58 protein-coding genes and 1 tRNA gene (2 of these 59 cut by a window edge) are annotated in these 56,251 nt (G+C 53.0%); 26 read left to right on the top strand and 33 right to left on the bottom strand.

Annotated elements, in window-relative coordinates; translation table 11 throughout:
* From pnp to C8N40_RS19235, 4 genes are all read right to left on the bottom strand, one after another.
* A protein-coding gene (gene pnp, locus C8N40_RS19250; protein ID WP_108213442.1) for a polyribonucleotide nucleotidyltransferase crosses the window boundary here: on the bottom strand, positions 1-584 show its beginning. The gene continues 1,555 nt to the left of window position 1, outside the view; the window shows 584 of its 2,139 coding nt (coding positions 1-584); its start codon is at positions 582-584; the stop codon falls past the left edge of the window.
* A 138-nt stretch (positions 585-722) separates the two neighbouring features.
* Positions 723-998, bottom strand: coding sequence for a 30S ribosomal protein S15 (gene rpsO / locus C8N40_RS19245; RefSeq protein WP_108213441.1), 276 nt, complete (start codon positions 996-998; stop codon positions 723-725).
* A 111-nt stretch (positions 999-1,109) separates the two neighbouring features.
* Positions 1,110-2,522 carry an LptF/LptG family permease gene (locus C8N40_RS19240; RefSeq protein ID WP_108213474.1) on the bottom strand — a complete coding sequence of 471 codons (1,413 nt, stop codon included), beginning with the start codon at positions 2,520-2,522 and terminating at the stop codon, positions 1,110-1,112.
* A 99-nt stretch (positions 2,523-2,621) separates the two neighbouring features.
* Positions 2,622-3,026 (bottom strand): START-like domain-containing protein, encoded by a 405-nt coding sequence (locus tag C8N40_RS19235; RefSeq protein ID WP_108213440.1) that lies wholly within the window; start codon positions 3,024-3,026, stop codon positions 2,622-2,624.
* A 134-nt stretch (positions 3,027-3,160) separates the two neighbouring features.
* Here C8N40_RS19235 and C8N40_RS19230 point away from each other — a divergent pair.
* A tRNA-Met gene (locus C8N40_RS19230) sits at positions 3,161-3,237 on the top strand.
* 257 nt (positions 3,238-3,494) lie between these two features.
* Here the strand turns inward: C8N40_RS19230 and C8N40_RS22995 are convergent.
* Complete coding sequence (locus C8N40_RS22995) at positions 3,495-3,644, bottom strand: hypothetical protein (RefSeq protein WP_211318149.1); 150 nt, start codon at positions 3,642-3,644, stop codon at positions 3,495-3,497.
* 365 nt (positions 3,645-4,009) lie between these two features.
* On the opposite strand from C8N40_RS22995, the gene C8N40_RS19225 reads away from it, so the two are divergent.
* The gene (locus tag C8N40_RS19225; protein ID WP_108213439.1) at positions 4,010-5,611 is read left to right on the top strand and encodes an alpha-amylase family glycosyl hydrolase; all 1,602 of its coding nucleotides are present in this window, start codon (positions 4,010-4,012) and stop codon (positions 5,609-5,611) included.
* 13 nt (positions 5,612-5,624) lie between these two features.
* The gene (gene treZ / locus C8N40_RS19220) at positions 5,625-7,472 is read left to right on the top strand and encodes a malto-oligosyltrehalose trehalohydrolase (protein WP_108213438.1); all 1,848 of its coding nucleotides are present in this window, start codon (positions 5,625-5,627) and stop codon (positions 7,470-7,472) included.
* Positions 7,473-7,697: 225 nt separating this feature from the next.
* Here the strand turns inward: treZ and C8N40_RS19215 are convergent, their stop codons facing one another.
* Together C8N40_RS19215 and C8N40_RS19210 are read right to left on the bottom strand one after the other, a co-directional pair.
* On the bottom strand, positions 7,698-8,531 hold the full coding sequence (locus C8N40_RS19215; protein ID WP_108213437.1) for a hypothetical protein: 834 nt from the start codon (positions 8,529-8,531) through the stop codon (positions 7,698-7,700).
* Positions 8,532-8,702: 171 nt separating this feature from the next.
* A complete protein-coding gene (locus C8N40_RS19210; protein ID WP_108213436.1) occupies positions 8,703-10,628 on the bottom strand; it encodes an ABC-F family ATP-binding cassette domain-containing protein in 1,926 nt (641 codons plus the stop codon).
* Positions 10,629-10,970: 342 nt separating this feature from the next.
* Here C8N40_RS19210 and C8N40_RS19205 point away from each other — a divergent pair, with 342 nt between their 5' ends.
* Positions 10,971-11,528 carry a 2'-5' RNA ligase family protein gene (locus tag C8N40_RS19205; protein WP_108213435.1) on the top strand — a complete coding sequence of 186 codons (558 nt, stop codon included), beginning with the start codon at positions 10,971-10,973 and terminating at the stop codon, positions 11,526-11,528.
* 236 nt (positions 11,529-11,764) lie between these two features.
* Here the strand turns inward: C8N40_RS19205 and C8N40_RS22990 are convergent, their stop codons facing one another.
* A complete protein-coding gene (locus tag C8N40_RS22990) occupies positions 11,765-11,917 on the bottom strand; it encodes a hypothetical protein (protein WP_211318148.1) in 153 nt (50 codons plus the stop codon).
* Positions 11,918-11,928: 11 nt separating this feature from the next.
* Here C8N40_RS22990 and C8N40_RS19200 point away from each other — a divergent pair, with 11 nt between their 5' ends.
* On the top strand, positions 11,929-14,142 hold the full coding sequence (locus C8N40_RS19200; protein ID WP_108213434.1) for a catalase: 2,214 nt from the start codon (positions 11,929-11,931) through the stop codon (positions 14,140-14,142).
* An 81-nt stretch (positions 14,143-14,223) separates the two neighbouring features.
* On the opposite strand, the gene C8N40_RS19195 is transcribed toward C8N40_RS19200, so the two are convergent.
* From C8N40_RS19195 to C8N40_RS19175, 5 genes are all read right to left on the bottom strand, one after another.
* On the bottom strand, positions 14,224-15,195 hold the full coding sequence (locus tag C8N40_RS19195) for a deoxyhypusine synthase family protein (RefSeq protein ID WP_108213433.1): 972 nt from the start codon (positions 15,193-15,195) through the stop codon (positions 14,224-14,226).
* 112 nt (positions 15,196-15,307) lie between these two features.
* The gene (locus C8N40_RS19190) at positions 15,308-15,625 is read right to left on the bottom strand and encodes a DMT family transporter (RefSeq protein ID WP_108213432.1); all 318 of its coding nucleotides are present in this window, start codon (positions 15,623-15,625) and stop codon (positions 15,308-15,310) included.
* Positions 15,626-15,688: 63 nt separating this feature from the next.
* Positions 15,689-16,255 (bottom strand): Crp/Fnr family transcriptional regulator, encoded by a 567-nt coding sequence (locus C8N40_RS19185; RefSeq protein WP_108213431.1) that lies wholly within the window; start codon positions 16,253-16,255, stop codon positions 15,689-15,691.
* 21 nt (positions 16,256-16,276) lie between these two features.
* Positions 16,277-16,819 (bottom strand): ATP-dependent protease subunit HslV, encoded by a 543-nt coding sequence (hslV, locus tag C8N40_RS19180; protein ID WP_108213430.1) that lies wholly within the window; start codon positions 16,817-16,819, stop codon positions 16,277-16,279.
* A gap of 302 nt (positions 16,820-17,121) precedes the next feature.
* Positions 17,122-18,954: a glycoside hydrolase family 15 protein gene (locus tag C8N40_RS19175; RefSeq protein WP_108213429.1), complete on the bottom strand. Its 1,833-nt coding sequence runs from the start codon at positions 18,952-18,954 to the stop codon at positions 17,122-17,124.
* 309 nt (positions 18,955-19,263) lie between these two features.
* Here C8N40_RS19175 and C8N40_RS19170 point away from each other — a divergent pair, with 309 nt between their 5' ends.
* From C8N40_RS19170 to C8N40_RS19100, 15 genes are all read left to right on the top strand, one after another.
* Entirely contained in the window at positions 19,264-20,877 is a 1,614-nt protein-coding gene (locus C8N40_RS19170) for a CTP synthase (RefSeq protein WP_108213428.1), read from the top strand.
* Positions 20,878-20,905: 28 nt separating this feature from the next.
* Positions 20,906-22,735: a membrane protein insertase YidC gene (gene yidC, locus C8N40_RS19165; protein ID WP_108213427.1), complete on the top strand. Its 1,830-nt coding sequence runs from the start codon at positions 20,906-20,908 to the stop codon at positions 22,733-22,735.
* 153 nt (positions 22,736-22,888) lie between these two features.
* On the top strand, positions 22,889-23,491 hold the full coding sequence (locus C8N40_RS19160) for a hypothetical protein (protein ID WP_108213426.1): 603 nt from the start codon (positions 22,889-22,891) through the stop codon (positions 23,489-23,491).
* Positions 23,488-23,982, top strand: coding sequence for a DUF6438 domain-containing protein (locus tag C8N40_RS19155; RefSeq protein ID WP_108213425.1), 495 nt, complete (start codon positions 23,488-23,490; stop codon positions 23,980-23,982). Before C8N40_RS19160 ends, C8N40_RS19155 begins: the two co-directional genes overlap by 4 nt.
* A 60-nt stretch (positions 23,983-24,042) precedes the next feature.
* Positions 24,043-25,689 carry a beta-N-acetylhexosaminidase gene (locus C8N40_RS19150; protein ID WP_108213424.1) on the top strand — a complete coding sequence of 549 codons (1,647 nt, stop codon included), beginning with the start codon at positions 24,043-24,045 and terminating at the stop codon, positions 25,687-25,689.
* 267 nt (positions 25,690-25,956) lie between these two features.
* Entirely contained in the window at positions 25,957-26,460 is a 504-nt protein-coding gene (locus C8N40_RS19145; RefSeq protein WP_108213423.1) for a DUF2382 domain-containing protein, read from the top strand.
* 50 nt (positions 26,461-26,510) lie between these two features.
* A complete protein-coding gene (locus tag C8N40_RS19140; protein WP_108213422.1) occupies positions 26,511-27,323 on the top strand; it encodes a YsnF/AvaK domain-containing protein in 813 nt (270 codons plus the stop codon).
* Positions 27,324-27,666: 343 nt separating this feature from the next.
* A complete protein-coding gene (locus C8N40_RS19135; protein ID WP_108213421.1) occupies positions 27,667-28,347 on the top strand; it encodes a metal-dependent hydrolase in 681 nt (226 codons plus the stop codon).
* A gap of 8 nt (positions 28,348-28,355) precedes the next feature.
* Positions 28,356-29,138: a ParA family protein gene (locus C8N40_RS19130; RefSeq protein ID WP_108213420.1), complete on the top strand. Its 783-nt coding sequence runs from the start codon at positions 28,356-28,358 to the stop codon at positions 29,136-29,138.
* Positions 29,139-29,153: 15 nt separating this feature from the next.
* Positions 29,154-30,068: a ParB/RepB/Spo0J family partition protein gene (locus C8N40_RS19125; protein ID WP_108213419.1), complete on the top strand. Its 915-nt coding sequence runs from the start codon at positions 29,154-29,156 to the stop codon at positions 30,066-30,068.
* A gap of 5 nt (positions 30,069-30,073) precedes the next feature.
* Positions 30,074-30,745 (top strand): DUF5683 domain-containing protein, encoded by a 672-nt coding sequence (locus C8N40_RS19120; protein WP_108213418.1) that lies wholly within the window; start codon positions 30,074-30,076, stop codon positions 30,743-30,745.
* The gene (dapB, locus tag C8N40_RS19115; protein WP_108213417.1) at positions 30,742-31,458 is read left to right on the top strand and encodes a 4-hydroxy-tetrahydrodipicolinate reductase; all 717 of its coding nucleotides are present in this window, start codon (positions 30,742-30,744) and stop codon (positions 31,456-31,458) included. The genes C8N40_RS19120 and dapB overlap by 4 nt, the downstream gene beginning before the upstream one ends.
* Positions 31,459-31,472: 14 nt before the next feature.
* The gene (lepB, locus tag C8N40_RS19110) at positions 31,473-32,579 is read left to right on the top strand and encodes a signal peptidase I (protein ID WP_108213416.1); all 1,107 of its coding nucleotides are present in this window, start codon (positions 31,473-31,475) and stop codon (positions 32,577-32,579) included.
* A 245-nt stretch (positions 32,580-32,824) separates the two neighbouring features.
* Complete coding sequence (locus tag C8N40_RS19105; RefSeq protein ID WP_108213415.1) at positions 32,825-33,259, top strand: hypothetical protein; 435 nt, start codon at positions 32,825-32,827, stop codon at positions 33,257-33,259.
* Positions 33,260-33,388: 129 nt separating this feature from the next.
* Entirely contained in the window at positions 33,389-33,802 is a 414-nt protein-coding gene (locus tag C8N40_RS19100) for a hypothetical protein (protein ID WP_108213414.1), read from the top strand.
* 73 nt (positions 33,803-33,875) lie between these two features.
* Here C8N40_RS19100 and C8N40_RS19095 read toward each other — a convergent pair whose 3' ends face one another.
* Entirely contained in the window at positions 33,876-34,691 is an 816-nt protein-coding gene (locus C8N40_RS19095; RefSeq protein WP_108213413.1) for an alpha/beta fold hydrolase, read from the bottom strand.
* Positions 34,692-34,785: 94 nt separating this feature from the next.
* Positions 34,786-36,942, bottom strand: coding sequence for a sensor histidine kinase (locus C8N40_RS19090; protein WP_245905189.1), 2,157 nt, complete (start codon positions 36,940-36,942; stop codon positions 34,786-34,788).
* Between the two features lie 134 nt (positions 36,943-37,076).
* Between C8N40_RS19090 and C8N40_RS19085 the strand changes: the two genes are divergently transcribed.
* From C8N40_RS19085 to C8N40_RS19060, 5 genes are all read left to right on the top strand, one after another.
* Complete coding sequence (locus tag C8N40_RS19085; protein WP_108213411.1) at positions 37,077-37,838, top strand: LytR/AlgR family response regulator transcription factor; 762 nt, start codon at positions 37,077-37,079, stop codon at positions 37,836-37,838.
* 655 nt (positions 37,839-38,493) lie between these two features.
* Positions 38,494-40,032, top strand: coding sequence for a sodium:solute symporter family transporter (locus C8N40_RS19075; protein WP_108213409.1), 1,539 nt, complete (start codon positions 38,494-38,496; stop codon positions 40,030-40,032).
* Complete coding sequence (locus C8N40_RS19070; RefSeq protein ID WP_108213408.1) at positions 40,022-41,008, top strand: alpha/beta fold hydrolase; 987 nt, start codon at positions 40,022-40,024, stop codon at positions 41,006-41,008. Before C8N40_RS19075 ends, C8N40_RS19070 begins: the two co-directional genes overlap by 11 nt.
* Positions 41,009-41,073: 65 nt before the next feature.
* Entirely contained in the window at positions 41,074-43,590 is a 2,517-nt protein-coding gene (locus C8N40_RS19065) for a TonB-dependent receptor (protein WP_108213407.1), read from the top strand.
* Between the two features lie 101 nt (positions 43,591-43,691).
* The gene (locus C8N40_RS19060; RefSeq protein WP_108213406.1) at positions 43,692-44,459 is read left to right on the top strand and encodes a 3-hydroxybutyrate dehydrogenase; all 768 of its coding nucleotides are present in this window, start codon (positions 43,692-43,694) and stop codon (positions 44,457-44,459) included.
* A gap of 100 nt (positions 44,460-44,559) precedes the next feature.
* Here the strand turns inward: C8N40_RS19060 and C8N40_RS19055 are convergent, their stop codons facing one another.
* The 17 genes from C8N40_RS19055 to C8N40_RS18985 form a co-directional block, all read right to left on the bottom strand.
* Entirely contained in the window at positions 44,560-46,956 is a 2,397-nt protein-coding gene (locus C8N40_RS19055) for an endonuclease MutS2 (protein ID WP_108213405.1), read from the bottom strand.
* A 304-nt stretch (positions 46,957-47,260) separates the two neighbouring features.
* Entirely contained in the window at positions 47,261-48,523 is a 1,263-nt protein-coding gene (locus C8N40_RS19050; protein ID WP_245905188.1) for a glycosyl hydrolase, read from the bottom strand.
* 54 nt (positions 48,524-48,577) lie between these two features.
* Complete coding sequence (locus tag C8N40_RS22820; RefSeq protein ID WP_108213404.1) at positions 48,578-48,916, bottom strand: hypothetical protein; 339 nt, start codon at positions 48,914-48,916, stop codon at positions 48,578-48,580.
* Between the two features lie 9 nt (positions 48,917-48,925).
* Positions 48,926-49,096: a hypothetical protein gene (locus tag C8N40_RS22815; protein ID WP_170114157.1), complete on the bottom strand. Its 171-nt coding sequence runs from the start codon at positions 49,094-49,096 to the stop codon at positions 48,926-48,928.
* Complete coding sequence (locus tag C8N40_RS23490) at positions 49,072-49,824, bottom strand: DNA cytosine methyltransferase (protein ID WP_211318147.1); 753 nt, start codon at positions 49,822-49,824, stop codon at positions 49,072-49,074. The genes C8N40_RS22815 and C8N40_RS23490 overlap by 25 nt, the downstream gene beginning before the upstream one ends.
* A complete protein-coding gene (locus C8N40_RS19035; RefSeq protein ID WP_108213403.1) occupies positions 49,824-50,033 on the bottom strand; it encodes a hypothetical protein in 210 nt (69 codons plus the stop codon). Before C8N40_RS19035 ends, C8N40_RS23490 begins: the two co-directional genes overlap by 1 nt.
* 154 nt (positions 50,034-50,187) lie before the next feature.
* A complete protein-coding gene (locus C8N40_RS19030) occupies positions 50,188-50,448 on the bottom strand; it encodes a hypothetical protein (protein WP_108213402.1) in 261 nt (86 codons plus the stop codon).
* A gap of 7 nt (positions 50,449-50,455) precedes the next feature.
* Positions 50,456-51,001 (bottom strand): hypothetical protein, encoded by a 546-nt coding sequence (locus C8N40_RS19025; RefSeq protein ID WP_108213401.1) that lies wholly within the window; start codon positions 50,999-51,001, stop codon positions 50,456-50,458.
* Positions 51,001-51,354 carry a ubiquitination-like system serine protease family protein gene (locus C8N40_RS23180; protein ID WP_108213400.1) on the bottom strand — a complete coding sequence of 118 codons (354 nt, stop codon included), beginning with the start codon at positions 51,352-51,354 and terminating at the stop codon, positions 51,001-51,003. The genes C8N40_RS19025 and C8N40_RS23180 overlap by 1 nt, the downstream gene beginning before the upstream one ends.
* Before the next feature lie 5 nt (positions 51,355-51,359).
* Positions 51,360-51,575 (bottom strand): hypothetical protein, encoded by a 216-nt coding sequence (locus C8N40_RS19015; RefSeq protein ID WP_108213399.1) that lies wholly within the window; start codon positions 51,573-51,575, stop codon positions 51,360-51,362.
* Positions 51,576-52,014: 439 nt separating this feature from the next.
* Positions 52,015-52,278: a hypothetical protein gene (locus C8N40_RS19010; RefSeq protein WP_108213398.1), complete on the bottom strand. Its 264-nt coding sequence runs from the start codon at positions 52,276-52,278 to the stop codon at positions 52,015-52,017.
* Between the two features lie 4 nt (positions 52,279-52,282).
* Positions 52,283-52,714, bottom strand: coding sequence for an N-acetylmuramoyl-L-alanine amidase (locus C8N40_RS19005; protein ID WP_108213397.1), 432 nt, complete (start codon positions 52,712-52,714; stop codon positions 52,283-52,285).
* 18 nt (positions 52,715-52,732) lie between these two features.
* Entirely contained in the window at positions 52,733-53,083 is a 351-nt protein-coding gene (locus tag C8N40_RS19000) for a hypothetical protein (protein WP_108213396.1), read from the bottom strand.
* Complete coding sequence (locus tag C8N40_RS18995) at positions 53,080-53,568, bottom strand: hypothetical protein (RefSeq protein WP_108213395.1); 489 nt, start codon at positions 53,566-53,568, stop codon at positions 53,080-53,082. Before C8N40_RS18995 ends, C8N40_RS19000 begins: the two co-directional genes overlap by 4 nt.
* Entirely contained in the window at positions 53,568-53,741 is a 174-nt protein-coding gene (locus C8N40_RS22810; RefSeq protein ID WP_170114156.1) for a hypothetical protein, read from the bottom strand. The genes C8N40_RS18995 and C8N40_RS22810 overlap by 1 nt, the downstream gene beginning before the upstream one ends.
* Before the next feature lie 64 nt (positions 53,742-53,805).
* A complete protein-coding gene (locus C8N40_RS18990; protein WP_108213394.1) occupies positions 53,806-54,261 on the bottom strand; it encodes a hypothetical protein in 456 nt (151 codons plus the stop codon).
* A complete protein-coding gene (locus C8N40_RS18985; protein ID WP_146173604.1) occupies positions 54,258-54,458 on the bottom strand; it encodes a hypothetical protein in 201 nt (66 codons plus the stop codon). Before C8N40_RS18985 ends, C8N40_RS18990 begins: the two co-directional genes overlap by 4 nt.
* Before the next feature lie 74 nt (positions 54,459-54,532).
* On the opposite strand from C8N40_RS18985, the gene C8N40_RS22805 reads away from it, so the two are divergent.
* Positions 54,533-54,679: a hypothetical protein gene (locus C8N40_RS22805; protein ID WP_170114155.1), complete on the top strand. Its 147-nt coding sequence runs from the start codon at positions 54,533-54,535 to the stop codon at positions 54,677-54,679.
* Between the two features lie 4 nt (positions 54,680-54,683).
* Here C8N40_RS22805 and C8N40_RS18980 read toward each other — a convergent pair whose 3' ends face one another.
* A protein-coding gene (locus C8N40_RS18980) for a polysaccharide lyase family 20 protein (protein ID WP_108213392.1) crosses the window boundary here: on the bottom strand, positions 54,684-56,251 show its 3' portion. 610 nt of this gene lie beyond the right edge of the window; the window shows 1,568 of its 2,178 coding nt (coding positions 611-2,178); the start codon falls outside the window, past its right edge; its stop codon occupies positions 54,684-54,686.

Genomic DNA, 56,251 nt, shown 5'->3' with positions numbered 1-56,251 from the left:
ATCTCGCCTTCCACCATCACCACGCTGTCGATAGAGGCACCAACCATCAGGTCGATGTCGGCGCGCTGCAGGTCACTTACGCGGGGGTTAATCACCAATTGGCCATCAATGCGGGCTACACGCACCTCAGAGATAGGGCCGTTGAAAGGAATGTCTGATACTGCCAGGGCGGCAGAGGCAGCCAGTGCGGCCAGCGCATCAGGCATCACCTCTGTGTCAGCAGAGATCAGGTTTATCGTCATTTGCGTTTCGGCATGGTAATCATCCGGGAACAGCGGGCGCAGCACGCGGTCTACCAGGCGCGAAACCAGTACTTCATAATCCGAAAGCCTCGCCTCTCTTCTCAGGAAGCCTCCGGGAATTTTGCCCGAAGAGGCAAATTTCTCCTGATAGTCTACAGAGAGCGGCAGGAAGTCCACCCCTTCGCGGGCTTCCTTGTTGGAGACAACAGCTGCCAGCAGCATGGTGTTACCCATCTTTACGACCACAGATCCGTCGGCCTGCTTGGCTAACTTACCAGTTTCAATTGTTATCTCCCGTCCATCCGGAAGAAAAATGGTTTTACTAATTGCGTTGTAGGACATCTTCTATATCGTTATCATCAAAAAGACAGCATCACCCATTGCGACGCTGTCAGGCACTGGTACTATAAGAGGAAGGGAAAGGGAGTGCCTTAAAAAAGATTAGGGAATCCCTGTTTTGAATTCCCTAACACAATAAGCTTATTTACGGATACCCAGCTCGCTGATTACAGCTCTGTATCTTTCAATGTCATTTTTCTGGAGATAGTTAAGAAGTCTTCTTCTCTTACCTACCAGTTTCAGAAGACCCAGACGAGTGCTAAAGTCTTTTTTGTGAGTCTTCAGGTGCTCGGTCAGGTCGTTGATACGAGTTGAGAACAGGGCGATTTGTGCCTCAGGAGAACCCGTGTCAGTCTTAGACTTGTTGAAACCGTGCTTTTCGAAAATCTCTTGTTTCGCTTCAGTGGTTAATCTCATTGCGTAAAAATATCAATTCTGTTTTATCTTGATAAGCTTGCTATACAAGCCACAAAGGTAAAGAATTTTCTTTTACAAGAAAAACTTTTACCAATTCTTTATATAGTGTTTTTACAGTTTATTCCGGCGCAGGCGCGCCATCATCTTCCGCCAGAAGTCCAGCTCCAGCAAACTCGAGTCGTTGCGGGCCTGGTAGAGGAAGAATAGCCCCACCGGCAAAAGTATGAGGTTGGCCGCCCACATGCCCGTCCCTACCGGCACCAGGCCCTCACGCGCCCACTTCTCGCCAAGTATAGACAGTACGTACATGGTGATGAAGAAGACGATGGAAATGACCACCGGCACGCCAAGGCCACCCTTCTTAATAATCGCCCCAAGCGGCGCCCCAATCAGGAACATGATAATGATGGAAGCCGATTGGGTATACTTTCGCCAGATCTCCACCTCGTAGTTATTGGCTTCGCGAATCGAGATGCGCACACGCTCCACGTAGCTAGCCGTAAAGCTCTTGATGTTGCGGGCCTTGTTGGTAGCCAGCGCCAGCACATCCGGGGTTATGGCAGGCAACTCCTTTTCTACGGTTTGCCCCACCAGCCGTACCCCGTTCTTCACCTGACCGGTATCGGCCTTGAAGTACATGTAAAAAGGGTCCACGTTGGGAGCGTAAAGCTCCTGCTCGCGACGGCTGTACCGTTGCAGGGAATCGGTTACCACGTTCAACTCGCCGATATTTTTCATCATCTTGTTGTCCGAGAAAAGCTCCTCGCGCGTGCGGTCGAAGTTGAAGGAGGCCATGCTCAGCATGAGCTTGCTCTTCTGGAACTCCTGCCGCACAAACTGCTCGCTGGAATTGCGGTAAGAGGAGTTGTTCTGGTCTACGTACGTGTTGCCGTTGAAAAGCTCCAGCACCAGGTAGGCATCGTTGTAGTCCATGTACATCTCGCCTGAGTCGGCAAGTATAACGGTGGTGTTGTTACCTCCCTTGGTGTGATCGTAAATCATCACATCCCGCAGGGTCTGCCCGTCATTGAACTTCTCATTCACCTTTATACTATAGCCGGGGATGCCGTTGTAGAAAGCCCCCTCCTTGAAGTTCATGGCAGGCTTTTTCTGGCGGATGTCCCACAGCAGGCTGTAAGCCTTCAGGTTAGCCTTAGGCACGATGTAGTTATTAAAGAAAAAGGCGCCTACAGTTATTAAACCTACCACCAGCAGCACGGGGCTAAGGATGCGGGTGAGGGCAATCCCGGACGTTTTGATGGCAGTCAACTCGTGGTGCTCGCCCAGCGAACCAAACGTCATGAGGGAGGAAAGCAGCACCGCCAACGGCAGGGCCACAGGCGCCATGTTGATGCTGAAGTAAAAAAGGAGCTCGCCAAACACCTCCGTCCCCAGGTCCTTGCCAACCAGTTCGTCCAGGTACTTTAGCATGTACTGGGTCAGGAGGATGAACTCTACCACAGCGAAGGTTAGCAAAAACGGGCCAAAAAACTCCCGGAGTATTAGCTTATCAAGTTTCTTCATGCGCAAACGTAAGGCGCAGGCGACAGGCACCAGCGCTTTAAAACATGCTTGTAGCAAGCAATTACCGTGCAAAGATACGCTTTACTCCAGCAATCCCTGCTACCCTCCTACTATTTCGCGCAGATTTTGCAGTAAATTATCCCACAATTCCTCCATTTCCTCCTCACTTTCCTCGTTAGAGTAGTCCACCACCTTCAGGAACTGCTCCTGCGTCAGCTCGCTGGACTCTATATGGAAGTCAATGTAGGGAGCATCAGGCGTGTGCCGCTTGTCTTCGGTCAGGAAAAGGAAGCGCACGGACTTGTTTGTGCGGTGGCCCGTCATCTCGGCATAGTGGTTGCGACCATCCCAAACAAAGTTAAACACATTGTCCCCTTCCACTTTGGCGTCATCACAAAACCACTGCGACAGGCCGGAGGCAGTACTAAGGTATGGGTAAAGCAACTTGGCAGATGCGTTTATTGGGTACTCCCGCACAAATTTCAACTTCGTGTCTTTCGTCATATGGGTATCCTAAGTGTCTGAGTAAGTATAGTATTAATTCTTCAGAAAATATATATCTGCAAACTAAAATATTTTTTTTCTAAAGAGATGCTTGGTTATTTAAAAGCTAACCCTTTATATTTGCACCACAATTCGGCGGGGTAGCTCAGATGGTTAGAGCGTAGGATTCATAACCCTAAGGTCGGCAGTTCGATTCTGCTCCCCGCTACCAAGTCCGAAAAGGCCCGTGAATTTATACTTCACGGGCCTTTTTTTTGTCTTTCTGCCAAGGTCAGCAATGGTGCCTGCCAAAGCGAGCTTTACTGCTGCCGGCATACTCCCCTACAACTCACCGCTCCCACAAAGAATAAGCAAAAGCTCCGGCTACTACTTGCTATACTTCTGAAAAAGCGAAAGCCATGCTTCCCCAAGCATGGCTTTCGCTAACTTTTGATGGCAACACTTAACCGCCAGGATAGTCTGCTTAAATTATCTGCGTCCCTGGTCCTTCAGGAAAGTCGGCTTATGGATGGGCGCATCTCTGTGGCTAGCGTAAGCCGGGCAGTAGGTTTTCTGGCAGGAAGCGAAAAAAGCGGCTACAAGTACAAGCAGCATAAAACTGAGTAAATTTCTTTTCATAAAGGGTATCGCGTTTGTTGTATGTTTATTGTGAACTTATGTATAGTAACAAAGGCCTATGGGACTGCATACCCATATTATACAGTGCAAATATATAAAGAATAAAATCAATGAAAATAGATATGTTTAAATATTAAGACACTATAATACAAAGTGCAAATTAACCCTTCCCTTTAAACCCGTCCCTTTCATGTAAGCTTAGTATAGTTATACAAAAAATCTGCTCTATCCTGAACCTTTACCCATCGTTTTCGATGTCATGAGTCTGGAGCAATGTAAATGAACGCAGTCCGGTAGCGCCCATATCCTGTAAAGCTGAGTTGCGTAGATACCTAACTGTACAAAACGCGCAAAGCGACAGCAACATGAAACATGACCAGAAAAGCCTGTGGTGGCAGTCAGGGGTGATATACCAGATTTACCCCCGCTCCTTTCAGGACTCAAATAACGACGGCGTAGGAGACCTGCGCGGTATCATCAGCCGGCTGGATTATTTAGAATGGCTGGGAATAACCGCTATCTGGGTATCCCCCATCTACCCTTCCCCCATGGCCGACTTCGGATATGACATCTCCGATTACTGCGGCATCCACCCGCTATTCGGCACGATGCAGGATTTTGACGAGCTACTGGAGGAAGTGCACCGCCGCGACATGAAACTTATACTTGACCTGGTGCCCAACCACACCTCCAACAAGCACCCGTGGTTCGAGGAGTCCCGCTCCTCGCGCGACAACCCCAAGCGGGATTGGTATATCTGGCAGGACGCAAAAGAAGACGGCTCGGAGCCCAACAACTGGCTCAGTGTGTTCGGGGGCAGTGCCTGGGAGTGGGATGAAAATACAGGCCAGTACTATTACCATGCCTTCCTGAAGGAACAGCCGGATTTGAACTGGCGCAACCCGGAGGTGCAGGAGGCCATGTTCGATGTGATGCGTTTCTGGCTGGATAAAGGAGTGGACGGATTCCGGGTGGATGTGATGTGGCACATGATCAAGGACAAAAACCTGCGCGACAACCCCATCAACCCTAACTATAAAACACATCAAGCTACCTATGAGCAACTAACCCCATCCTACTCCACCGATCAGCCCGAGGTGCACGACATTGTGGCCAAAATGCGGCGCGTCACAGATGGGTATGCGGAGCGTGTGTTGATCGGGGAGATTTACCTGCCTGTGCACCGCCTGGTGGCCTACTACGGGCACGAAAACAGCGGCACCCACCTGCCTTTCAATTTCACGCTCATCAACATGGATTGGAATGCCCGCAGCATCAGCACACTGGTAGATGAGTATGAGGGCGCCCTGCCGGAGAGCGGATGGCCAAACTGGGTGATAGGCAACCACGACCAACCGCGCATCACGAGCCGCATCGGGTGGGCCCAATCAAAAGTTGCCGCTATGATGCTTTTGACACTACGCGGAACGCCTACTTTATACTATGGCGACGAGATAGGCATGCGGGATGTGCCGATACCGCCAGACAAAGTGCAGGACCCGCAGGGGCTTAACATGCCCGACAAAGACCTGAGCCGTGACCCTGCCCGCACCCCCATGCAGTGGGACGACAGCCCGAACGCCGGGTTTTCGGATGCTGAGCCGTGGCTCCCGATCGCCGACAGCTACAGGCGGGTGAACGTGGCGGCCCAGCGGGAGGATGCATTCTCCATGCTGACGTACTACCGCCGCCTGCTGCAGCTGCGCCAACAGGAACCCGCCCTGCATGTAGGCGACTACGCACCTGTGGTAACCAAAGGGCCGCTGATAGCCTTCGTGCGAAAGGCGGAGGGCAAGCAGTTTCTGATAGTGCTTAACCTGAGCCATAAGCCCTGCATCCTGCGGCAGGAGCATACCCACTACAAAGGCAAAATTGTGCTCGCTACCCTACCGGAGCGCGAAGGACAGGAAGTAGCAGGCAACATCAGCATGTATGGTGATGAGGGCATAGTTGTGGAGTTATTCTAACCTATCCTGTGCAATGGATGCCATAACTAAACCCGTCGGGGCTTTTTGCCAGACCGACGGCTCCTGCCACTTTTGTGTATGGGCACCGGAGAGAGAAAACATGACGCTTCGCCTCTTGCAGCCAGCGGAGCGTGAAGTTAAGATGAAGAAGGATGCCTGGGGCTATTTTACCGCTGCGGTCGCAGGGGTGGCACCAGGCACCTTATACTTCCTCAACCCGGACGGCGAGGGAGATTTCCCGGACCCGGCCTCGTTTTACCAGCCACAGGGGGTGCACGGCCCCTCGCAAGTGGTCGACCATACGTTTGAGTGGACGGACGATTCCTGGGGAGGATTACCCAGGCAGGATCTTATCATTTATGAACTGCATGTGGGCACTTTCACCCCTGAAGGAACATTCGAGGCGATAATCCCGCGCCTGCCAGAGCTCCGGGAAACGGGCATCAACGCGCTGGAAATCATGCCGGTGGCACAGTTTCCGGGAGGCCGCAACTGGGGCTATGACGGTGTTTTTCCCTATGCCGTACAAAACACCTATGGCGGACCCGAAGGGTTGAAGAAACTGGTAAATGCCTGCCATGCCCACGGCCTGGCGGTGTTGCTGGACGTGGTGTACAACCACCTGGGCCCTGAGGGAAATTACCTGGAGAAGCTTGGCCCATACTTCACCGACAAGTATAAAACGCCCTGGGGCAAGGCCATCAACTACGACGGTGCCTACTCCGACGGGGTGCGGGCCTACATTTCCGAAAACGTAATCTATTGGTTCAGGCATTTCCATATAGACGGACTGCGGCTCGACGCTATCCATACCATCTTCGACCAAAGCGCCATAACCCTCTGGGAGCTAATTAACTCCAGGATAGCGCAGGCAAGAGAAGAACTGCAGCGGCCCTTTTTCCTAATCGCCGAAAGCGACCTGAACAACCCGCGTGTGGTACAGGAGGCCGCAACTGGCGGACTCGGGTTTGACATGCAGTGGCTCGACGATTTCCATCATGCCTTGTATGTGCTGCTGGACGAAAAAGGCAGGCCGCTTTACGAGGATTTCGGGCAGATGGAGCAGCTGGCAAAAGCTTACACAGACGGTTTTGTGCACAGCGGCGAGTATGTCAGGTTCCGGAAGAAAACCTTCGGGGCTTCCTCCTCCCACCTTCCGGGCGACAAATTCGTTGCTTTTGTGCAGAACCACGATCAGGTGGGCAACCGCGTGAACGGCGAGCGACTAAGTGTACTGGTCGACTTTGAGCGTCTGAAGCTTGCCGCTGCCGCCCTGCTGCTTTCCCCTTACATCCCGATGCTGTTTATGGGAGAAGAATACGGCGAAGAGGCACCCTTTCTATACTTTGTAAGTCACTCCGACAAGGATTTGATAAGAGCAGTGCGGGAAGGCCGGAAAAAAGAGTTCGAGAATTTTAAATGGGACGCAGAGCCACCTGACCCACAGCGCGAACAGACCTTTGCGTATTCGAGACCGGATTGGAGCAAGCGCCAGAAGGGCAAACACCGGCAATTGCTGCAGTGGCACCAAACCCTTATCGGCCTGCGCAAAAGTATGGCTGCACTACGCAACTACAACAAAGAAAGTATACAGGCACAGCCGCTGGGGCAGCAGGGGTTTGTACTTTCCCGCCAAAGCATGGACAAGGAACAGCAGTTGCTTTGCCTGTTTAATTTATCTAACGATAAGGTAAAGTATAGCCTTTCAGCTGCTCCTGAGAAGTACAGGTTGGTGCTCAATTCCAAAGATGAAAAATGGGTGCAGCAAAAGGAGCAAGTGTACCAGGTCCCTTCTGAAATTGCAGCCGGCGATACGCTATACCTTCCTCCCGTAAGCGTGCTGATGTATGCGTGTGGTTAACCCATAAGTATAAAAATAGCTACTGGCAAAGTATAGCCTGCCCCTGAATGAAGTGCGCCTGCCTGTATGGTTATAACCAAACAAGCAGGCGCAGGGGACTTTAATTAGATTCGGGCTGATGTATACTTTGCGTACGGCTACCGGAAGCGCTACGATTTAATTTATACTTTAGCAAACCGTGAGTTATACTTGCCCTGAATTCAAAGAAAGGTTCAGGTTCAGTAGCTAGTTGAGTTCCTCCACCGGCCTTACCACTTTAAGCCTCGAGTTGGAAAAAGACAAATCCACTGCAGAAACAGCAGGCCTTAGGATGAGCCGCAAGCTAGCGAGTTGCTGCTCCAAATGCTTATACAGAATCGTTAGCAGCATGAGCACACCGGCAAGCTCCAGGCTTTCCTCCGCTGTGGTGATTAGTCCGTATGCAAAGTTTTCCTCTCCAAAAGCATCTGAATAATAGCCACCGAACAACTCAACACCTAAAGCTCCGCTTACATATACCACGCCGGCCAGCATCAAGCCATTCCGCATTCTGGCGCTTAAGGAGAACAGAAAAGGCAGGTAGTACAGTCCTAGTCCCAGCACCAGCAAGCCCCCCACTATCACCCAGGAAAAGTATAAAACGCCGGTGAGCTGAAAGTTCTCTCGCAGCGGGTAGATAAGCATCTCATGCACCCCTGCCGACTCATCCATACTCATGTACAGGAAAACACCGGAAAGCAGGCGCCAGTGCCACACGTGTTTGTCCTGCTGCTTGCGCTTAAGCTCGGCCACAGCAAACAGCAGCACCGACGAAAGTAAAAGTATGAAGGAGGAAAAATAGGTGGGAATGTTGCGTTCCATGTCCAGCTCAAACTGCGGGATAATCCCCCAGGCGTTGGGATGGTCAGTAAAGTATTTGCAGTAGATAGCGACAACGTTAAGAATAACCAGTGCCACTGCCGCCCTATAGAGCCATCTCAAGTATTTTCTTCCATTAAAGTTGATGTTCAGCCCTTCGGCTTCCTCTTGCTGTAAATCGGCGGAGTTGAGGGTAAAGTCATGTAAAGTTTGTTTCATCATACCATTAGTTTAGCGAAATATATGGTATGTTTATATACAAATTTAATAGAAAGGTTACAATTTCTTAATCTTTTCTTAATATTCAAATATCCTTATATTAATGCAAAATAAAACTGCCTCCAGCCAATTATACAGGCTAGAGGCAGTTTGGAGTGCTTTTTAAGCAAAATACTACCCGGCAATTTTTGTTTCGATTTCCTCCGCTTCCAGCATCAGACGCTCCCACTCATCCTGTTTTTTATCCAATTTCAGTTTTATACTTTCAAAATCCTGAGTGACCTGCTGCAACCTGGCAATATCCCCGAAAACCTGTGGGTCAGCCAGTTTTTTTTCCTGCATCGCCAGCTCCTGCTCCAGTTGCTGTACCTCTTTTTCCACCTCGCTCACCCGCTTGTTTAGCTGCTTCAGTTGGTTGCTCAGCTGGCTTAACTCGCTTTTCTCCCGCGGCTGTTTCTCGGGTTTGGCGACAGGCTCGGTACTTGTATCCTTCTTCACCTCCCGCTCGCGCTTCTCCTGCCAGGCCTCATACTCATGGTAAGTGCCCGGGTACTCTTTAAGCTGGTAATCCTCTATATACCAGATTTTTGTTGCCACATTTTCTACAAAGTAGCGGTCGTGGGAGATGACCACGAACGTACCCTCATACTGCTGCAGCGCCTGGATCAGGATGTTCACCGACTGCATGTCCAGGTGGTTGGTGGGTTCGTCGAGCATCAGGAAGTTAGCTTCGGAGATCAGGGTTTTGGCCAGCGCCACACGGCTTTTCTCGCCTCCCGACAACACCTTGATTTTCTTGTACACTTCATCTCCCGTAAAGAGAAAAGAACCAAGTATGGTGCGCAGCTCCACTTCCGTCTTGCCAGAGCCTGCCTGCTGCAGCTCTGTGAGCATGTCGTTCTCGATGTTGAGGGCCTCCAGCTGGTGCTGGGCATAGAACGAAAGTATAACATTGTGCCCCAGCTCGCGCTTGCCTTTGATAGGCTCGGTGCCGGCGATGATGCGCAGCAGCGTAGATTTACCCTTGCCGTTGGCTCCTATCAGCGCCACCTTATCGCCACGCTCAATGTGCACGTTGGTATCCCGGAAAATGACCTTATCGCCGAAGGCTTTGCTCATGTGCTCCAGGCGCAGGATGTGGCGACCGGGCTGCACGTTGAACCTGAAGCTAAAGTTTACCTTGGCTGCCTCAGGCGCCACTTCCTCAATGCGTTCCATGCGGTCCAGCATTTTCTGGCGGCTTTGTGCCTGCTTGGCTTTAGTCGCTTTGGCCTTGAAGCGTTCGATGAAGCGCTCGGCCTGCCTTATCTGGGCCTGCTGGTTCTCATAGGCACCCTTCTGTATCTCATTCCGGAGGGCTTTCTCCTCTATATAGAAGCTGTAGTTGCCCGGGTACAGGTTCAGTTTGCCACCCGATACTTCTACAGTGGTGTTGGTGGTGCGGTCCAGAAACTCGCGGTCGTGCGAGACAATCACTACGGCCCCTTCGTATCGCTCCAGGTAGGTCTCCAGCCATTTAATAGAGGGCAGGTCGAGGTGGTTGGTGGGCTCGTCGAGCAGGAGCAGCGATGGCTTTTGCAACAGGATCTTGGCCAGCATCACGCGCATGCGCCAACCGCCGGAGAAGGAAGCCAGCGGTTGTTGCAAATCTGATGTGGTAAAACCCAGCCCCTCCAGGATCGCCTCTGCCTCGGCCTGCATGGTGTAGCCGCCAAGTGCCTCAAAGCGCTCCTGCAGCTGCGCAAGCTTGTCTACCAGATCGTCATGGAAGTTATTCTCAAACTCCACCAGCACCTTGTCAATCTCCGCCTGCAGGTGCAGCGCCTCGCCAAAAGCCTGCATGGCCACCGAAAGTATACTTTCATGGGTCTCGTAGCTCAGCAAGTCCTGGTTGAGGAAACCGATGGTGGTATCGCGGCTCATCTGAATGCTGCCACTGTCCGGGGTGTACTCTCCTACTATCAGGCGCAGCAGCGTAGACTTGCCCGTTCCGTTCAGCCCTATCAGGCCGATTTTATCCTTGGGCTTGATGTGCAGGCTGGCGTCCTCGTACATGGCGCGGCTGCCGAAATGGAAACTCAGGTTGTTAATGGAAATCATGCGATGCGGTATACTTTAAGCAGCAAAGGTACTTATTTTTAGCTGCCGGATGAAAACATCAGGGGCGCTTAAATGGTGCAAAGTGGGGGCAGCAGCCTCTAAAACGGGGTTGTTAACAGAAAAATTACAGCCGTGCAGTTGAGATAAAGCATAACATCCTATATATTTGCTGATTAAAATACATGAATGCGCGCTCGAGTTGCCTGTGTTTATTTTGACTGAAGCAGCCGAAGTATAAATAAGGGCACCGGTAAACTATAACGCAACCCTATCGTTTAAATAGTTTATGTGCATTTTACTGCCTGCGCAGGTAGTACTAAATGGTAAAGAAAGCTTAACTATATGATTGCGATTGCTTCGCTTCTTGACAGGCAGGCTACGGAGCGCGTATCCGAGCTTACGGAACTGCTGGAGAAGAAATTCGGCTTAAGTGGCGTAAAGGCAACTCCTTACCCACACCTGACGCTGCTCACGGCTGAGGTAGCAGATATGGAAGAGCTGAAACAATACCTGGAGGCAACCTGCTTCGAGGCGCAAAACTTTACCGTGCGCACCACCGGCCTGGGTATTTTCCCTGGTGAGCACCCTGTTATTTACATCCCGGTGCTGCGCACTACCCCGCTCAACCAACTGCACGGCCGCCTGCACCGCGACATCTCCGAGATGAGCACCGAAATGGGCGTTTACTACAACGCCAACATGTGGCTGCCCCACATCACCCTCGCTCTGGGCGATACGACCCCTGAGTTGCTGGGGCCGGTGCTCTCCTACCTCTGCCGCTACAATTTCAACTGGGAAATCACGCTGGACAACCTCGTTATCCTGCAGAAGTGCGGCGATTATTTCCTGAAGGATGAGGAGTTCAGGTTCGGAAGGCCTGAGCTTTCCTTTAAAGCTTAAGCTAGCCTGCTAAAGTATACATAGGTAGTCTGTCGGATTATTTTTCTGCAACTTATACTTTAAAAGTTCAATAAGCGTCTCCGCAGAAATTCTCTTTGAAGATCATACCTGTAAAGTATAGATTCTGGATTCTTTATGCCATTTCTCTGCATAAATAGCCTCTTATAGCAGCTGCTGCTGCCTCCTCCTCCTCACACCACTACCACTCTGCTTCTTCATAAACGCCAATTTTAATCTTATTTTAAGGTTAAAGCAGGTTTAAAATATCCAACTCTCTCTATTTCGACGCCGTAAGCCTTGAAAGCAGCTGACAGATTGTCTGCTACGGTTGGCTGACCGGCTGCCGGTACCACACCTGGCACAGAAAAATCAAGTAAACCTGTAATCAACTTTTTAAACTATGAAAGGCAAACAGAATCCAGAGGAGAACCTGCCAAACAATGACCGGAGCGTTGACGAGAACAGCAAGAACCGGCAACTGGATGAATTCAGAAGAGACAATTCGGAGCAGTACCTGACGACAGAGCAAGGCGTGCGCATCGGCAACACCGACGATTCCCTGAAAGCCGGATCCAGGGGGCCAACTCTCATGGAGGACTTCCACTTCAGGGAGAAAATGACCCATTTCGACCACGAGTCGATGCCGGAGCGGGTGGTACATGCCAGGGGCTCCGGAGCGCACGGCTACTTCCAGCCCTACGACGACTCGCTGAAAAAATTCACGAAGGCAAAGTTCCTGACCAACCCCGACAGCAAAACGCCGGTTTTCGTGCGATTTTCAACTGTAGTGGGTTCCCGAGGCTCTTCCGACACAGTACGCGATGTGCGGGGGTTTGCCACGAAGTTCTATACGGAGGAAGGGACCTATGACCTGGTAGGCAACAATATTCCTGTATTTTTTATCCAGGACTCTAACAAATTCCCGGATTTGGTGCACGCCATCAAGCCCATGCCCGACAGCGAAATACCACAGGCCACAGCCGCCCACGACACCTTCTGGGATTTTGCCTCGCTCATGCCCGAAACTACCCATATGATCATGTGGATACTTTCAGACAGAGCCATCCCGCGTAGCTTCCGGATGATGGACGGATTCGGGGTGCATACGTTCCGGTTTGTAAATGAAGCTGGCAAGGGCACTTTTGTGAAGTTTCACTGGAAGCCAAAGCTGGGGGTGCACTCGCTGGTATGGGACGAGTCTCAGAAGCTGGGCGGCAAAGACCCCGACTGGCTCCGCCGGGACCTCTGGGAGGCCATCGAACAAGGCGACTACCCGCAGTTTGAGCTGTGCGTTCAGCTGGTGCCGGAGGAAGACGAGCTCAAGTATGACTTCGACCTGCTCGATGCCACCAAGATCATCCCGGAGGAATTGGTGCCGCTGCAGCCGGTGGGGCTGATGACCCTGAACCGCAACCCGGACAACTTCTTTGCCGAGACCGAGCAGGTGGCATTTCACCCGGGCAACCTGGTTCCCGGCATCGACGTGACGAACGATCCCCTGCTGCAAGGCCGCCTCTTCTCTTACGTAGACACGCAGCTGAACCGCTTTGGCAGCGCCAATTTCACGGAGCTGCCCATTAACCGCCCGGTGGTGCCGGTAAACAACAACCAGGGAGCCGGCTTTATGCGCTATACCATCGACAAGGGCAAGGTGAACTACTGGCCCAACTCGCTGGGCGGTGGCTCCCCTAAAATGGCCCCTGAAAGCGAGGGGGCATATGTGCACTACACCGAGAAAGTGGAAGGCTATAAGATTCGCGCCCGCAGCGCCAGCTTTAAGGACCACTACAGCCAGGCTACCCTGTTCTGGAACTCTATGTCGGAGGTGGAGAAGGAGCACATTGTAAGTGCAGCACACTTCGAGCTGGGTAAAGTAGAAACCAAGGAGATAAGGGAGCGCATGGTCGGCCAATTCTCCAAAGTATCCATGGAGCTGGCCAGGCGCGTGGCCGCAGGCATAGGCGTGCAGGTACCGGAGAACTTCGAGCAGGAATCCACCGCGCACTACGAAGAAAACGCTGCCAGCAAGGCCATCAGCAAAGGCAAAAAGGTTACGGACTCCCCTGCAGTAAGTATGGAGCGAAGTGACAAGGTAGAGTCGGCTGCCTCCAGAAGAGTGGCCATACTTATCTCGGATGGGTTTGACTGCAACGAGCTAACCCAGGTGAAGCAGGCCCTGACGGATGCCGGGGCGCACGTTAAGCTTATCTCAAAGTACCTGGGAACCTGCAAGGCCAGCAATGGCATGGAGGTGCAGGTGGACATGAACCACGTGACGAGCGGCTCGGTTATGTTCGATGCCATTTATATTCCGGACGGCAGGACAAGTATAGAAGCCATGTTAAAGGAGGGGGATGCCCTGCACTTCGTAAGCGAGGCCTTTAAACACTGCAAGCCAATCGCCACCTCCGGGGAGGGCATCAGGCTGCTGGAGCGGGCTTTTGTGCTGGGGATTAACTTTGCCGAGAATGCCTCCCGCGATGTGGTTAGCCACAAAGGCATTATCACGGCCGGCAATGATGCTGATGCCGATGACTTTGCCGAGAAATTCATAGATGCTATCAAAAAGCACCGCCACTGGGAACGCCTGGAAAAGGACATGGTGCCTGCCTAAAGTATACAGGCTTTAAAACTAAAAGCGGCTGCAGGTTTATACTTGCAGCCGCTTTCGTTTATACTTTAGCTAACGTATACATTACATGTCCAGCACCAGGGCGAAGATAAGTGGCGCCACAATGGTCGCGTCCGACTCAATCATAAACTTAGGCGTGTCTTTGCCCAGTTTGCCCCAGGTAATTTTCTCGTTTGGCACCGCGCCGGAGTACGAACCGTAGCTAGTGGTAGAGTCAGAGATCTGCGCGAAGTAGCCCCAAAGCGGAACACCCTCACGCTGCAGGTCCTGGTGCAGCATCGGCACCACACAGATGGGGAAGTCGCCGGCAATACCGCCGCCAATCTGGAAGAAACCGATGGTAGATTCTTCCTTAGCTGTCTCCGTATACCAGTCGGCCAGTTCGATCATGTACTGGATGCCGGTCTTTACGGTGTGCACGTTCTTCACGTCGCCGCTGATCACGTGGCTGGCATAAATGTTGCCCAGCGTAGAGTCTTCCCAGCCCGGGCAGATGATCGGCAGGTTTTTCTTAGCCGCCTCCAGCATCCAGCTGTTTTTCGGGTCGATTTGGTAGTACTGCTCCAGGTCGCCGCTCAGCAGGATTTGGTAGAAGAACTCATGCGGGAAATAAGACTTGCCTTCCTGGTCAGCTTTCACCCAGTACTTCAGCACAGTATGCTCCAGGCGGCGCATCGCCTCCTCTTCCGGAATACAGGTATCGGTTACGCGGTTGAGGTGGCGGCTCAGCAACTCTTCCTCGTCGGCGGCAGAAAGCTCGCGGTAGTGCGGCACGCGCTCGTAAAAATCGTGGGCCACCAGGTTGAAGATATCCTCCTCCAGGTTAGCACCGGTGCACGAGATGGCGTGAATTTTATCCTGACGGATCATCTCAGCCAGGATGATACCCAGCTCCGCCGTGGACATGGCACCGGCCAACGTCACCAGCATCTTACCGCCATTGTTCAGGTGTGCTTTGTAACCTTCTGCAGCATCCACAAGAGAGGCCGCGTTAAAATGCTTGTAATGTTTCTTTACGAATTCTGATACATTCATTTTTCTCTGTTTTATACTTTATACTGATTCGTGTGTATACTCCTACTGTACGGTCAGAGTTAGATTAACTGACCCGCGGCAAAGATAAGCTTTAAAATCAAATGCGCTCCCTTTACCGCGAAACCAGCTTCAGGCCGATGATGGAGCCGATTAGCAGGCAGATGAAAAAAAGGCGCCAAGCATCAGCAGGCTCCTTGTACAGGAACACGCCTACCAACACAGTGCCCACCGCGCCAATGCCCGTCCAGACGGCATAGGCCGTGCCCAACGGTATACTTTGGATTGCCTTGTTCAGGAGGTAGAAGCTGGCTGAGATGCAGATAAAAAAGCCCAGCGACCACTTGAGGTTAGAGAAGTTGTTGGACAGCTTGAGGCAGGTGGTGAACCCAATCTCAAACATCCCGGCAATAATGAGGTATATCCAGCCCATGTTTTTCCTTTTTTGCAAAGGTCCGCACTATGGGCCGGAAGAAAATTAACAAATGTTAAAAAATCAGCGCACCTCGGCCCGGATGCGGCTCAGGGTTACCTGCGTCACGCCCAGGTAGGAGGCTATCTGATTCAGCTGCACCCGCTGCAGCAGCTCCGGGTTGTTCTGCAGCAAGGCCTTGTAGCGCTCGGTAGCTGACTGAAACTGGAAAGCCATAAAGCGCTCCTCGGTTTTAATCAACTCATACTCTGCCAGCTTGCGCCCCCAATTGGCCAATTCGATATTGGTCTGATAAAGCTCCTGCAGGCTGCCCAGGTTAACCGCCTGCACCACAGAGCGCTCCAGCAGCTCTATCGTTTCATAGCCGGGCTTGTTGGCTACGTAGTTGTAATAGGAAAGTATAAGATCTCCCTCAGCCCCGAACCAGAAGGTAACTTCCTGCCCATTGCGGTAACAGAAGGCGCGTGCAATACCCCGCTCTAAAAAGTATACTTTCTTCCTTATCTCGCCCTCCCGGAAAAGAATATGCCCTTTGGGCAACTCCTGCCGCTGCATAAGCGACGTTAGCTGCCCAAAAGAGCTCTCCGAGAGCGGGTACAGCTGCCGGATGGATTGTTCGATGGTTTGCACGCTACCCTTCTTTACCGATTGCTACTTGGCCGGCTTCTCGATGATGATATTGTGGTTGGTGTAGATACAGATATCGGCCGCGATGTTCAATGCTTCCCGCACCATTTCCTCTGCCGACAGGTGCGGCGCGTGTTTCTTTAATGCCAAAGCGGCAGCATGGGCATACATACTTCCCGAGCCGATGGCAGCAATCTGATTGTCAGGTTCCAGCACATCGCCGGTGCCGGAGATGATGAGTAGCTCGTCTTTGTTGGCCACCACCATCATGGCCTCCAGTTTGCGCAGGTACTGGTCCTTGCGCCAGTCCTTAGCCAACTCGATGGCGGCTCGCTTCATGTTCTGCTGGTAAGCGTTGAGCTTTTCCTCGAAACGCTCCAGCAAGGTAAAGGCATCAGCTGTTGAGCCGGCAAACCCTGTAACAATCTTGCCATCCAGCAATTTACGGATCTTCTTCACGTTGCTTTTGGCAATGTGCTTGTCCATGGTAGCCTGTCCGTCGGCGCCCAGGGCCACCTCGCCGTTGTGGTAGATACCACACACGGTGGTTGATCTTATCTTCGTCATTCGATTTATACTTGGTTATCGGTTGATGTACGGGTAAGCCGCCTTGCAAAGTATAGCGGACCCGTTGTAAAACTACGGCAATAGCAAAGAAAAAGCCAGAAGGCAGCAATATGCCAGATTGGCGGAAGGAACCAGGTGAATTTAGGAGTTAGAGAGTTTGGGAGGTGTGGAGACGCAATATATTGCGTCTCTGGAGTTAGAAAGTTAGAAGATTAAAAAGTTAGAAAGTTGATGGCTCTTGTATTTATACTTTTACTCAATCAAAATTCGAATAACCAATAATGATAAATCAATAACGAAAACTACAGTTTACGCTTGTTCTCCTGCCCTTCCAGGATATCGTTTATACTTAGGGCAGCCGTGATGAGGCCCAGGTGGGTGAAAGCTTGCGGGAAGTTGCCAAGGTGATCGCCTTTTAGGCCCAGCATTTCCGCATATAAACCCAGGTGGTTGGCATAGCCGAGCATCTTCTCAAAGTATAGCCGCGCCTTGTCTATTTGCCCCGACTTTGCCAGGCACTCCACATACCAGAAGGTACACATGGAGAAGGTGCCCTCCCCACCTGCCAGACCGTCAAAACCTTCCTCCGTGCGGTAGCGGAACACAAGCGAGTCCGAAACCAGCCGCTCCTCGATGCGCTGTAGCGTAGAGAGCCAGCGCGGGTCTTTGGGGCTGATGAAACGCACCAACGGCATAAGGAGCGTGGCAGCATCCACGGTGTCCGCCCCTTTATACTGCACAAAGCACTGGAGCTCCTCGTTCCAGAACTCGTGGTGAATCGAGAAAAAGATACTATCCCGCTCCTCTGTCCACCTGTTCGGGAGCGGATAGGAGTGGTTTTTTGCTATCCTAATCGCCCTGTTGATGGCTACCCAGCACATCAGCCGGGAGTAGAGAAAATGCTTCTTGCCACCGCGCACCTCCCAAATGCCCTCATCCTCCCGGTGCCAGTTGTCGCACACCCAATCCACCTGGCGCCGCAAATCGTTCCAGAAGTCCCAGGAGATGGGGGCGCCATACTTGTCGTACAAGTATACAGAGTCCAGGAGTTCACCATAGATGTCGAGCTGTATCTGGTCGTGGGCGCCGTTGCCAATGCGCACGGGTTTGGAGCCCTTGTACCCCTCCAGGTGGTGCAGCTCTATTTCCTCCAGTTCCAGTTTTCCCTCCAGCGTGTACATCAGCCGCAGATACCCGGCATCTTTGAGATCATCGCACTGCCGGTCCACCCAATCCACAAAATCCTTGGCCTCCTGCTTGTAGCCTAGTCGGAGCAGGGCGAACACGGTAAAAGAGGCATCCCTGATCCAGGTGTAGCGGTAGTCCCAGTTACGCACCCCTCCTATCTCCTCGGGCAAGCCAAACGTAGGGGCCGCCACCATAGATCCATACTTGTGGGAAATCATCAGCTTGAGCACCAGGGCGGAGCGGTTGATGGTTTCCATCCAGCGGCCCCGGTAGCTGCAGCTGTCGACCCATTTTTTCCAGTAATCGATGGTGGCGTACAGGTTGCTGGTCACAAACTCCTCCATGTCGTAGGCCGGTGGCGTGTTACAGGTATAGTGCTCCAGTATAAAATCCGCTTTCTGCCCGGTTGTCAGGGTAAATGTGGCAACAGCATCTCCCTCATCAACTTGTAGCGGCACGGTACTTTTTAAGCGGAGAACCATCCCGTCGGGCCCCTTACTGGTGAACATAAGCTGATTTTCATTTGGCTGACTTACGGTATGGGTTGCCTGGGCATAGTTAAAACGCGGGCCGCAGTGCATCCTGAAGGTCATGTCCCCGTGCACACAGGCTACCCTTCTGATAAGCTCACTGCCATGGCCCAGGTCTTCCACCGGCATAAAGTCCGTTATTTCACCGATGCCCTCATCTGACAGGAAGCGGGTCAGCAGCACATTCGTATCGGGCAGGTAAAGCTGTTTGTGCTTCATGCCGTCGTGGGCGGGGCTGATAGAGAAGCTGCCTCCCTTCTCGGCATCTAAGAGCGAGGCGAAGATGGAGGGTGAATCAAAATGCGGGAAGCACATGAAGTCGATGGTGCCGTTTAGCCCCACCAGCGCCACCGTGTTCAGGTCCCCGATAATGCCGTGGTCCTCGATGGGTAAGTATTTGTTGTCGCCTTCGCTCATAACGTATGGTGCTGAGATGTAGAGGTACTTCCTACGGAGCTCGGGAAGCCATAGTTTGAGAGGCCCCGTAGGCCGGGGTGATAACAGCAGGCGGGCTATACTTATTACAGAAGTATAGCTTTATACTTTACAAGGTGCCTCCAAACTGTAAAAGCAGGCAAACCGGCTTATACTTTTCGACAAATCCATTAAAATCGTACTTGAATATTAGGAAAGATATACCTATGACAGCCTGTAAACTGTTTCGGAAATGTCAGGATAATCAAATAAATCCAGTACCTTTGTAGCCCATAAAGTTTAACCTAACTTATGGCTACGAAATATATTTTTGTTACCGGCGGTGTAACATCCTCCCTCGGAAAAGGCATTATTTCCGCATCTCTTGCTAAGTTGCTGCAGGCAAGAGGCTTTTCTGTAACTATCCAAAAATTCGACCCCTACATTAACATTGATCCGGGCACACTGAACCCCTACGAGCATGGTGAGTGCTATGTAACCGAGGATGGCGCTGAAACCGACCTGGACCTGGGCCATTACGAGCGTTTCCTGAACGTGCCCACCTCGCAGGCGAACAACGTGACCACCGGCCGTATCTACCACCACGTGATTACACAGGAGCGCGAGGGCGCTTACCTGGGCAAGACGGTGCAGGTGGTGCCGCACATCACCGATGAAATCAAGCGCCGCATGCTGTTGCTGGGCCAGACCGGGGAGTTCGACATCGTGATAACAGAAATCGGCGGTTGCGTGGGGGATATTGAGTCGTTGCCATTTATTGAGGCCGTGCGCCAGCTGCGCTGGGATTTGGGCGTGCACGAGTCGTGCGTGATCCACCTGACCTTAGTGCCTTACCTGAAAGCTGCCGGCGAGCTGAAAACAAAGCCAACCCAGCATTCGGTGCGCGACCTTTCGGAAGCCGGTGTACAGCCCGACATCCTGGTTTGCCGCTCAGAGTATCCTATCCCAGCTGACGTGCGCAAGAAGATCGCCCTTTTCTGCAACGTAAACCAAAACTCGGTGATCGAGTCTATCGATGCCGAGACGATTTACGATGTGCCGCTGCTGATGCGCAAGGAGAAGCTGGACGAGCGCGTGATTGCGAAACTGAAGCTGCCGCACCGTGCCGACCCGAACCTGGACACCTGGAAGGAGTTTCTGGGCCGCCTGAAGAACCCGACCAGCGAGGTAAATATTGCACTGGTTGGCAAGTATGTAGAGCTACCTGATGCGTATAAGTCTATTATAGAGTCCTTTGTGCACGCAGGCTCCGCCAACGAGTGCAAGGTAAACATCAAGTGGTTCCAGTCCGAGACTATCTCTGATGAGAACGTGGCCTCCCTGCTGCAAAGTATGGACGCGGTGCTGGTGGCACCAGGCTTTGGCGAGCGTGGCTTTAAAGGAAAGCTGGAGGCAATCCGCTTCGTGCGCGAGAAAAACATCCCGTTCCTGGGTATCTGCCTGGGCATGCAGTGCGCCGCCGTGGAGTTTGCCCGCAACGTGCTAAAACTGGAGGGAGCCGCCTCTACCGAGATGGACCCTGAGACGCCGCACCCGGTCATCGACATGATGGAGGACCAGAAGCAAATTACGCAAATGGGCGGCACCATGCGCCTGGGTGCATATACTTGTGAACTAAAAAAGGGCTCCAGGGCTTATGCTATTTACGGTAAGTCTAAAATTTCGGAGCGCCACCGCCACCGTTACGAGTTTAACAACAAGTACCTGCCGGCCTTTGAGGAAGCGGGCATGGTGGCCACCGGTATTAACCCGGACACAGGCCTTGTGGAGGTCATCGAACTGCAGAACCACCAGTGGTTTGTGGCGGCGCAATACCACCCCGAGCTGAAGAGCACCGTGCTGAACCCGCACCCGCTCTTTGTGAAGTTTGTGAAGGCGGCCATCAACCATGCTAAAACTAAATAAGCGCAATACACACAACACAACAAAGTAAATGGACAGAAATCAAGCGATTGGCTTTGGACTGATTGCCATACTGCTGCTGGCTTACTCGTTCTTCTTCGGGAGCACGGAGCCTACGCAGCAAACGGTGCAGGAGACGGCCAAAGTAGAGCAGTTGCAAACCACTACCGCCCCGGCAGAGGCCGACTCGCTGGTGCAGGCCCGCAGAACTGCGGCACTGGGAAATTTTGGCGCTGCCGCTACCGGTGAGGAAAGCACGACCACCCTGGAGAACAACAACATCCGCGTTACCTTTAACACCAAGGGCGGACAGGTGGAAGAAGTACTGCTAAAGAACTATAAGACGTATCAGGGAGAGCCGCTCATACTTTTCGACAGCGAGAGCAGCACCACAGACATCGCCTTTACCTCCAACGAGGGCAAAAGAGTACAGCTGTCCGACTTATACTTTACCGCCTCTGAGGTGAAGGAAGTAGCGGCAGACGATAAAAAAGGCAAGACAATCACCTTCCGCGCCAACATCGGCAACGGGCAGTCCATAGACCAGGTGTATACCCTCTATGACGATAACTTCCTGCTGGGCTACAAGCTCCATTTTAATGGCCTGGCGCAGCAGGTGTCCGGCGAGAACCTGACTTTTACCTGGAACGACAACCTGAAGCAACTGGAGCGCGACCTGCAGCACAACCGCAGCAAGTCTACCATCAACTTCGCGACAGTAGAAGACGGGTATGATTACCTCTCCATCTCAGACAGCAAGGAGACCAAGTCGCTGAATGAGCCGGTGAAGTGGGTGGCCAACAAGCAGAACTTCTTTACGGCAGGCATTATTGCCGGCAGCCAGTTCGCTGGCGCCCGTTTAACTTCGTCGGTAGACCCGGCCGATTCGACTACCGTGAAAACGTTGGCCTCTGAGATCCTGATTCCTGCTAAGGATGTGGTGAGCGGAAGCGGCGGGGAGTTCATGTTCTACTTCGGCCCGAACGACTACAAGATCCTCAAGCACATCGGCCACGATTTCGACAAGAACCTGGACCTGGGCTGGGGCATTTTCTCCTACGTTAACAAGTGGATCATCATCCCGGCCTTCGACTTCCTGGAGAATTACATTGGCAACTACGGCATCATCATCATCCTGCTGGTGCTTTACATCAAGACCATCCTCTTCCCGCTTACCTACAAGTCATACTTGTCGATGGCCAAGATGAAGGTGCTGAAGCCGGAAATTGACGCCATTAAGGAGCGCAACGAAGGTGACATGCAGAAGACGCAGATGGAAACGATGAAGCTCTACCAGGAGATGGGCGTAAACCCGCTGAGCGGCTGTATCCCGATGCTGCTGCAGATCCCGATCCTGTTTGCGATGTTCAACTTCTTCCCGAACTCGATCGAACTGCGCCAGGAGGCTTTCTTGTGGGCCGACGACCTTTCTACCTACGACGTTTTTGCCCGTTTGCCCTTCACCATTCCGTTTTATGGCAGCCACGTAAGTATGTTTACCCTGTTGATGACGGCCTCCACCATACTTTACACCTGGTCTAACAACCAGATAAACACCATGCAGGGGCCGATGAAGTTCTACAGCTACCTGATGCCGGTGATCTTCATGTTCGTGCTGAACTCCTTCCCTGCTGGTCTGTCGTTCTACTACTTCGTGTCTAACATTGTAACTTTTGGCCAGCAGGCCGCTATTCGCTACTTTGTAGATGAGACCAAGATCAGAACCAGATTAGAGGAGAACAAGGACAAGCGCAAAGAGAAAAAAGCAAAGGGCGGTCCTTCGTTTACCGAGCGTATGCAGGAGGCGATGCGCCAGGCGCAGGAGCGTGAGCAGCAAAAGCGCAACAAAGCCAAGAAATAAGGTTTATACTTTAAAGCCTCTCCTCAACCGGAGAGGCTTTTTTTATACTGTTCTTCCCTGATAATAGTCTTCTGATTACGAGTTATACTTTGTAGGTTACCATTGCTGAATCAGTATACTTGCAGTACCTTTTAACCGTATGTATGCTTATATATGAAGACAATTGCAAATCACATAACCACATGCCTCTGCCTGCTAAGCGTAGGCCTTTTCACCGCCTGTCAGGGTGGCCCGGAGGAAGAAAAAGGGCTCGCAGCCACACACCCTGAGCTGGCGAAAGAACTGGCTAAAGACTCCCTCAACGTGCCCTACAACGACTCTACCGATAAGGAACTGTATAACCGCTACCACATCACAACGGAGCAATACCTGAACAGCAAAAACTACGCGGTGGGTAACATGTACCGGGGCCAGCTGGCACCGCTGGATGAAGCTAGCCACAGCGATGCCACTACCTACCGCACCATGCTGCGCAAGGGGCTGGAGGAAGGCGTAAACTTTGCCGGAAAGTATACCGTGGTAAGTATTGGCTGCGGCACCAGCTGCCAGCAGCACTTAGTGGTAGACCGCGAAACAGGCAAGGTGCTGGATAAAGTGCAGAGCAGCACCGGCGCCAAGTATAGCAAAGAAAGTCGCCTGTTTGTGGTAAACCCACCCGATTCTGCCCTTAACTACCAGGAGTGCCACTATTGCACCCCTGAGTACTACGAGTTTGTAAGCGGCGAATTCCGCAAGCTGGAACAGGGCACGCCATGAAGTATAAACAAAGTATAAACCTGATCTTACTGGGCCTTGTGCTGCTGCTGGCAAGCGGCTGTGCCCGTGGCAGCGCCAACCAAAGTATAAATCAATCACAAGGTACAGATGCAGCACCGCCACAAAAGCTGCTGCTGTTCCAGAAAACACCCTGCTACGGCACCTGCCCCGCTTATAATGCCACCTTTTACAGCGATGGCACCGTTCTGTACGAAGGCTTCCGGTACGTGCCTGTCACGGATACGCTCACCATGCAGCTTTCCCAAAAGCAGTTGGATCAAGTTAAAGAGATGCTTCGCAAGCTAGATTATACTTCGCTAAACGACACCTACTTATCACCTTTTACTGACCTTCCCTCCTCCTACCTCACTTTTTATGAAAACGATCGGGAAGTAGGGCGCATCAAGCACCAGCAGGATGGTCCGGAAACGCTGCAGCAAACAATAACTTACCTCCATGAGCTCGTTATGGAGCTACTGGAGGCAAAATAGAAGTTGTGGCAACAACATACTATTGCTTATCTTGCGCCTTCAAATATCACTTTAACAAGTATGATCCACCACCTTTTCGGCGCACTGCTGCTCCTGTCCCTGCTGTTCAGCGCCTTACCCGCCGAATCGCAGCAGGCAGCGGCCATCATCCCGAAGCCACAGCAGGTTAGTCCTTTACAAGAAAAAGCCGTGCGGCTGAACAGCAAGAGCCATATTTACTACCAGGCTCCTTTTGCCAGCCAGGCCGCTTACCTGCAAGGGCTCATCAAGGCCCAAACCGGCTTAACATTGCCGCTGCAGCAGATAACTTCCAACACCGGTTCGCTTGAGGGCATCATTCTGCTACAGGATGCCGCCGCAGTCCAGCGCCCCGAGATGTACATCCTGCACTCCGGAAACAAAGCCATTACCATTAAAGCCCAGGATGTGAACGGCATCGTGTACGGCTCACAAACCTTGCTCCAGCTGCTGCCGCTTGAAAACCGCAGGGGATTGCGGGTGGAGCCGGTGGAGATCATCGATTACCCGCAGTACGCTTACCGTGGGATGCACCTGGACGTGAGCCGCCACATGTTCCCGCTGGACTTCATCAAGAAGTATATCGACTACCTGGCCTTCCACAAATTCAACACCTTCCACTGGCACCTGTCTGACGACCAGGGCTGGCGTATTGAAATAAAGAGCTATCCGAAGCTGAACTCCGTTGGCTCCTGGCGCGAGGCTACCCTCATTGGCCACTTTAAGGATGAGCCTGCCCGCTACGACTCTACCCGTTATGGCGGCTATTATACCCAGGACCAGATCCGGGAGGTAATTGCCTACGCCACGCAGCGCGGCATCACCATCATACCCGAGATAGACATCCCGGGCCACAGCCGCGCCACCATCGCCGCCTACCCTGAGTTTAGCACCCACCCCGACACGACCTGGAACGTGGCCACTACCTGGGGCATGTACAACCGCCAGAACAACGTGCTGGCGCCGCACCCCGAGACGTTCCAGTTCCTGAAGACTGTATTCCACGAGGTGGCCGACCTGTTCCCTTCGCCCTATATCCATATTGGCGGGGATGAGTGCAGCAAAATGTGGTGGAAAGCCAGCCCACAGGCACAGGAGTTTATTCAGGCAAATAACCTGAAGGATGAAAAGGGGTTGCAGACATACTTTGTGGAGCGGGTATCGGACTACCTGGCACAGAAAAACAAAAAGGTGATAGGCTGGCACGAGATCCTGGAAGGAGACCTGGACTCCTCCACCATCGTCATGAACTGGGCTGACGCCAAAACCGGAGCGGCAGCGGCCATGCGCAAGCACCCCGTTATCATGACGCCGGGCAAGCCTTTATACTTTGACCACTACCAAACTAGGAATCCGAACGACAGCCTGGCCATCCACGGCTACAATCCCTTGGACGCTGTGTACAACTTTAGCCCGATGCCGGACGAACTGCAGGGCAAACCGGAGGCAAGGTACATCATGGGAGCCCAGGCCAATCTCTGGACCGAGTATATCAGCTCTCCTGCCAAGGTAGAGTACATGGTGTTCCCGAGGATGACGGCCCTGAGCGAGGTGCTCTGGTCTGACCCCAGGCAAAAGGACTTTGAAGATTTCAAGCGCAGGCTGGAGCAGACCGTTATCCCGAGGTTCAAGCGTTGGGGCACCGCCTATTGCACCGAGTATGCCGACTGGACGATACACAACCAGTAGAAGAATTGTAGGAAAGTATAAAGCGCCGGAGGTTAATACTTCCGGCGCTTTTTTTATGCCCCGGCTATACTTTGCCCGGCCAACATATAAGCCCTGTTAACCACAGCAGAAGCCAGACTCACTAAAAAAAGCAGAGAAAGTAAAACTGCTAAAGTATAGGCTACTGATAAATTTTGGCCAACCCCTGCGTTGAGCCCGCGTAGGAAACAGGGAGCTTAGCTAAAAAATCAGGCTTAAAAAACCTATATTGTAATATGGTTTTACATCATGAAAAAGAATAAATCAGAAGAAAAAGTACTAAAATCAGAGTTTGAGCAGCGCTACCAGGAAGCTACAGCTGGCGGTAGGGCTCCTCTTCCTGAGGAGGCAGCAAGCAGGCATGAGGAGGAGGTGATACCGGTGGTGGAAGAGCAGGTGCAGATCGGGAAAAGAGAAGTGGAAGCGGCCAAGGTGCATGTGGTAAAACAGGTGCGTGAGGAGCTCAAAGACATAGATATCCCGTCGATGCACGAAGAGGTGGAAGTGGAGCGCGTGGCTATCAACCAGATTGTGGAGGAAGCCCCTCCGCCTGTTCGCTACGAAGGCGACAGAATGATCGTCTCGGTGCTGAAGGAAGAGGTGGTGGTGCAGAAGAAACTGGTATTGGTGGAGGAACTGCACATCACCAAAAAGCAGGTGGAAACACACCGCACAGAAAAAATGCCACTCCGCAAGGAAGAGGTAACCATCGAACGGGTTAAAACCCACCCACACAACACGAGGCAGGCCTGAAGTATAGGCTTGCATCGGTTTTTATGTTACATCAATTTAATATTTAAGCTATGAAACAACAGACAGTAGTTGGTATTTTCGATTATGGTGTTGATGCGCAAATGGCTGCGCAACAACTGGAGAAAGCAGGTATTCCAAATAATAAAATAGATATTTCAGTGCATGGCGCCCGGGACAGGGCGAACACAGGCACCCAACAGCCCACGCAAACAAGCGATAGCAGTGGCCGCGTGGGCAACTTCTTTAATTCCCTGCTGGGGAATCGCAACGAGTCGGCCATGTACTCGGAGGCTGCCCGCAATGGCTCTGTGGTAACCGTCCATACTTCCTCGGAAGAGGAATCCAGGAGAGTATGTGAGATACTTGACAAAGCGGGTGCCATCGACGTGAACGAGCGGGCATCATCGCAGCAGCGGGGAATGTCCTCCTCCAGCAAAGGCAACTGGACAGGCTCCACCGCATCAATTCCGGTGGTAGAGGAAAACCTGAACGTGGGCAAGCGCGAAGTGGAGACAGGTGGTGTGAGAATCCGTAGCCGCATTATCGAACGACCTGTGGAAGAGAACCTGCGCCTGCGTGAGGAACACGTGAATGTAGAGCGACGACCGGTGAACCGTCCGGCTAATGAGCGGGACCTGGAAGCGTTTAAGGAAGGTGAAAAAACCATTACGGAGCGCGCCGAGATTCCCGTGGTGAACAAAGAGGCGCGTGTGGTAGAGGAAGTAAGGCTGAACAAAGAAACCACCGAGCACACCGAACGGATACAGGATAAAATCCGGAAGCAGGATGTGGAGGTGGACAAGCTTAACCCTCGCAACCGTCCGGACGCCCCGGCACATGACAAAGACATCGATAGGCCTTAATCCACAAAAGTATAAAGTATAAGATATAGCGCTGACTGCCTGTGCAGTTGGCGCTATTCTTTTGTAGTTATACTTCAACTACAGTAGGCAACGTTTTTGTAAAGTATAAATCCTATACTTTCAGAGTTTGAACGTCCGTAACTTTATACTTTGAGAGCAGTGCCGGCAGCCTGAAAAGCAAGTATAACACAGGCACCACGCCCCTGGCGCAAGGCTTTCCGGATGTGGATAAATAAACGCTGCAGGCGCTCTTTTGCATCAGCTAAAAATGGGTAAAAAGTGTATCTTTGTGGAAGATTGAGTTACCTTGCGTAAGTATAGAACAGCTAAATCAAATAAAATTATGAAAATAACGTACTACGGCCAGTCCTGCTTCCTGTTCGAAATCGGAAAGAACCGCGTGCTGTTCGACCCGTTCATCTCTCCAAACGAGTTAGCATCCAGCATCAACGTAGACGATATCAAGGCGGACTATATCCTGCTCTCGCACGGCCACCAGGACCACGTGCACGACGCGGAGCAGATTGCTAAAAATAACAACGCCACCATTGTAGCCAACTTCGAGATCACGACCTGGTACGGCAACAAAGGCATCAAAAACGTGCACCCGATGAACACCGGCGGCAAAGTAACCTTGCCATTCGGCACGGTGAAGATGGTGAACGCCATCCACTCCAGCTCCCTGCCAGATGGCTCTTATGGTGGCACCGCGGCTGGCTTTGTGGTGGAAACAGAAAACCAAACCTTTTACTACGCCGGCGATACGGCCCTCACCTACGACATGAAGCTCATTCCAGAGCAATTTGACGTGGATTTTGCGCTTATGCCCATCGGCGATAACTTTACCATGGACATCCACGATGCCATGATCGCCGCCGACTTTGTGCAGGTGGAGAAAGTTATCGGCATGCACTACGATACCTTCCCCTACATTGCCATTGACAAGGAGGAGGTGATGGAAGTGGCCAAGCTGGCAGACAAGGAACTTATTCTATTGGAGATAGGTCAAACAATTGAACTATAAAGTATAGCATGGGAAAAATTATTGCGGTTGCCAACCAGAAAGGCGGCGTAGGCAAAACCACTACGGCCATTAACCTTGCAGCAAGCCTGGCAGCCCTGGAATATAAAACACTTCTGGTGGATGCTGACCCGCAGGCCAACGCCACCTCCGGCCTGGGCTTCGACCCGGCCACCATTACCAGCAGCATCTACGAGTGCATGGTGGAGGACGTGAAGGCGGAGGACATCGTGCTGCAGACACCTAACATTGAGTTCCTGGACCTGATTCCATCCCATATCGACCTGGTAGGCGCGGAGGTGGAGATGATCAACATGCCCAACCGCGAGGAGAAGATGCGCGAGGCGCTGAAGGATATGAAGCAGAAGTATGATTACATCATCATCGACTGCTCCCCGTCGCTGGGCCTGATCACGGTAAACTCCCTGACCGCCGCTGACTCGGTGGTGATACCGGTGCAGTGCGAGTACTTTGCGCTGGAGGGCCTGGGCAAGCTCCTGAACACTATCAAGATCATTCAGTCGCGCCTGAACACGGAGCTGGCCATTGAGGGCATCCTGCTGACGATGTACGACGTGCGCCTGCGCCTGAGCAACCAGGTAGTGGAGGAGGTGAAAACCCACTTCCAGCAAATGGTATTCGATACCATCATCCCCCGTAACGTGAAATTGAGCGAGTCGCCGAGCTTTGGCCTGCCTGCCCTGCTACACGACGCCGACAGCAAAGGAGCCCTGAGCTACCTGAACCTGGCACGCGAGATAGCGGAGAAAAACAGCGTAGCGCTGGCGAAATAACTTTTAGGAGAGTACATGTCTGATAACAAAAATTCTGCAGCGAAACGTAAAGGCGGCCTTGGCCGGGGCCTGGGCTCTCTTCTGGAGGGTAACAAGTATACCGGCAAAACTGAGTCATCCACTTTAAACGACGTTAATACCATCGCAGATATAGCCATTGACCAAATCCAAACCAACCCCTTCCAACCCCGCACGCACTTCGATCAGGCGGCGCTGGAAGAGTTGGCAGAGTCCATCAAAGTACAGGGCATCATCCAGCCCATCACCGTAAGGCAGCTTGGCCCCAACAGCTACCAGCTTATTTCGGGTGAGCGCCGCTACCAGGCCTCGAAGATTGCCGGCTTAACCGTAATCCCGGCTTACATCCGCAAAGCCGACGACCAGCAGATGCTGGAGATGGCCCTGATCGAGAACATTCAGCGCGAGAACCTGAATGCCATCGAGATTGCCCTCTCCTACCAGCGCCTGCTCACCGAGTGCAGCCTGAAGCAGGAAGAGCTGGGCGAGCGCGTGGGCAAGAAGCGCACCACGGTAACCAACTACCTGCGCCTGCTCAAGCTTCCTCCGGACATCCAGATTGCCCTGCGCGACAACGTGATCACCATGGGCCACGCCCGTGCCCTGATCAACATCGACACCATTGATCAGCAGCTGGACGTATTTAAGGAAGTGGTGGCCAAGGAACTATCGGTGCGCAAGGTAGAGGAACTGGTGCGCAACCTGCAGAACGCCAAGAAAAAGCCGGACCCGCAACAACAATTGCAGTTTAACAAGTATGAGGATGAACTGAAGACGGTGGAGCGCAAACTTGCCTCCCAGTTCGGCACCAAGATACAGGTAAAGGCCAACAACGACGGTAAAGGCGAGATTAAAATCCCGTTTGTATCGGTAGAGGAGCTGAACCGTATACTGGAACTACTTAACTACTAAGGCGCATGAGGCTGAAAGTTGGTGCGGCAGTATGGCTGCTGGGCATGGTGTTATCCTTTGCCCCGGCTCACACACACGGGCAGGTCATCACGACCGGCCCTGATTCTGTGGTTGTGCCCGTGGCCCCTGTTGATACGGCTGAAGCAGAAAAGAGAGGCTTTTTCCTGAGCACCTGGGACAAGCCTGCCAAAGCGGCTCTGTTCTCCGCCATCGTTCCCGGTGGCGGCCAGATTTACAACCGGGCCTACTGGAAGCTCCCTATTGTGTACGGCACCGGCGCGGTACTCACCTACTTTCTCATCGATAACAACACCAAGTACCAGGACTACCGCAAGGCCTACATTCATCGCGTGGACGAAGACCCCAGCACCATCGACAAGTATGCCAACGACCCTAACTTCCCGTCGCTGAACGAGAGCCGAGGACAAGAAGCCCGGAGCAACCTCAAGTACCGCCGCGACTACTACCGCCGCAACCGCGACCTGACGGTTATACTTTCGGTGGCGGCTTACTCGCTGCAGATTGCCGAGGCCTATGTGCATGCCCACCTGCGGGAGTTTGACGTGGGCGAGGATCTGGCATTGCGCGTACAGCCAAACCTGTTACATCTGCAAGCGCAGCCCGGCACTTTTACGCCCGGGGTGTCCTTCACTTTATATACCCGATCCAACAAATGAACATCCTACTGATAGGCTATGGCAAGATGGGCAAAACCATCGAGCAGACAGCCCTTGCCAAAGGCCACCAGATCATTGGCAAAATAACCCACGAGAATATCAACGAACTTCAGAACTACAATTCGTCTAACACCGATGTAGCCATCGAATTCACGCACCCAGAGGCAGCTTTTGCCAACATCAGCTACTGCCTGCAAAACGGTATCCCGGTGGTGTCCGGCTCTACCGGCTGGCTGGACAAGTTTGAGGAAGCTAAAGCACTTTGTGCCGAAAACCAGGGGGCCTTCTTTTATGCCTCCAACTTTAGCGTGGGCGTGAACCTCTTCTTTCATTTTAATGAGTACATTGCCAGCAAAATGAAGGATTACAAGGAGTACAGCGTGGCCATTCGCGAGGTACACCACCTGCAGAAAGTAGACAAGCCAAGCGGAACTGGAATAACAACAGCAGAGGGTATACTGGCCAGCTATAAAGATTTAAGCGGCTGGGTAAGCGATAATCCGGAAGAAAAAACTAAATTAAACATTGCTTCTGAGCGCGAGCCTGACGTGGTGGGAACACATATCGTCACTTACAGCTCCGAAGTAGACAAAATTGAATTAGGGCATATTGCCCATACCCGTGCCGGGTTTGCCGAGGGCGCCGTGATGGCCGCCTCCTGGCTGCAGGGCCGCCAGGGCGTTTACGGCATGAAAGACATGCTGAACCTGTAACCATACCTTAGCAGATGAACGTTAAATTTTGGGAGAAGAAGCCCGAAACAAAGGAACCTAAGAAAAAGAAGAGCTTTGCCCGCGAGTGGGGCGATGCCATACTTTTTGCTGTCATCGCAGCCAGTTTAATACGCTGGGCCACATTTGAGGCTTATACCATCCCTACCCCGTCCATGGAGAAATCCCTGCTGGTGGGGGACTTCCTGTTTGTGAGCAAGCTACACTACGGCCCGCGTACCCCCATGACACCGCTGCAGGTTCCGCTCACGCACCAGACCATTTGGGGAACCAACATCCCCTCCTACTCCAAAGCTATTCAGCTGCCTTCTTACCGCCTGCCAGGCTTTTCGGAGGTGAAGCGCAACGATGTGGTGGTGTTTAACTACCCGCCGGAGGATGAGCACCCGGCCGACCTGCGCACCAACTACATCAAACGCGCCATTGGCCTGCCCGGCGATTCGCTGGAGATACGGGATACGCAGGTATACATCAACGGCAAGGCGATTGAGAACCCTGAAGAGATGCAGTTTAAGTACATCATCATCCCAACGATGCAGCTTTCCCAGAAGTTTTTCCAGGACCGCGACATCCGGCTGGGGGAGGTACAGCTGCTGGACAATGGTTACGTGCTGGACATGACACCGGCGATGGCGGATGAGATTTCCAAGCTCGACATCGTGAAGGAAGTGATACCCTACAAAGCAAGCCCTGGTGAGGCCGAGGCAGGTGTTTTTCCGCACGTGCCGAGCAAGCTGAAGTGGAACAGGGATTTTTACGGTCCGATTTACGTTCCTAAGGAAGGCGTTACTGTGGCCATCACCCCGGAATCGCTGCCGTTCTATGAGCGTATCATCAAGGAGTATGAGCACAACGAGAACGTTGAAACCCGGGACGGAAAATTGTTTATGGACGGGCAGGAAGTGACGCAGTATACCTTTAAGCAGGACTACTACTTCATGATGGGCGACAACCGCCATAACTCCCTCGACTCGCGCTACTGGGGCTACGTACCGGCCGACCACGTGGTGGGCAAGGCCGTGATGATCTGGATGTCTACCAACCCGGAAGGCAGCGGGTTTAGTAAAATACGCTGGAACCGGATTTTCAACATCATCAAATAAGAATCTATACTTCTAGAAATTAACAAAGCCAGCCCTTCACGGCTGGCTTTGTAGTTTTATACTTTCTTGTAGTAAGGGTTTTGCGTACCCTCGCCCCAACTCCGCATAAAGGTCAATAAACCTTGGCTTACGAACGCAGAAACACCATATTTCAATCCTCATAGAGAATTTTTAGTGCAATAAATTCTTCTAGAATATAAGAAAGTCTATATTTATCTTTTATAACTTCTTAAACATGTAAAGCCATGAGCAAACTTAAGTTTCTTACACTTTTCGTTGCATCCCTGTTGATGCTCTCACTTGTGAGTTGTGATAAAGATGATGACAAAGACCTGTCGAAAAAAGACCTGCTGATCGGAGGCGAATGGACCGGAGATCAGATATGGATGCTGGGCAACAACATGACGGAAACCCTTAAAAATTATGGTGTAACTGCCTCACAAACCAAAATCGATTTTAAAAAGGATGGCTCCTATACTATAAAGTATGAGGGGGAAACGCAGCAGGATGGTGAATGGGAGTTCGGTAGCGATGAAACAGTGATTATCACCAACAAGGGCACTTCTGATGAGACAGAATATACGATCAACAAATTAACCTCCTCTGAACTGCACATGGAGGGGCTTTTCGCAATGGACGAAACCACCGAAATGAGCATGGAGATCCGGATGAAGCGATAGCACGTCAGATTAGCAACAACGGCAACGAGGCGGATATTTGCCGTTGCTGTGCAATGATTTTGCGACAGCAAAACTTTTCAGGCGGATAGTACATATACTGCAATACAGGCAACACTAATTTTATACTTTATGCAAAAACTTAAACTCTTCTGCCTTCTTTTCGCGGCGCTCTGCGTGGTTACCTTTACCAGTTGCAAAGATGATGACGATGATGTGTCACCGAATGTGTCGCTGCTCACGAACGGCGAGTGGACCGGCAATGCCGTATTTATAAATGGCGATGATTTTACTGCAGAATTTGAAGCGGAGTACGGCATCGAGCTTGCCCGCTATACTTCCAAATTCGAAAGGGATGGCTCCTACATAGACAAGTATGCTGGCACTACGATGGCAGAAGGCACGTGGGAGTATGAGAACAACGAAAGAATTATACTCTTCGATAAGGGCGCGGATGAATACAGAGCAGTCATATCGAAGCTGGATGAGGATGAGCTCTTCTACATGCAGGGAGGTGCTGAATTCAGGTTTACCCGCAAGAAATAATGTTCTTTCTCAGAAGTAAAAACAAGAGAGGCGCCAGGTAGTGGAGCCTCTCTTGTTTTATACCTGGCTGCGCTTATACTTCCTGTCTTACCCTGGCGGCAAATTCATCCAGCAACTGCGTCAGCCTAGGGATGCACTCCAGGTTAAGGGTATGGCCAACGCCTGACAGTGTCTCCAGCGAGGCCTGCGGTATCGCCTCACACATGGCTCTGCCCATTTCCACCGTGCATAAAGGATCTTCCTCGCCATGCACCACCAACACCGGCACCGGCACTTTTCGCAGCTCCTCCAGGTAATTACCGCTTTCCTTGGTGGCCTGCGTCAGCTTTAAAATGTTTTCGGGGGCAGGGCTTTGGCTGGACTTGCTGTTCTTCAGATCCGCGATGCTGATGATGGGGTTCAGAAAGTAACTGCGTCCCAGCACAGTGGGCAGCATCACATCCAGCATCAGCGGGTAGCCTCCTGCTTTCAGAGCCGCTTCCCAGCTATAGCCGATGGCATCAAAAAAAGCATCCTTGTAGGGGAAAGTAGAAAGCAGGGCTCCGGCCTGCGCCAGTTCCGGGTAGTTTACCAGGAAACGTTGCGCCACTGCACCGCCGTACGAAATGCCCACCAGCACCGTTTCGGGTAAGGTCAGCGCCTGCAGCAGGCTTGCCAGGTCAGCGGCATGCCCTTCAAAGCTTCTGTGCTCCGGCGCCGCATCCGACTGCCCCTGGAACAGCAGGTCAACCAGCACCAGCCTGTAATCCTTGCCCAACGCAGGCAAAAGCCCCGCCCAAGCCGCCGTAGACTGCGAAAGGCCATTGAGAAAAACCAGGGCCTGGGACGCATCCGGGTTTCCGTGCAGCTCATAGTATAGCTGCAGGCCATCGGGTAAAGTATGCTTCATAGATTTACTTGTTTAAGGGTGATGTTTTTATACTTCATGTGCGGAGACAACGAAACAAGTTGCCTCCCAACTGCTCACTAAACTGATCATCCGGTCAAAGTATCTCGCCCTCCAACTCTCGTTTGGGGTCTGCCATTGCCCTTTGCCGGTGAAGGGGCACCAAAAACCAGAACCGGCTTCCTTTGTTCGGCTCGCTCTCCACATGTATGCTGCCCCCGCAGCGTTCCGCAAACTGCCGGCACAGCAGTAGCCCGAGCCCTACCCCTTTTTCGTTGGCGGTGCCCTTTGTCGTCAGGGGCGGGTGCTCTCTCTGGAAAAGGGAGCCTTTAACAGCAGCCTCTATACCAACCCCGTTATCCTGCACCGTGATTTCGGCAAAGCCGTTGTGCAGCGCTCTTGCTTCTATACTTACCTTCCCGCCTGCTCCCGAAAATTTAATGGCGTTGTGCAACAGGTTGCGCACCAGGAAATCGAACATGTTGGCGTCGGCGTATACCTGCAGATCGCCCGGCACCTGCACCTGGCAGTGTATGCTTTTGGCTGCGGCCGTATCCTTCAGCAGCTCCAGGTTGCGCTGCACCACCTCCCTTACCTGCAGTGGCTCAGGCGCAAAGCGCATACCATGATCTGAATCGGCCTGGGAGGAGGCCCACTGCAGCAGGTTCTCCAGGAGCGACTGCAGGTTATGCACCGACAGTTGCGTGTGGCTGGCCAGCTTCTGCAGCTGCTCCGGCTTCATCCTCCCGGAAAAGTTAAGGAGGATGTTCAGGAAAGAGTCCAGGGTGGCTAGCGGGGTGCGCAGGTCGTGTGAGATGATAGAGAAAAAGCGGTCCTTGATCTGGTTGAGGCGCAGCAGCTTGTGCTCCGACTCCCTCAACTGGAGCACTGTCTCGTTCAGCTCCTGTGTCTTGTGCCGAAGCGCGGCGGTGCGGTTGGCCACCGTTAGCTCCAGTTCCCGCTTCTGCTGCTCAGCCAGGCGTTTTCGCTCGGTCTCTTTCTCCAGCTTGAGGCGCTCCTTTTCCAGCACTTCGGCAGCCAGCTCGTTTGTTACCGTGTTCAGCCTATAGGCCAGGCCCAAGGAGAAGAGCACCACCTGCGCCAGCATCCCCACCTGTGCGGCATATACGGTAAGCGTGTTGTTAGGAAGCAGGTGGGTCTCTTTTAGAATGAACAGCAACGCCCCTACCACAAAAAACACGTTGGCGATAAGAAAGTATAAAGCCGGTCGATACCCCTGCCGCAGCGCCACCACACTGACCAGCAGCATCGCCACCAGCACGGCACCTCCGATAAGCCCTATCAGATCCACACAGGCCTGCAGCAAATCCAGCGGGGTGAGGTAAGAGAGCAACCCCATCGCCACCGGCAGCGCGTATAGCAGCGAGAGCAGCGTCAGGAGCCGGTCCCAACGGGGCATGCTATGTTTGGTGTTGAGGTAGCTTTTTGTGAAGAGTAACCGGAACAGGCCATTAAAAGTAACCAGGAAGGTGAAGCTGTGGGCATTCCAGAACGGGGCTCTGGGCCAGAGCAGCTCCAGTGCAAAGCCGTGGTAAAACATAAAGTATAAACCGGTGCCCAGCAGCGCCAGTACATAGTATAAATAACTGCGGTCGCGCACCGAGAAGTATAGCACCAGGTTGTAGAGGGCCATCACCACGATAATGCCCATGAAAAAGCCTTGCACCAGCAGCCTGCGGTTGTTTGCCTGCACCACCTGCTCGGGGGTTTGCAGCCTAAGGCTCAGCTCTTGCGGCTTATACAGTGCAATATCGCCCTGCAGCCGCAGGTAGAGCAAAAGCTGGCTTTGGGCCGGCACCTTCACCCGCACGAGCGGCTTGCTCTGGGGCACGTCGCGCTCGGGTATGGGCAGCAGCTGCCCCGTCTGTCGTTCCTCCCAGCTACCGTCCGGTTTTAATGTATAAAGCTGCAAAAGGCTCCAGTCGCCGGCGTAGAGGAAACGCGTTTGCTCGTGGGGGCTGTTGTTCTGCAGCACCACCCGAATCCAGTGCACGGTTTTGCCTGCGGGCAGTGTGGCCTGGGTATCCAGGGGTGTAAAAGGCAGCCGTTGCACCTCCCCTATCGACAGGTTGCCGCCCGCATCGTGATAGACCTGAAGCTGCCCCTGCACTTCCTGCTCCTCGCCCGGCCGTAGCGTGACAATAGCCGGAGCCTGTGCACTGGCCATACTTGTGGCGGCCAACCATAAAAGGAGGCAAAGTATGAGGGCGCTGTTCAGTTGTCGTCGTGGCATAAGCGTCAATCAATTTACAAACTCTTCCCTATAAAACCATACTTGCTACAGGCACCAGTTTATTTATCTGCATATATTCTATATATTGATTGGAATTTGAAGGCATCTACCGCTAAAAGCGTGATTTATAAAGTATGGCAAAAGTAAGGCTGCTGATTGCAGAGGATGATGTGGTGATTGCGCAGAACCTGGCTTTCTCGCTGGAGGAGTTGGGGTATGAAGTATGCGCGATGGTGAGTTCAGGCGAGGAACTGCTGCTGGAAGTGCACAGGCATAATCCTGATTTAATCATCCTGGACATCACGCTGGAGGGCAAGCTCGACGGCATCGACACGGCGGCCATACTTTCCAGGTCCAGCAAAATCCCGTTTATTTTCATGACGGCCCTCTCGGATAAGGAAACCATAGACCGCGCCAAGCAAACCAGCCCGCATGCCTACCTGGTCAAGCCTTTCGACATACGCACCCTGCAAAGCAGCATTGAGGTGGCCATCCATAATGCCAGCGCCCGCCAGCAGCTGCCGGTTGGCGTGAGCTCTGAGACTTCAGCGCCTCCCGAAGCAGAAATCACAAACTACCTGCTGCATCATGCGCTGTTCGTGAAGGTGCGCAACCGCCTGGAGAAGGTAGACCTGCAGGACATTGTGTGGGCCGAGGCGCAGGATATATACTGCAACATCAAAACGCCCCAGCACCTTTACCTCGTGAGCCATAGCCTTAAAAACCTGGAGCAGCGCCTGCCGGGCAAAGACTTCATGCGCGTGCACCGCTCCTACATCGTGCGCCTTACCGCCATCGAGGCCATCGAAGACAACAACATCCTGATTGGCGGAAAGTACATCCCCATTGGCAACACGCACAAAGAGGCGCTACTGAACCGGCTGCAAATCCTTTAAGTTAGAAAGTTGGGAAGTTAGAAGGTTAGAAAATTAAATAGTTACTATCCTTACCGAAAGTATACAATAACTCCGCTCTTTCGGATTTGCAATCCGAAAGTATAGTAGCCGCGGATTTGCAATCCGCCTGGTAGAGTCTTTTAGCTTGATACGGCAGGTTTAGCGACAGCACAACGTGTGGTTGCTTTAGAAGCAGTTTTAATCCCCGTTGCTTTTTCAAAGCAAGGTTACAAGGGCTTTGATTATAATTTATACTTTGATCACGCGGCATTCACAGTTCGTCCCCGAAGCCTGCCAAAGTATAAATCACCGGGGATACCATCAGCAATGGTGGGAAAAGGGGCTGACCATGCTTTATTCGCTAGCTATGGCTCGTTGAAGTATAGAGAAACGTTCGTTTGATCCTTTTCTACTGTGCAGAAACCAGGTTATAAACCTGCTCCTAGCACCGCCACTGTCATACCTGCGCAGTGACAGCAGAGCTTATGCTTTACCATTTAAAAATAAGCAACCACTCACTCATCACTAAAAAACTTCACCTTCCATACTTCCGATTTCACCTTAAAATATGCGGAGTTGGCAAGTATAACAAGGTGGCAATGTAGATTATTGTCTACATTATTTGGACAAAACCACACTTATAACACCGATTCCCATGAACGACTTAGCCCCTTCTGCACTGACAACGGCTGGTTGGATATTAGTTGCCGCTTACGCTGCGCTTATACTTTTCTTTGTGGTGCGGGGCGCGCTGCGCATCCGTTCTATTTCTGATTATGCCTTGGGCAGCGTCGCTTTCTCGCCGGTAGCGGTGGGCCTGGCGCTGGCTGCCTCCATGACGAGCGCGGCTACGTTCATCATCAACCCGGGCTTTGTGGCCTTGTATGGCGTGAGCGGCTTCATCTCGATGGCAGTTGCTTTACCGGCTGCGGCACTCTTGTCGCTGGTTATACTTACCAAAGGCTTCAGAAGGATGGGCAAGGCCGTGAAGGCACAGACGATGGCCCAGTGGATGGGCTCGGTGTACAAAAGCCGTGGCTATACCATGTTTTTCGCTTTCCTCTCGCTGCTGCTCATTACCTTTATCGTGCTCATCTGTGTGGGCCTGACCAAGGTGCTGGCCAGTGTGCTCAACCTGAACGAGCTGCATGTATGCGTAGGCATTGTGGTGTTTGTGTTTGGCTACATGATGTTTGGGGGCGCCAACTCCATGGTGTACACCAACATGATCCAGGCGCTGCTCATGGTGGTGGTGGCTTTTATACTGCTGGGCTCCGGCTACGAGCATTTCAGCAACGGCGTGAAGGGCTTCCTGGACAAACTGGCGGCCATCGATCCGCTGCTGGTGCAGCCTGCCAACCCCCAGAGCTTCCTTTTCCGCGACTATTTCGAAATCATCTTCTGCCAGGTTATCATCGGGATCGCCATTGTCTGCCAGCCGCACATCATCACCAAGTCGCTGCTGCTGAAAAGCGAAAAAGACGTCAATCTGTACTTACTGGTGGGCGTGCTGACGGAGGCGCTGTTTTTCCTGGTGGTTATCGCCGGCCTCTACGCCCGTCTCACCTTCCCGGACTTAAGTATAAACGGCGAAGCGATTCCGCTGGACGGCATCATGTCGGCTTACGTGGTGAGCGAGTTTCCGGTGTATGTAGGGCTGCTGGTGGTGCTGGGACTGATTTCCGCCGGGCTTTCCACGCTGGAGGGGCTTATTCAGTCGCTCTCCATCACCATCACCTCGGATATTCTTGCCCCCATTTTCGGGACCAAAGTTGAGGAACGCAGTGTGCTCATCAACCGCCTCGTGATTGTGGCGCTGGCTGTGGTCACCATCCTTATAACTTTTGACCAGCTGCTGCACCCGAACCTGAGCGTGGGTATTTTTGCGCAGAACGGGGTGTATGCCTACTTCTCAGCGGCCTTTGTGCCAGTGCTGTTCGGGATGTTCCTGAAACGGGTGCCGCTGGTGGCGCCGGTGGCCGCCTCACTCACCTCCGTGGCGGTGCACTTTGCGGTATACTACGGCGGCCTCACCTCTTACATGGATGCCCCCGTGCGCAATCCGGGCATTGCCGCCGCGCTGGCTATACTTGCCTCTGTCATCGTTGGATTCTCTTTATACTTTACATTCAGGAAACCTGCCGAAATTTCTGTTCCTGACACACCTGTAAACGAGCCTGTGTATGAGAATTAAATCACAACTAACCTTAGCCCTGTTGCTGGCTGGTCTGCTGAGCCTGAACGCCCGGTGCCAGACCGCGACCGTTAACTCAGAACCTGCCGTTGCAACTGCCACCGCCGATCCGGTTTTCGAAAGCCTGAAGTATAACTTCCCGGTGCAGAAGGCCACGCTGCCCGACGGTCAGACCATCGCCTACGTGGACCAGGGAAAAGGACCGCAGACGATCATCTTCATCCACGGGCTAGGCAGCTACCTGCCGGCCTGGAACAAGAACATCGCGGAGCTGAGCCAGCATTACCGCACTATCGCCCTGGATTTACCGGGCTACGGAAAATCATCCAAAGAAAACGCGCAGGTAGGCATGAAGGCTTATGCAGATGCAGTGCTGGCCCTGATGGATGAACTGAAAATCAAGCAGGCCGTTCTCACCGGTCACTCCATGGGCGGGCAGATTGCCATCACGGCAGCCCTGCAGGCGCCGGAACGGGTGCAGAAACTCATTCTTGCCGCCCCTGCCGGATTGGAGACCTTTACCGGGCAGCAGAAGCAGCTCTTTAAGGCCACTGTCACGCCCGAAAGTATAGCCAAAACCACGCCTGAGCAGATCTCCGCCAACATCAAAGTCAACTTTCACCAGATGCCGGATGACGCGCAGTTTATGGTGGAGGAGCGGGTAGCGATGATGCAGGCGGCGCAGTTCCCCGACTACACCAAAGCCGTGGCGCAGGGCGTGGCGGCGATGGTGGACGAGCCGGTATATGATAGGCTACCGGAGCTCAAGGTGCCCACGCTTATACTTTTCGGCGAGAACGACGCCCTGATTCCCAACCGCTACCTCAACCCCGACCTTACTACGCAGGCGGTGGCCAACATCGGCCGGGAGCGGATAACCGACAGCCAGGTGAAGCTGCTGCCCCAGGCGGGGCACATGCTGCAGTTTGAGCAGCCGGAAGCCTTTAACCAGGCAGTCCGTGCCTTCCTGGATTGATTTTATACTTACCTTCCAATACATCTGAACACTATAAATTATCACTTCATCTAACCTTACTAATCATGAAAAAAATTTACTTACTCCTGCTATCGGTGCTGTGTGCGGCGCAGGTAGCCATCGCCCAAAGCGGTGCCGTGAAAGGCAGAGTAGCGGGGGGAGACAACCGGGAGGCGCTCGTCGGCGCCACGGTGCTCCTGAAAGGCACAAGCAGAGGCACTACCACGGACGCTAACGGCGAATTCCTGATCCAGAACGTGCCGGCCGGCAACTATAGCCTGCGTGTTTCCTATGTGGGCTACTCCCACCCCGATTTGCCTGTAACAGTCGGGGCCGATGGCGCTGCCGATGTCGGCACCATCACGATGCAGGCCTCTACTATGATGAGTGAAGAAGTAGTGGTATCGGCTACGCGCCGCCCCGAGAAACTGACCGAAGCCCCGGCGGCTATCAGCGTTATCTCCTCCCGCGACCTGGATGCCATGCCTTCGTTCAACGTGGGCGAGCTGCTCAACAAGGTGCAGGGCGTGGAAGTGGTACGTTCCGGTGTGATCGGCGTGGGCATTAACGCCCGCGGCTTTAATAACGCCTTCAACGTGAAGATGTACCAGATGACGGACGGCCGCAACTCCATGCTGCCGGGAGGTACCGGCCTGCCAGCCGGATTCTACAACACCACTATCAAGGAGGATATCGAGCGGGTGGAGGTGATTTTAGGCCCTTCCTCGGCTCTGTATGGACCTAACGCGCACAACGGCATCATCAACACCATCACCAAAGACCCGCGCCGCCACCCGGGCACCACTGTGACGATAGGCGCCGGCAATCAGGATGTAATCAGCGCGCGTGCCCGCCATGCCGCCGTTGTCAGCGATAAGTTTGCCTATAAAATCACCGGCGAGTATACCCAGGGGCAGGACTTTAAATTCGTGGACACTGTTTACAACGCTGCGTTGGGTGCTTTGCCAGAGTATGACGTGGACTACGGCTTTAAATCGAAGCGCTTTGGCTCGGCTTTATACTTCAGCCCCACCAGCAAAACAGACCTTGTACTGGACTACGGCTTTGGCCAGGGCGACAACATCGGCGTGACCAGCAACGGCCGCAACCAGATCAACGGCTGGACCTTCCAGTACCTGCAGGGCCGCTATGTGTCGCCGCGCGTGTTTGCCCAACTCTACAGCACCTGGAACGACGCCGGTGATACCTACCAGATAAACGCCCGCACCACCAACTACTATACGTTGCGCGCCCGCGGTTACTCCGAGGCACAGGCCGCGCAGTATTCCAAAACTGGCGCCAAGGCCGGCGAGATCGGCGAAGGCTCCCCTGCCATTGCCTTCCCCGGCTTCATCGACAAGAGCCACCGCATCAACGGCGAGGTGCAGTATAACAACAACTTCGGCAAGCTTGATGTGATTACCGGCCTGAGCTACCAGCGCGACGTGGCCTACAGCCGCCAGACCTACCTGGACGACGCGGACGGGGACATTATCCTAAGCCAGTACGGCGTGGTGGCGCAGCTGGAGTATGCGATCACCGACAAATTTAAGGCCTTAGGTGCTGCCCGCTACGACAACCACGACAACTACGGTGCCCAGTTCAGCCCGAAGGCAGCCCTGACGTATAACGCCCTGAAAGGCACCTTCCGCGCCACCTGGGGCAGTGCCTACTCCGCACCATCCATCCAGTTCCAAGAGTTTTACCTCAACAACGGGGCGCTGGCCATACTTGGCAACGGCGCCGGCCTGACCATCCGTAACACCGAGACAGGCCAGACACGCACCATCGACAAGCTGGAGCCGGAGCAGGTACAAACGTTCGAGATTGGATATAAAGGCACGCCATCGGATAAACTGTACATCGACCTGAGCACCTGGTACTCCAAATCAGAGAACTTCATCTCGCCTCTCACTGCTGTAACACCATTAATGGGGAAAGAGAAGGTAATCCTGAAAGGCGACAAAGACGTGACGGAGACAGCTGCCAATGCCCTGAACTATTACCTCACCTACCTCAACTACGGCAACGTGGATTCCTGGGGAACCGATTTGGGCATTAACTATTACCTCAACGACAACTTTAGCGTAGGCGCCAAGTACTCCTACTTCAACTCTAACATCACCGACACGGATAACCTGGACAACGATGCGAACGGCGACGGCAAAGTATCTGTATCGGAGAGCAGCCTGAACGCGGCCAAGAACCGTTACAGCTTCAACTTTACGGCACGCGACCTGTTCGACAAGAAGTTTTTCGGCTCTGTGAATGTGCGCATCCTGCCCGAGTATGATTTCTACTCCGGTGTACAGATAGCGGCCAAAGAGAATGAAGGCAAACGAGTAGCGCCATACAACTACAACTATGGCCCGTTGGGTGGCTTTACTTCTGTAGACCTGAGCGCCGGCTATAAACTGAAAGAGTGGATGACGTTGGGCGCCAGCGTTACCAACCTGTTCGATACGGCACAGCGCGAGTACGTGGGCTCACCGGAGATTGGCCGCCTGTACTCGGTAGAGCTGCGCTTCGATTTGACCGAGAAACTGCTCCCGAACCTGAGCGTGCTCAACGGCAAGTATTAGTGCGAGTTAGTAAGTTAGACAGTTGATAAGTACAGCTGAGGCGCTCTTTCAGGGCGCCTCAGCGTTTTTGAATATTTCTGAACATCCATAAAAGTATAGACATGAAGAACGTACTGATAACCGGCGGCACCAGCGGCATTGGCCGGGGGTTGGCCCGTGCCTTTGCTGCCCAGGGCTACCACCTGCTGCTAAATGGCCTGGAGCGGAACGGCGAGGAAATTGCTGCGCAGCTGGCGCAGGAGCATGGGGTAAAAGTATACTTCTCGCCGGCCAACATGCTGCAGCCCGAGCAGATACGGCAGATGGTGCGGCAGGCAGAGCAGCAGCTGGGGCAGGTGGACGTACTGGTGAACAATGCCGGCATACAGCATGTGGCGCCGGTGGCGGAGTTTCCGGAGGAGAAGTGGGATGCCATCCTGGCCGTGAACCTGTCCTCCTCCTTCCATACTTCCAAGGCCGTGTGGAAGGGAATGCAGGAACGCCGCTTCGGCCGCATCATCAACATTGCCTCGGCCCATGCGCTGCGGGCCTCTGAGTTTAAAGCTGCCTATGTGGCGGCCAAGCACGGCATTGCCGGCCTCACCAAAGTGCTGGCGCTGGAGGGAGCCCCTTTCAATATCACCTGCAATGCCATTTGTCCCGGCTATGTAAAAACATCACTCGTGGAGGCGCAGATTGCAGACCAGGCCCGGGCGCATGGCATGTCTCAAAGCGAGGTGGTGGAGAAAGTCATGCTGAAGAAGCAGCCCGTGAAGCAGTTTGTGGATGTCGAGGCTATCGGACAACTGGCCCTGTTCCTGGCCTCTGAAGCCTCGGCGCAAATGTCGGGTGCCTGCCTGCCCATTGATGGGGGTTGGAGCGCCCAGTAAGTATAGACAGACTGCTGACGCTGGCAAATAGCGCAAGCCCTCAAAACAGCTGCGGCTCCCTTGCTTGGGAGCCGCAGCTGTTTTATGTATACTTTATACTTTACTTCAGCACCGCTAGTGTAGCGCCGTCACCGCCACGCTCTTCGACCTCGTTGCCGAGGCTGGCCACTTCCGGTACCGAGTACAGGTAGTCGCGCACTACCTGGCGCAACACACCATTGCCACGGCCGTGGATGATCTTGATTTCCGGGATGCCCAGCATGATGGCCTCGTCGGTGAAGTTCATTACCCTGGTCAGCGCATCCTCGGCATACTCGCCGCGGATGTCCAGCGTGCTGGCGAAGTCGGCCATGCGCTGCGTCATGTTCATGCCCCGGCTAAAGCCACCATCCCCGCTTTCCATCCGGGCTTTTTTCTGCTTGGCCACCTGCCCCTCTACCCGCTCCAGGTTATCTACCTTCACAATTGTTTTGAGGCCGCCAAACAGCACCTCGGCGGTTTTGCCTTTTATACTGACCACCTGGCCTACAGAGTCCTGCCCTACCAGCGCCACGTTGTCGCCCTCTTTTATACTTCCGTTCGCGATGCGCTTGTGTGCCGGGCGCGGCTCTTCCTTGCGTACCTCCTGGGCAAATTCCTCCAGCTCACGACGGGCCTCCTTGGTTTTCTCCTTCTCGGCCTGGCTCTGTTTAATCTGCTGAATCGTAGACTCGATCTTCTGGTTGGCGTCTTTCAGAAGGAGCTTGGCCTTGCCTTTGGCCTCGCGCATGATCTCCTGCTTGCTGTCTTCCAGGAAGTTTTTCAGGTCGCTGTAGTCCTTCACCTGGCGCTTGAGTTTTTCCTCTAGCTTGGTCGCCTCGCGCACTTTCTTCTCCAGTTCCTGCTTCTCAGTCTCCAGTTCCTCCAGCAGGCGGTCGTAGCGGATTTTATCCCTTCCGACCAGTTTGCTCGCCCTGTCGATGATGTGCTTGGGCAGGCCGATCTTCTGAGCAATCTCGATCGCAAACGAAGAGCCCGGCTTGCCGATCTCCAGCTGATAAAGCGGCTGCAGGTGCTTATGGTCGTAGCGCATGGCCCCGTTCACGATGCCTGGTGTACGCTCGACGTAGTTTTTCAGGTTGGTGTAGTGCGTCGTGATCACGCCGTACACGTTGCTGTCGTTGAGCGTTTGCAGCACAGCCTCGGCAATGGCGCCGCCAAGTATAGGCTCTGTGCCTGTACCAAACTCGTCTATCAGCACCAGGCTGCGTTTATCAGCCACGGTCACGAATTTCTTCATGTTGGTCAGGTGCGAGCTATAAGTACTCAGGTCATTCTCTATCGACTGCTCATCGCCTATGTCAATGAAGATGTCGTGGAAAATGCCTGCCTCAGAGCCGTCCGCCGCCGGAATCAGCATCCCGCACTGCAGCATGTACTGCACCAGGCCCACCGTTTTCAGGCTCACCGATTTACCACCCGCATTCGGTCCTGAAATCAACAGGATACGCTGCTCACGGTTCAACTCCAGATCCATCGGCACGGTAGGCTTACCCAACTGGCGGTGCGACAAGTATAAAAGCGGGTGAAACGCCTGCTTCCAGTCTATCAGCGGATACTTGTGCAGCTTTGGTTTGGTCGCCTCAATGCGGCGCGCAAAGGCTGCTTTGGCCCGGATGAAGTCGAGCAAGCCCAGGTACTGGTACGCTTTGCGCAGCTCCGGAATGTGGTGCCGCAACGTGTTAGTCAGTGCCGTCAGGATGCGGATAAGCTCACGGTGGTAAGCATTTTCCAGATCCTTGATGTCGTTGTTGAGCTCAAAAATAGATTCCGGCTCAATGTACACCGTCTGGCCCGTGTTGGACTCGTCGTGGATCAGGCCTTTGATGCGGCGCTTGTGCTCGGCAATTACCGGTATCACCAAACGGCCACCACGGATGGTTGGCTCCACGTCGGAAGGCGTCCACCCCTCGTTTTTGGCATGCTTGAGGATGGAGCTGATCGTTTTACGAAGTATAGCCTGCTGCGCAATCAGGTCGCGCTTGAGGCGCTGCAGCTCCGGCGTAGCGTCATCACGCACGGCGCCCGAGTCGTCCACCACTTTATCCAGTGCGGCCAGTAGCGAGCGCTCCACCATAATATTGGCGCCCAATGCTTTCAGGGCTTCAAAAGTACCCTCCTCCGTTTCCGAGATAAAGCGCAGCGAGTCTCGTATCGTGCGCAGCGACATCTTGATTTCGAAGAACTGGGATACGTCCAGGAAGGTGCCTTCTATGGCTGCCCGGTCGAGGTAGGCGGTAGGGTCATAGTAGTGCTGCAGCGGAATTTCGGCATCCGACTCCAGCAGTTGTTTGAATTCGTCGGTTTGTTGCAGCAGCCTGTCCACCAGGTCGTGGCGGTTCAGGAAGGCCATGCGGTTCACGAAGTTACGGCCAAGCGGACTCAGGCAAAGTTCCGAGAGCATCTCGCGTACTTGCGCAAACCCAATTTTTATTTCAAAGTTTTCTGGATAGATCAATGCTTATCTTTTAATTTACTGCAAAATTAGCATTTTATACGCTCATTTTGCGCATCCTGCTGTTAGTTAAGTAGTTACTCCCCGTATTTGCCTTTTTCACCCGTTACTTAGGGAAAGCACAGGGAAAGGTTGTCCGGTTTTTGTGCGCAGCGGCTAAAGTGCCGTACGTCCGTTCCCGCCCCAAAAGAAGCAACTTTCCCTGAAACACCCGTCACGGCAGATAAGTTTTTTCTGATGCCAAGCAAAACAGCCCACCCCCATCGGGAGCAGGCTGAAAACGGATGAGCGTAAAATCTGCAAGTCCCTATGAAACCCCGAGTTTGATGTTGTTGTCCTGTAGCCGCTGCTGCCAGAGTTGCCATTCCTTCGCCTCGTCGGCCCGGGTCACGTCCGGCAGGCTCTGGTTATTGCGGAAAGTAGCTACATTGCCGATATTCTCGTAATCCCACCTTTTGCCGCTGCTTTGCTTCACCCCTACCACGTTATCTTCCACGACAACCGAATGGGTAGAGCCTTTGCGGTAGTACTCCTTGGCCCAGATGCCGGAAGTCCAGTGCGGATACCTGCCGCCGCCCTCATATTCCCCGCTCACCACGCAGCGGTTGCCCCGGATGCCGATGTTGTTGCCGGTCGCCACCCCGATGCAGTAGTTGCCCATGCCGACGAGTTGGTTTTCCTCCACGCTCACAAAAGCCGTGACCTCCTGCTCCGAGGCATCGGGCGAATCCATGATGATGCCGCCGCCGGAGTAGTTTTTGGATTCGACCGGGATAGGGAAAGCGCCCTGGATGTAGTTGTGGTGTATCCTTATCGGGCTGGCCTTGGTGCCGCGCGTGTTGTAGATGTTGATGTTGTCCTCCACTGCTGATTTGCCCGGCTCGTTTAGCACCTCGTTCCAGGCGATTTCCGCATGGGCGATAGCGCCTTTGAAGTTGGTCTGCACGAACTGCACCCGGTCCTTGCCGTTATGCACCCTGCCGTCGATATTCTTCGCCTGGTTGTAGCGTATCTTGATACTTTGCTCCGGGGTGCCGTTGCCCACGTACTTATCGCCCAGGTAAATGCCTGCCGTGCCTTCCAGGTAGCAGTTCTCAATCACCACATTCTTAAAGAAGTTGATGATGGCAAACCTTCGCGGCTTGAGGTGCCCAGTGTAGGCGGTGGGTGTGAGGCCGTAGCCTCTGGTGTTTCTAATCGTCAAATCGCAGTCGTAGTACCAGCATTTTATCAGGTAGCCCGCGCCTCTAATGTTGGCGTTCTCGATAATGACCGGCTCTTTGGTCTTTACCTCCACGGCGGGCACGTTGGAATCGGTGCTCTGCCAGTTGCCCGCATAGGTGCCGCCCTTGGTGATGACAAACGGGCCTTGGTAGGCGCTGTCTTTTGGCAGGGGGTTCTTTGCCTCCTGCACGGGCTTACGGGCTGCTAGCTGGTCTGTGAGCGCCTTGTTCTGGTGCGTCAGCTGCTCTACCTGTTGGTGCAGGGTGGCTATCTGATTGGTTAGCTCTGAGAACTTTTTGCGGATAGCGGGTATGGTGGTTTCCAGGGTGGATAGATACTGTTCCATAGGTGTAATGCGTTTAGGCTATGTTACGGAAACGGGCACAAAAAAGCCAGCTTGTTAGGGCTGGCTTTGGAAGGGGTCGTGAATTTCCTTGACTTGATTGTATGTTGGTATTCGAAGCTGCTGTTCTACACACTTGTTCCGTATCAGCATCCAAGCCCCTGCTAGGCTTCTAGACTTAGCCGTAAAGCCGTGAAGGGTGTCGCCCCATAGTCTATCCGTTTTAGGCCCCTCTTTAGAAATACTGAAGCCGTTAGCAGTGTCTGTGGCTATGGCTGTGTCACAGTAGCAGAAAGAACCCCAGTTCTCTGAAGCCCTCCTTACCACAACCTCTTTTACGGTGCCTGTGCAAGTGCCATGGGTTGCACAAGCACCTTCGCATTTAAGCTCTTCCATATCCTTTCGTTAGTCGTTTTTATCCTTTACCAGGCGCAGGTTGTTGAGTTCAGGGATAGTACGCCAATGTACCTTGTCCAGCCGTATCAGCTTGCTGATATACTGGGTGGTTACCTGCTTTTCTTTGGCGTAATCCTTGATGGTTTTCCATCCGTTCAGTTTAATGACAGGTTCCTGCATAGGGCCGTGGTTCGGTTATAATGCGACAAGATACAACGGAAAAGATATTCCGCAATAAGCGGCATTACAGCATTCCCGCAGGCTTTAATTCTGTCCACGAGGTGGGGAACGTCATCAGCACTTCGTATAGTTCGGGGTTGGGGTATATCGGATCGTCGAAGCCATCCCGGATAAACTCCGGCAAGTTGCTCTTGTAGCTCTTGCTGCCGAAATACCGGCCCCGTATGCTGCCCTTGTAGTGCGAGGTGGCGGGCGTAGGCAATAAAATATATTCTTTCCCGACGCTGCTGCACTCCAAATGTGGTGCCTGATAGACATTGCCATTCCGCATCATACCCGATTTCGGAAAGGTCATATAGCACTTTCTCAAATCCTCTTTTTGTGAGGTCTGTGCTATTTTCGCCAACGACGTAGAGAGGTCGGCCTTCGTGAATAATACGGGCAAACTCTCCCCACAACCCGCTACGGGAACCGACAATACCGGTTGACTCTTTCCATGCCGAGGTAATGTCCTGACATGGGAAGCCTCCGGAAATAATGTCAACTGGTTCGGGATGTGAAAGCGTTGTGATGTCTTCATATTGCTTGCTTTTCGGGAAGTGCTGTTTTAGTATCCTGCGGTTGAACTCCTGAAGCTCGCAGTTCCAGAGGGTTTCAATCCCTGCCCGCTGTGCCCCAAGCTCAAAGCCGCCTACTCCGCTGAAAACAGAACCATGCGTCAGACGCATTACCAGTTGCCTTCTATCAGTTCGCCATCAACATAGAACTTCAGCTCCTGCCCCTGCGCTTTCATCTTCATAAAGGCCGGGGCATAGATAGCCGCTTCTTCTTTAGTGGAGGCTTCCACGGTCAGTTGCTCTGTTGCTGCTTCCACAAACTCGCCTGTTAAGGGGTTGTTGCCTGCTATTCTTTCGATGGTTACGCTGTAGTTATTCATGGCTTGTTCTGTTTATATCCCTTATTTACGATGCTAAGATACAAAGGTTACGTTACGTAACCAAATAAAAGAGCAACTATTTTTAAATAATTCCCATAAAAAAAGGCAGACCAACAGCCTGCCTCTTTCTCCAGAATCCTATCTTCACACTTAACTATTTCCGCCTTGCTGCTGCCCTGCGTTCTCTTCTGCGCTGCCTGCCATCCGACACAGGAAGCAATCTGCTAGTCTCAGCTTTCAGGTTTTCTATCATTATCGAGGTTTCATCAGTGAGCTGCTTTGCAAAGGAATCTAGCCCCTTTGGTGCATTCTTTGGCGCCGCCACTTCCACCTCATGCCCCGCTGCCTGCAACTGTGCCAATGCTGCACCCATGCCGAAATGATTTTCAGCGCCTATTATAATTATCTTCTCCATAATGCTATCAAACTATCCTTAATCTTCTTAGCCCTGCCAGTACTACCAGAACAACAGCAATGCCTACTATATAGAGTAAGGTGTTGCGCTGCTTTTTATACTTGTCCCTTTCTTCCATTGTCAGCAGGTGGGCTTTCTTTTCCCTCAGCAGTTCTTCCTTCACCCGTTCCTCCCGGAGCAATAGACTAGCTTCTTTGGCCGTGTCCCTTACTCGGATGGTGTCTGTGCGGGTTACGGTGCGTATGGTGGTCTTAGCAGGTGGGCACACGACCTCTTTGATGGACTGGCCTTTGCTGTCCTTACAGGGCACGGTAACGGGCGTATCTTCCACGGTTTCCTCTGCTACCTCTTCTTTGCCGGGTATCACTTCCGATTCAGCCACGGGATAGAGTTGGCTACAGTTCTCAGCCACTACCAGCCGGTGCTTATCGTTCAGCGCCTGTTGGGTGGCCTCTGCGTGGCTCTCGCTCTTGGTGGCTACCTGAATGGCTTTATCCAGGCTGATGCAGCTACTGACCATCAGCAGCAGCAAGGGGGGGATGAGTCGTTTCATCAGTCGAGGTCTGGAAGTTCTACAGTCTGGCCAGCTAATTCATGCGTACAATCGTTCAGAAACTGAATCTTGCCATCGCGTACAAAGGAATGGCACACGGTGCAATTAAATGGCGCCGGGCTTTCGCCTTTGGCTATCTGCGCTTTGTTGTAAGTACACCAGCAATCTCCATTGCTCCCCTTGCCTTCGCTGCCCAAATAGTGCCCATTCCTTACCAGTACACTAGGGCTTATGGTTGGCTTTTCAGGGTTGCCGTTATACTGCCAATCAGGTGTAATCCTATGGTGATGTTTGCACCCTGGGCACTCAAAAAGGTAGCAGCCAGGCTCATTTTCTATCGGTAGTACTTTCATGTCAATTATTGGTTAGTGCCTGTCAGCTTATGGTAATTCGCCTTGGTCATGTACCCACTCATCAAGCGCTTGTCATACCGCCACGCCACTTTATAGCAGCTCGATTTGGCAGGTATCATCTCGCCTGTGCCGACTTCCTCATGCTCTCTGGAAGTGCTTTTCACGAACCTGGTAAGGTCCGGGTCCACATGGATAGTGGTGGTTAGGGCTATCTCGTTCATAGTTTCAAGGGTATAGGGTGTGCAATCATCAAGTATCCTGCAAAAATGGTAGCCATAGCCAGTATAGACCATGCTATTAACTCATCCCATTTCTTGTATTTCAGGTTAAAGGCAAACAGGCCGCACCCACAGAAAAAGCCTATAAGAATCATTGCTATACCGAAAATTTGTGATGCCATAGTTCTACCAGGTTGAAGTTGGGTTGATTCTGTTTTTCTTCAGCTTCCTGTTAAGGTCTTGCTGCTCTTTCCTGCGCTGCTTTCTGTTAGGGCCGGGGTAAGAGTCTCCGTGGAATATCCTAACCCCACCTATCTCTTCCCAATAGCCTCCGTTTGCCGCTTGTAGTATCCTGCCTCTCATAGTTCTCTATAAAAAGTGCGCCTATACCAGCCGAATCTAAGCCGGTGCTTTTTGATGGGGTATTTGCGGGGAATCCACATTACGGCTCGGGCTGGGCTTTCTTCTGCTTTAGCTCCTGGGTGTCTCGAACCGTGAGCCTTGCCGCAATGGTGATACCCAAGGCTACGCCGTAGACGATGCGAACCGTCGTGCGCCATTCATCCGGCACCAGCTCGTCATGCAGGAACAAAGGCAGCACCTCCGTTACCGAAACAGCGAAGGCGGCAATGGTGCCGAAGATGATTAAGGCACGTTTCCAAAACAGGTTTAGCGGCTCTTTTAACCGCAGCCATAACTCTTTCATATCTCTATTTTTTTATTGCCTGTTCTACTTCCTTCCACCATGGTTTCGCATCAAAACACGGGCACGCCTTACGCACATTCGGGAAGTCACGATGGCCTAAAACCATGGCATTCGGATACTTTACCTTCCAGGCTGCCACGACTGCCGCCATGGCTTTCTTTTGGGCCTCGGTGCGGTTATCTATCGCCCCTCCCTTGCTGTCAATGCCGCCGATGTAGGACACATGCAGCGAGTTGGAGTTATAGCCCGCTACGCCATTGGTAATGGATTCGTCAGGAGCCAGCGTAACCACGTTGCCATTCGCCTCAATAAGCTTGTGATAGCCGGGAGACTTCCAGCCCAGCGAGTTGCGCCAGTAGCTTTGGATGCTCTCCACTTTGGCAGATTGTGCCGTGGCGGTGGTGTGAATCACGATGTTGGTAATAGCTCGTGCCATGTTGGTAGGGTGTAGGGGTTATCGTTTTCTCACGTAATTTTCCCGGATGATTTTCTGCTCCTCCTCCACGTTGTTAAGGCGGTGGTTGATGGTGCCGAAGCGCTCGTTGTACAGTTGCTCGAAAATGGTGAGCCGGTGGTTCAGGTTCCTAAGCTCCTCGACGAGTTGCTTGGTGGTTTCGCGCTCCTCCCGCTTGGCAGCCATTTCCTCGGGTGAAGTCTCCTTGGCCGCTGTCTGGGCTATCCCTTGTATGCCCCTGCCGTAATAGATGAACACGAGCAAAAAGATAGTCCACAGCACAATGTTGGGCACGCTTGATTTCTCGGTGCCTGTTTTCAGTAGCTCGGCGAGTTTGGTCAAAGGGCTCATTTCTGCGCGTCTTTTAGGCGTTGGGGCAGGGTCCGCTTTAAAAAGGGCGTCACAAAGCAGACAAATATCACCACCAGGTCATACACCTCGTCCTGCTGCCCGTGAAAGAATAAATAGAGCACCATTTGCATCACAAAGAAGTACCTGAGCCCTTTGATAAGCCGCAAACTGTCCTCATGATAGCCCGGAATGGGGTTATCCAGCGCGTTCAACAGGTGCACGGCGTGGTGCAGCATGTGCACCAATAGGAGCATAATCACATGCACCCCTACCTCCCAGACGTACACCTGAATGTCGAGTTGCACCGTGTCCGGGTAAGGGTGAAAAGGGATAAGCGAATACACCTCCACGCCGAAAAAGCGCGCGTTCACATGCAGCACGTCGTAGTAGACGAACTGGAACAGCTCGTGCAGGTAAAAGGCCACCAGCACAAAGGCTGCCAGCCATATCACGCGCAGGTGTATGAACTTATCCCCTCTGCCCATTAGTCCTCTGTCGGTTCCGGGTTTTTCGGTGGGCGTGGCTTGTCTGCCGGCGGCACGCCGTCTGTCTCAGCGGCGGTCTGCACCTGCGTTTCTTCCGGTAGTAATTGCTCTTCTTTGCTCATGGTATCAGCGTTTAGGGTGAGGTATAGAAACAGGTAATAGAGTATGTCCACGGCGTTACATTAAGCCCGTACATCTGTTGTTATATAGAACACTAATATACGGAAAAATAGAGAATTAGCTATAAACGATTACCAGACAAATGCAACTTGCCAGCAAGAGCAAAGGCAGCTTCACGCGGTTGATTAAATGCTGGTTTTTCAGCCCGTATTTAGCCGCCTGCTTTCGCAGCCACAGGTCCAGCGAATTGCTTTTGCCGAAGTACCACCTGCTCAGCCCGCGCTCCACGTTCAGCCACCTGTCAAAGAAGTACCACCAGAAGGAAATCGCGTACAAGCTGAAAGCGGCAAAGGCCAGCAGCGCTTTCCAGCTAAGACCGAACCCCAACAGCGCAAATACGATAGGCAGGGGCAGTACTGAAAGCATTTTCCAGAGCAGGCCCTGCCGGTGAAACTTACTGAGCAGGTTCTTCTTGCCAGTAGCTTGCTTTATCTCAGCATGGTCACGTTGCACCCACAGCCAGCAAATGCCTGCTAAGGCTATAGCACAGGCTAAGAACAGCAGCAACCTCATAGCTTATGCCTTACCAGCAGGAACAGCACAAAGCCCGCTACGATAGCCCCTAACGCTGCGCCAACCCCAAGCATGGTGCTAGGCTCCAGGTTGAACACAAGCACGGCTATACCCGCCACAAGCGCCCCTAAGATGATGTGCCATATCACTACCAAGGGGTAGGCCAACGGGAAAAGGAATTGCAAGATTTTTTTCATATTCATTTGTTTAGAATTATTTACAACATATTATCTATATTTTATATATTGCCAAGGTATCCTTAAATCCTGCTATGAAACTGACTATTTCCCACGCCCTCGTGTTGGCTACCGTATTTGGTGTGCTAGCCTTCTTCACCTCCTTTATCATCACCCTTATGGGGTTCCTGGCTGCAGCGGCGGCGCTTATCTTTGTGGAACTTCACAAGCCTAAAAAGTAGCCCATTAGGTCTGCCCGGCCATCTGGGCGTAGGTGGCGTCTTTATTCCCGATTTTCACCTCATCCAACCACATCACGCGCTTATCGGTCGTAGTAGTGCCGGAGTTGTTCCAGTCCCATTTGTAGATGCCTAACTTCACCTCTGGCAAGCTAAAGCCAGCGGCCAGGTTCGGGCCGGTTTCATCGGCTACCAGCGTGCCGTTGTGCCAGCATTTGATGTGCCCTTCGGCAAACTCGCTGAAGCGGGTGTAAAACACGAAGGTGTGCCAGAAGTCCTTCACCTGGCTACCGATGTCCAGCCGGATATTCCTGCCCGCGTCGTTGTCTAAGAACAGCCAGAAGCGCCCCTGCTGAATCAGCAGCATGTTGTAAGGGCTACCTGAGCCGCCGCCCTGGTGCCATTGCGCGATGCTTTCCCGGCTGGTTCCGGTTTCATCGGCATATTCGGCACTTGGAAAGTAAACTCGGAAGCTATACCACGCCTCCTCTAATCTTTCCGGGTAATACACCTCGGTTCTTGTTCCCGAATTATTGGGCGGGTCGCCTGCCCGTAGCTCAAAGCGCAACGCCTTCCCGCCTCCCGGAGCCGCCTGATGCTGAATCGCGTAAGCGGTGCCCCCGTTCTGGATGTTCCAGCCGGACAGGTAGCTGCTGCCTTCCAGGTTGTCGGAGAATAGCAGGTTATTGGGCGGTGCCTCCCCTACCTTCACCACCGCGCTCTGCCCCCGTTCGCTTAAAGCCCCGACGTACAAATCGCCCGCTGCCTCCGTGGAGGTGAGCGTAAAGGTATGCACCGTCTGATATGCCGTGGAGCGCACCGGAGCGCCCAGGCTGCTCTCTGCCGTGCCGGTGGCCGCTTTCCACAGCGCCACCCGACAGGGCTTGTCACAAGTGACGGTCAGGGTGGTGCCGCTCAGCTCAAAGCCAATGGCAGGCACCCCTAAGTCGATATAGACCGGACTGGCTGTTTCCGAAACCGTGAACGAGCTTGTGCCATAGGGCACTTCCACCACGAACACGTTGGCCGATTTGCGCAGCACCTGCCCCACGCTTGAAGCGAGGTGCTTGCCTGCCAGGTCCGTTCCGGTGGTGTCTATTCTGATAGATACCGGAATGGTTAAAGCCTCCGGTAAATCAAAGGCTTTCCATACCAGCGAAACTGTCGTGCCCTCCACCGTCACGCTTTGCACCGATTGCCTGGCCCACAGGTAGCGCAGCGCCTCCTCGTAGCCCGCAAAGTGCACGTCCTGCCCGAGCAGCGTGGAGCGGGTCAGGCGGTACATGTCGCGCACCAGCGTTCCCGCCGTGTGCCAGTGCATGAAGTCCTGAAAGAAACCCTTGCTCTGCACCGTTTTCAGCAGCTCCTGCGCCAGGTAGTTGTCCCGGTCCGTGGCCGTGCCGCCCGACTCCACGCCGATGCTCGCAACGCCGGAGGTGAAGTCGGCGTAGCGCGTGGCGCTGGCCCTGTCCACGTAGTCGAGGCGGGCCGTTTTGTTATTCGGCAACCCTGCCCCTGAGCCGTAGGAAGTGTTAGCATCGCCACTGGTAGAGAAGAAGGAGTTTCTGCCGCCCA

Origin of the sequence: Pontibacter mucosus (assembly GCF_003054055.1) — a bacterium.
Lineage (GTDB): Bacteria > Bacteroidota > Bacteroidia > Cytophagales > Hymenobacteraceae > Pontibacter > Pontibacter mucosus.
Note: the sequence above shows the minus strand (reverse complement) of the source record. Positions and strands in the feature narration are given on the sequence as shown.

Excerpts from the sequence above, each read along its gene's own strand:
- rpsO (WP_108213441.1), bottom strand. The coding sequence starts at position 998 with ATGAGATTAACCACTGAAGCGAAACAAGAGATTTTCGAAAAGCACGGT.
- C8N40_RS19240 (WP_108213474.1), bottom strand. The coding sequence starts at position 2,522 with ATGAAGAAACTTGATAAGCTAATACTCCGGGAGTTTTTTGGCCCGTTT.
- C8N40_RS19235 (WP_108213440.1), bottom strand. The coding sequence starts at position 3,026 with ATGACGAAAGACACGAAGTTGAAATTTGTGCGGGAGTACCCAATAAAC.
- C8N40_RS22995 (WP_211318149.1), bottom strand. The coding sequence starts at position 3,644 with ATGAAAAGAAATTTACTCAGTTTTATGCTGCTTGTACTTGTAGCCGCT.
- C8N40_RS19225 (WP_108213439.1), top strand. The coding sequence starts at position 4,010 with ATGAAACATGACCAGAAAAGCCTGTGGTGGCAGTCAGGGGTGATATAC.
- treZ (WP_108213438.1), top strand. The coding sequence starts at position 5,625 with ATGGATGCCATAACTAAACCCGTCGGGGCTTTTTGCCAGACCGACGGC.
- C8N40_RS19215 (WP_108213437.1), bottom strand. The coding sequence starts at position 8,531 with ATGATGAAACAAACTTTACATGACTTTACCCTCAACTCCGCCGATTTA.
- C8N40_RS19210 (WP_108213436.1), bottom strand. The coding sequence starts at position 10,628 with ATGATTTCCATTAACAACCTGAGTTTCCATTTCGGCAGCCGCGCCATG.
- C8N40_RS19205 (WP_108213435.1), top strand. The coding sequence starts at position 10,971 with ATGATTGCGATTGCTTCGCTTCTTGACAGGCAGGCTACGGAGCGCGTA.
- C8N40_RS19200 (WP_108213434.1), top strand. The coding sequence starts at position 11,929 with ATGAAAGGCAAACAGAATCCAGAGGAGAACCTGCCAAACAATGACCGG.
- C8N40_RS19195 (WP_108213433.1), bottom strand. The coding sequence starts at position 15,195 with ATGAATGTATCAGAATTCGTAAAGAAACATTACAAGCATTTTAACGCG.
- C8N40_RS19190 (WP_108213432.1), bottom strand. The coding sequence starts at position 15,625 with ATGGGCTGGATATACCTCATTATTGCCGGGATGTTTGAGATTGGGTTC.
- hslV (WP_108213430.1), bottom strand. The coding sequence starts at position 16,819 with ATGACGAAGATAAGATCAACCACCGTGTGTGGTATCTACCACAACGGC.
- C8N40_RS19175 (WP_108213429.1), bottom strand. The coding sequence starts at position 18,954 with ATGAGCGAAGGCGACAACAAATACTTACCCATCGAGGACCACGGCATT.
- C8N40_RS19170 (WP_108213428.1), top strand. The coding sequence starts at position 19,264 with ATGGCTACGAAATATATTTTTGTTACCGGCGGTGTAACATCCTCCCTC.
- yidC (WP_108213427.1), top strand. The coding sequence starts at position 20,906 with ATGGACAGAAATCAAGCGATTGGCTTTGGACTGATTGCCATACTGCTG.
- C8N40_RS19160 (WP_108213426.1), top strand. The coding sequence starts at position 22,889 with ATGAAGACAATTGCAAATCACATAACCACATGCCTCTGCCTGCTAAGC.
- C8N40_RS19155 (WP_108213425.1), top strand. The coding sequence starts at position 23,488 with ATGAAGTATAAACAAAGTATAAACCTGATCTTACTGGGCCTTGTGCTG.
- C8N40_RS19150 (WP_108213424.1), top strand. The coding sequence starts at position 24,043 with ATGATCCACCACCTTTTCGGCGCACTGCTGCTCCTGTCCCTGCTGTTC.
- C8N40_RS19145 (WP_108213423.1), top strand. The coding sequence starts at position 25,957 with ATGAAAAAGAATAAATCAGAAGAAAAAGTACTAAAATCAGAGTTTGAG.
- C8N40_RS19140 (WP_108213422.1), top strand. The coding sequence starts at position 26,511 with ATGAAACAACAGACAGTAGTTGGTATTTTCGATTATGGTGTTGATGCG.
- C8N40_RS19135 (WP_108213421.1), top strand. The coding sequence starts at position 27,667 with ATGAAAATAACGTACTACGGCCAGTCCTGCTTCCTGTTCGAAATCGGA.
- C8N40_RS19130 (WP_108213420.1), top strand. The coding sequence starts at position 28,356 with ATGGGAAAAATTATTGCGGTTGCCAACCAGAAAGGCGGCGTAGGCAAA.
- C8N40_RS19125 (WP_108213419.1), top strand. The coding sequence starts at position 29,154 with ATGTCTGATAACAAAAATTCTGCAGCGAAACGTAAAGGCGGCCTTGGC.
- C8N40_RS19120 (WP_108213418.1), top strand. The coding sequence starts at position 30,074 with ATGAGGCTGAAAGTTGGTGCGGCAGTATGGCTGCTGGGCATGGTGTTA.
- dapB (WP_108213417.1), top strand. The coding sequence starts at position 30,742 with ATGAACATCCTACTGATAGGCTATGGCAAGATGGGCAAAACCATCGAG.
- lepB (WP_108213416.1), top strand. The coding sequence starts at position 31,473 with ATGAACGTTAAATTTTGGGAGAAGAAGCCCGAAACAAAGGAACCTAAG.
- C8N40_RS19105 (WP_108213415.1), top strand. The coding sequence starts at position 32,825 with ATGAGCAAACTTAAGTTTCTTACACTTTTCGTTGCATCCCTGTTGATG.
- C8N40_RS19100 (WP_108213414.1), top strand. The coding sequence starts at position 33,389 with ATGCAAAAACTTAAACTCTTCTGCCTTCTTTTCGCGGCGCTCTGCGTG.
- C8N40_RS19095 (WP_108213413.1), bottom strand. The coding sequence starts at position 34,691 with ATGAAGCATACTTTACCCGATGGCCTGCAGCTATACTATGAGCTGCAC.
- C8N40_RS19090 (WP_245905189.1), bottom strand. The coding sequence starts at position 36,942 with ATGCCACGACGACAACTGAACAGCGCCCTCATACTTTGCCTCCTTTTA.
- C8N40_RS19085 (WP_108213411.1), top strand. The coding sequence starts at position 37,077 with ATGGCAAAAGTAAGGCTGCTGATTGCAGAGGATGATGTGGTGATTGCG.
- C8N40_RS19075 (WP_108213409.1), top strand. The coding sequence starts at position 38,494 with ATGAACGACTTAGCCCCTTCTGCACTGACAACGGCTGGTTGGATATTA.
- C8N40_RS19070 (WP_108213408.1), top strand. The coding sequence starts at position 40,022 with ATGAGAATTAAATCACAACTAACCTTAGCCCTGTTGCTGGCTGGTCTG.
- C8N40_RS19065 (WP_108213407.1), top strand. The coding sequence starts at position 41,074 with ATGAAAAAAATTTACTTACTCCTGCTATCGGTGCTGTGTGCGGCGCAG.
- C8N40_RS19060 (WP_108213406.1), top strand. The coding sequence starts at position 43,692 with ATGAAGAACGTACTGATAACCGGCGGCACCAGCGGCATTGGCCGGGGG.
- C8N40_RS19050 (WP_245905188.1), bottom strand. The coding sequence starts at position 48,523 with ATGGAACAGTATCTATCCACCCTGGAAACCACCATACCCGCTATCCGC.
- C8N40_RS22820 (WP_108213404.1), bottom strand. The coding sequence starts at position 48,916 with ATGGAAGAGCTTAAATGCGAAGGTGCTTGTGCAACCCATGGCACTTGC.
- C8N40_RS22815 (WP_170114157.1), bottom strand. The coding sequence starts at position 49,096 with ATGCAGGAACCTGTCATTAAACTGAACGGATGGAAAACCATCAAGGAT.
- C8N40_RS23490 (WP_211318147.1), bottom strand. The coding sequence starts at position 49,824 with ATGCGTCTGACGCATGGTTCTGTTTTCAGCGGAGTAGGCGGCTTTGAG.
- C8N40_RS19035 (WP_108213403.1), bottom strand. The coding sequence starts at position 50,033 with ATGAATAACTACAGCGTAACCATCGAAAGAATAGCAGGCAACAACCCC.
- C8N40_RS19030 (WP_108213402.1), bottom strand. The coding sequence starts at position 50,448 with ATGGAGAAGATAATTATAATAGGCGCTGAAAATCATTTCGGCATGGGT.
- C8N40_RS19025 (WP_108213401.1), bottom strand. The coding sequence starts at position 51,001 with ATGAAACGACTCATCCCCCCCTTGCTGCTGCTGATGGTCAGTAGCTGC.
- C8N40_RS23180 (WP_108213400.1), bottom strand. The coding sequence starts at position 51,354 with ATGAAAGTACTACCGATAGAAAATGAGCCTGGCTGCTACCTTTTTGAG.
- C8N40_RS19015 (WP_108213399.1), bottom strand. The coding sequence starts at position 51,575 with ATGAACGAGATAGCCCTAACCACCACTATCCATGTGGACCCGGACCTT.
- C8N40_RS19010 (WP_108213398.1), bottom strand. The coding sequence starts at position 52,278 with ATGAAAGAGTTATGGCTGCGGTTAAAAGAGCCGCTAAACCTGTTTTGG.
- C8N40_RS19005 (WP_108213397.1), bottom strand. The coding sequence starts at position 52,714 with ATGGCACGAGCTATTACCAACATCGTGATTCACACCACCGCCACGGCA.
- C8N40_RS19000 (WP_108213396.1), bottom strand. The coding sequence starts at position 53,083 with ATGAGCCCTTTGACCAAACTCGCCGAGCTACTGAAAACAGGCACCGAG.
- C8N40_RS18995 (WP_108213395.1), bottom strand. The coding sequence starts at position 53,568 with ATGGGCAGAGGGGATAAGTTCATACACCTGCGCGTGATATGGCTGGCA.
- C8N40_RS18990 (WP_108213394.1), bottom strand. The coding sequence starts at position 54,261 with ATGAGGTTGCTGCTGTTCTTAGCCTGTGCTATAGCCTTAGCAGGCATT.
- C8N40_RS18985 (WP_146173604.1), bottom strand. The coding sequence starts at position 54,458 with ATGAAAAAAATCTTGCAATTCCTTTTCCCGTTGGCCTACCCCTTGGTA.
- C8N40_RS22805 (WP_170114155.1), top strand. The coding sequence starts at position 54,533 with ATGAAACTGACTATTTCCCACGCCCTCGTGTTGGCTACCGTATTTGGT.